This is a genomic window from Bacillus marinisedimentorum, from assembly GCF_001644195.2.
GTDB classification, from domain to species: Bacteria; Bacillota; Bacilli; order Bacillales; family Bacillaceae_O; genus Bacillus_BL; species Bacillus_BL marinisedimentorum.
Genome location: NZ_LWBL02000011.1, coordinates 56,438 through 113,412 on the forward strand (window position 1 = coordinate 56,438; position 56,975 = coordinate 113,412).

Below are 56,975 nucleotides of genomic sequence, written 5' to 3' on the forward strand. Positions count from 1 at the left end.
GGGTCGACATTCAGGCGGTGCATCAATAGCGGAACAAGAGCACCGGCGAGCGTCGCGACAACGAGCGTAATCTGGATGGAGAACCCGACAAGCAGTCCGAGGAATAATTGATGATGCCAGAAATAGACGATAATTGCAACAACTATGCCTGAAATTGTTCCGGTGATGACCCCTGTACCTGCTTCCCGGCGGATTAGCCTCCAGCGGCTTTCTTCCTCAAAATCGCCGGTGGCAATCCCACGGACGGCAACTGCCAGCGCCTGAGTTCCTGAATTCCCTGCCATTCCGGCAATGAGCGGTATAAAAGTTGCCAGAATGGCCACTTTATCCAGCGTCGCCTCAAACATCCCGATCAAGTTCGCGGTGATCAGCCCGAGAAACAGCAGAATGATGAGCCATGGGAGACGTTTTTTGGCTGCAATCATAGGATCCCTGTCGGCCGTATCCATATCGGATACACCGGCAAGACGTGAGTAGTCTTCGTTTGCCTCTTCATCCATGACGTCCATGATATCATCGACTGTGATGATACCGAGCAAGTGATTTTTAAAATCGACAACCGGAAGAGCGAGGAAGTCATAGTCTTTCATCATGCGCGCGACTTCTTCCTGATCCTTGCCGGCTGAAACGGACACCACTCGTTCATTCATGACATCCTGGATGAGCTCGCCATCTTCCGCGATGATCAAGTCACGGAGGGAAACGACACCAACAAGCCGCTTCTGCCGGTCAATCACGAAAATATAGTAAATCGTCTCCGCTTCCGGAGCTTCTTTTTTAAGGATTTGCATGGCTTCTCTGACCGTATTGCTTGAGTGAATGACAACATACTCAGTTGTCATGATGCTGCCCGCCGTTTTTTCTTCATAATGGAGCAGCTGCTTGATTTCTTTGACAGCTTCACGGTCCATTAAAGCAAGGTAGCTTGCGATCTGTTCTTTATCCAATTCGTTCAGGACATCGACTGCATCATCCACATACATGTCAGAAAGCATCTTCGCTGTAAAAGCAGGCTCCATTTCGTTAAGGATCATTTCCTGCTCATCGGTTTCGAAGTTTTCAAAGATTTCTGCCATCTCTTCCGGGGAAAGATACGTATAGATCCGTTCCCTGATCTCTTCAGGCTGCTTCAGGAAGAATTGGGCCTGGTCATAAGGATGTGCCTGGAAAAACTCATTCCGGAAAAGTTCTATTTCATCCTGAGCCAGGGCAGATTCCAGCTTTTTTTGATATTCAAGTTTTTCGATCTCTTCCAAATGATCCATCTGAACCCCTCCTTACTCCTGAGGTAATATGTATGATGGAAATCGGCATGCGACTATTATTTCTTAATCATCTTAACAGAAGGCATGCATGTTGTCGTCAAAAACTTCATATATCGTATCCGTTAGCAATTCTTTTGTCAATTTGAAAAGATGTTTTGTTTTCAAAAGCAAAATTTTCCGTTAAGATAATAGGTGTTGCCTCACAGAATACTTCTAAGAGATAGAATAGAAAGGGACCGTTGCATGGATAATAATAAATCCCCTTTACAGCAGCTCGACTACGGTTTGTTGTTTATTATGTTTATAATGGCGATAGTCAGTGCTGTGGCGATTCACAGCGCCCCTCTTCCGCCCAAACTTGAAAATATCAACTTTGCTTCACGGCAACTGGTATGGTACGGCATATCCCTTGTCGCCATTGCCGGTGTCATGATTATAGATTTTGACCGATTCAGGCTTATCTCCTGGTATTTATACGGCTTTGGCTTGCTCCTTTTGCTCGGTCTCGAGTTTGATGCACCTGGCACTCAAACAATAAAGGGTGCGACAAGCTGGTATCAGCTTCCGGGGCTCGGCAACTTTCAACCGTCTGAATTGATGAAAATTTTCCTTATTATTGTGATAAGCTCTATTATCTTTAAACATAATGAGATCTATATTCAAAAGACGATCCAGGACGACTTCTGGCTGCTCGGCAAAATTTTGCTTACCGCGCTTCCGCCTCTTTTTCTCGTCATGAAACAGCCTGACCTTGGGACGGCAATGGTGCTTTCCGCTATTGTGGCGGCACTTGTCCTTGTGTCTGGAATCAGGTGGCGGATCATCGGCGGGATTGTGCTCAGTTTCATACTGGCAGCACTTTCGGTTGTTATCGTATATTTCACCTTCACTGATTGGTTCGAATCTAAAATAATGGATAACTACGGCCATGCGCTTGAGCGGTTTTACGGCTGGCTTGCCCCTTACGAGTATCCCACTGAAGGCTATCAGTTGACCAAATCACTGCTTGCGATCGGTTCCGGTCAGCTTGAAGGGAAAGGCTACCGGCAAACCGAAGTCTATCTGCCTGAAGCACACACCGATTTCATTTTCGGTGTCATTGCCGAACAATTCGGCTTTATCGGTGCGAGTTTTGTTGTTTCACTGTTTTTCATGTTCGTTTACCGGATGATTCAAATTGCCCTCGACAGCCATGATCCGTTTGGGAGCTACCTCGTCACTGGTGTCATCGGGATGATCACCTTCCAGGTTTTCCAGAACATCGGCATGACCATTCAGCTGATGCCGATAACCGGAATCCCGCTCCCATATATCAGCTACGGTGGAAGCTCACTCGTTACGTATATGATTGCACTCGGGCTTGCTCTAAATGTCAGATCCCGCACCAGAACCTATATGTTTGACTGAAACGGCCTGCACGGGCCGTTTTTACTTGCGGCTGAAACCAATGTTTTTTATTCTGTGTTCATGTAAATACTTACAATAGTTATGTATCGGAAATCAGGGGTGGTTTTTGAATGCCTGGCAATTTATCTTAATTCGGATGTGTTTCTATGAAAGGAGTGCTCCCTGTGGAAAAATACGATGTAATCGGCGACATACATGGATGTTATGAAGAGTTTGTTGAATTGACCAAAAAGCTCGGGTACAGCTGGGAAAAAGGCTATCCGGTGCACCCTGAAGGACGCCGGATCGTTTCGCTCGGCGACCTGACCGACAGGGGGCCGGAATCGATCAAAGTGATGGAGCTCTTCTGGAAAATGGTCGTTGACTTTAAAATCGCCCACTATACTCCCGGTAATCATTGTGATAAATTGTACCGTTTCTTTCTTGGCCGCAATGTCCAGATCAAAAACGGCCTGGAGACAACTGTTGAGGAATATAAGAGCCTTCCGGATAAACAGAAACGGGCGGTAAGTGCCCATTTCATGAAACTGTATGAAAAGGCCCCTCTTTACCTTCAGCTTGATGAGGGGCGGCTCATCGTCGCCCACGCCGGCATCAGGGGGGACTACATCGGGAAAACGAGCAAGAAAGTGAAGACCTTCGTCCTCTATGGCGATATTACAGGTGAATCCAATCACGACGGCACGCCCGTCCGCCGCGACTGGGCCCGGCATTATCACGGCGATGCCTGGATCGTTTACGGCCACACGCCGGTAAAAGAACCGCGCAAAATAAATAACACGTATAACATTGATACAGGTGCCGTGTTCGGCGGCAAATTGACCGCCTTGCGGTATCCGGAAATGGAACTTGTTTCTGTTCCTTCTGCAATGCCTGAATTCCCGGAGAAATTTCGGGTTTTTGATGATTGAATGGTGGATTGGAGTGCAGGCTTGTCCTTTTTTTTACGGATGAGCCTGTTTTTTTGTTGGATGGGGGCTAGCAGGTTGGTTGATTGGTATTTCCGCACCGGCTTTGGATCTTTTTATCGTGTTGCCGGCAGTTTGCATGCCGTAACGTTTGATTTGTGCTCCATTCAGCATACGCACACAGCCCCGTCTTCTGATTTCACGCCGCAATTGAACTATTTCACGCCAAGTGGAGGCTGTTTCGTGCCGTAACTTCTTTCATTCACGCCGTTCAGAAAATGGCCGTACTCAGCCGATTAGGTTTCGCGCCAAAACACGCTTCTTTCATGCCAAACCTTGCAAGATTCAAGCCTGACACACATGCTTATATGCTTAACCTGCCCGGTTTCACGCCAGATCGACTCTTTCACGCTGCATCCCGTGTTTTTCACGCCAATCGGCACTGCTTTCACACCGTTCAGATCTCGTCAGCAATACTGCAGTTCGACCTGCCATTTTACCCTCAGCACCGCTCTCCACCTCCGAATCTCATTTATCCAGCAGTTGTCTCATATCTTCCGGCATCCCGCTCCGAAACGAGTACATCCGCTGCTCAATCGGGTGATAAAACACAAGCGCCGAACTATGCAGTGCCTGCCTATTGATCCCCGCCCGGCTGCCGCCGTACAAATCGTCTCCGGCCAGCGGATGGCCGATGTCCGCAAGGTGGACCCTGATCTGATGTGTCCGGCCGGTTTCAAGCTTTAGCTTTAAAACTGACAAATGACCATGAATGGAATCCACTTCATAATGCGTAACAGCACGCTGTCCGTCTGTCCGCACTTCACGCTCAATGATGCTGTCCCCTTTTCTGCCGATTGGCGCATCGATCACTCCGCATTCGGGGTTGACCCTTCCCTCGGCGATTGCCGTGTAGGTACGCTTGATCAAGTGCTTCCGCTGCTGAAGGGAAAAAAGATGATGCACATACCGGTTTTTAGCGATGATGAGCAGGCCAGATGTGTCCCGGTCAAGCCGGTTAACGGCATGAAAGGTTCCCGGCACACCGGTTTTATCGTAATAAGCTAGGACCGCATTGGCCAGTGTGCCGCCGGGGTGCTCCCGTGACGGGATTGTCGGTATGCCGGCCGGCTTATCAACCACCAGAAGTTCATCGTCCTCATAAACAATCGGCACATCGATCGGTTCTGCCGGCATCGATGGGCTCCGCTCTTCAGGCGGGAGCTCAATCGTAAGGACATCTCCTTCTTTGAGACGGTAGCGGACATTCTCTTCGCTGCCGTTTACGAGGATCCGGCCGCCTTTGAATTTCACATCGGTCAGCAATGTTTTTGAAATAGAGAGGTTTTTGGCAGCGAATTCGCGGATCAGCATCCCTTCGGCAGCTCTATGAATTGTTTTTTCAATGATGTAACACTTTCCCATTAGTAAAAGCCCCTTCATAGTCCGGTTTCCAGATGCAAGCTAAAAAGAAAACCCGCCGTATGGCGAGTCTGCCGTGCAGTATGAACAAAAGCGTTCAGGGTGAGCTATCCTTTTCAGAAGAACACCCTCCTCAATCATCACTGATGAAGGAATCCCTGACCCTGGTCCAGAACGGGAACGGCCTGAACCGGGCAAAGCGAACCCTTTCCTGAGCCACCCGGAATTGAATTGATTTCACATCTTTATGAAGCAAAGTCAGATGGTCGACTGTAATATGGAAATCGGCATCATTTACGGGTCTGAGCATACAGGTATGGTGCTTTGGCAATACCAGCGGCGAGCCGATGGTTCGGAACACACGATTGTTGATGGATGCCATTTCGGCGACCTGGATGGCCTCGATGGACGGATGAATGATCGCTCCGCCAAGAGCCTTATTGTACGCCGTACTTCCTGAAGGCGTGGAGATGCACAGCCCGTCACCGCGGAACGTTTCAAACTGTTCCCCGCGGATTTCCACATCCATGACAAGCGAGCCTTCCACCGCTTTAACCGTACATTCGTTCAAAGCCAAATACTGCGCTTCCCTGTTGCCGTTGATGTATCTCACAATCACTTCAAGAAGCGGATATTCGACCGTCTGAAACGGCGTTTTCGCAATATCGATCACCAGTTTTTCGATTTCTTCGGGAACCCAGTCCGCATAGAATCCGAGGTGGCCGGTATGGACACCGATGAATGCCGTTTTATCGAGCCGTTTTTTATAACGGTGAAACGCATAAAGCAGTGTGCCGTCGCCGCCTACCGAGATGACAATGTCAGGCTGGCCTTCATCGTATACGAACTCAAAATCGGTCAAGTACCGTTTTATTTTATGTTTAATCGAATTTGAAATTTGATCGCCCTTGGAAGTAACCGCGAATTTCATTGTCTCACCCCTGTTTGCTTTAATCCTTGCTTGCTTCGTGTTTCCGTAAAAAAAGATGCTGGGCTTCCTGGATTTCATCTTTTATCTTGGACATTTCTTCATCGAGAAGCATAGCAGCTTCTGCGGCACGCTGCAGCCGTATTTTGATCTGTTCGGGAATCTGGCCGCTGTATTTATAATTGATAGAATGCTCGATCGTTGCCCAGAAATTCATCGCGAGCGTGCGCACCTGGATTTCAGCAAGTATCTTTTTCTCCCCGTTGACTGTCTGGACCGGATAGCAGACGTGCAAGTGATACGAGCGGTAACCGCTGTCTTTTTTACTTGAAATGTAATCACGCTCTTCAATGATTTCAAAATCGTTCCGATTCCTGAGAAGCTCGATGACAGTGGGGATATCGTCCACAAACTGGCACATGAGCCTCACACCTGCGATATCCTGGATTCCTTTTTCAATCTCGTCAAACGGGATGCCTTTTCGTTTCGCTTTGGTGATGATGCTCGGAACCGGCTTCACCCGGCCTGTAACAAATTCGATCGGCGAATGCTGCGACTGCATTTCATACTGGCTGCGAATGCCCCTGAATTTGATTTTAAGCTCATCTACAGCCTGGCTGTATGGCGCAAGAAACCAATCCCACTCTTCACTCTCCATGACAGCAATCCCTCCGCTCAGCGTCAATGTTGTACTCCTAATTGCCGAAAATCTCCGTTACTTCCTGTTCCATTTCCTCTCCATAATTGGCATTGCCGGATATGTTTTCGACAAGCTCAGCCAGTTCAACATGGAAATCACTAAGTTCGAGTTCGTTTTCGTCGGAAGTCAGGATAACGGGGGCTTTGCGGCCAAACGCTTCCTTCAGCATCGGCCATATATGTTTCGGCAAACTTATGTATACGAATTCTTCCTGATCTTCCAGGATATAAATGAAAGACAGCTGATCGGAATCTGCGAGAACACGTCTTCCGGGGGCCAATCCTTCTAGATTATGTTTAATTTCAGGCTGCAGAACAAGCCTGTCATTTTCGAATAAAGCTTCCTTCACTTCAATTCTCGTTCTCATGACAAAATCCTCCTTAAAAAACATCCATACTTTTTTAGTGTACCATAGAATATTCGCAAAATATAAATTGAGCGATTCATGGAATCATGCGATAATGAATGGGTCCAGTATCTGCCAGAGGAGGACAAGAATATGGCCCGGGAAATTGAAATTGAATTTAAAAACATTGTGCAAAAAGACGAATTTGAGCGGCTCAAAGCCGTCTTCCATATAGAACAGCAGGCTTTCCACCTTCAGATGAATCATTATTTTGACACCCCTTCCTTTTCAGTAAAGGAAAAAGGGGCTGCGCTCAGGATCCGGGAAAAAAACGGTTCCTTGACGCTCACCTTAAAACAGCCGCATCCGGATGGACTGCTTGAAACCCACCAAAAACTGGCACAGCAACAAGCTGAACAGCTGCAGAATTCCGGAAAGATGCCGGACGGGGATGTGAAACAGGCGCTTCATTCCCTTAACGTAACCGGTGAACAGATCCAGTATCTCGGCAAACTCGCTACACTCCGCGCTGAGACGGAATATAAAGGCGGTACGCTCGTATTCGATGAAAGTACATACCTGGAAAAGACCGATTATGAAATCGAGTATGAAACCGATTCAGCCGAACAGGGTGAAAAAGCATTCCATGACTTGATGAAGGATCATGGAATCCCGCTCAGGGACACCCGCAATAAAATCAGGCGCTTTTTTGATGAAAAACAGAAAGCAGAAAAAACGGGGGATGAGCATGAGAACTGAAACATTGAAAGTCATGATGGAACTGCAAGCCTTGCGCGGCTTTTCAACTAATGGAGCGGGTACGCCAGCGGGCAGCAGCACTCTATTCACCGATCTTCTGATGGAACAGCTGGCTTCTTATACGGATACAGCCGGCTATGCTGCGCCAAAACAGGAGGCGCAGCTCATGCTGAAGCCGGGAATCATTCCGCCATACCAGCCGCCGTCACCCGCTTCAACGCCGATCGAGCAAGTCGAGCAGCTGATCAGCCAGGCATCTGCCAAATATGACCTTGACCCGAAGCTGATCCGCTCAGTGATTCAGGTGGAATCCAATTTTGATTCATTTGCTCAAAGCGGGGCCGGAGCGGGCGGACTCATGCAATTAATGCCGGCGACCGCAAGAGGGCTCGGTGTCGATAACGTGTTCGATCCAGCCCAGAACATTGACGGCGGCTCTAAATATCTCCGCCAGATGCTCGACCGCTATGACGGTGATGTTTCCCTTGCCCTTGCCGCCTACAATGCCGGGCCTGGAAACGTCAGCAAATATAACGGAATCCCGCCTTTTAAAGAAACAATCAATTATGTTCAGAAAGTATCCTCCTTATACAACACATAACCTGCCGTTCCAAGCGGCAGGTTTTTTTATGCCCCAGTACCCCTTATTCCGCAGATCCCATGAATCCTGCGTTAAAAACGGGTAAATTATGGAAATAATATACGTAAGACCTAATTATTGCAATCAACGCTTCATTTCCTCTAGAATACGGAGGAAATAAAATTGCCTGGCAATTGCCTGGCAACAACGATAGAAAAAGAAGGAAGCCAAGTTCGAAACACAACATTTGCCCGGGGCGGGGCGCGTTGCTAAAATGTACTTACAAATCGACTGTTATAGAGGAGATTTTAGTTATGAACCGTGAAAATTCCAGTTTTAAATCACCGTTCGATATGATTGGCGGAGAAAAAGTGATTGCGCGTCTTGTGGACGCTTTTTATACAAGAGTCGGCAGCCACCCGGATCTTATACCGATTTTCCCTGATGATCTGACCGAAACGGCACGCAAACAAAAGCAATTCTTAACACAATACCTGGGCGGACCGGCGTTATATTCACAGGAACATGGCCATCCGATGCTAAGAGCCCGCCACATCCCGTTTGAAATCACACCGACAAGGGCCGAGGCATGGCTTTCCTGCATGAGAAGCGCCATGGATGAAATCGGCCTCGAAGGCCCTTTGCGAGACGAGTTTTACCATCGCCTTGTACTAACTGCTCAACATATGATCAACACACCGGATAACGACGAGCAGAAAGGAGGATGAGCATGGACTTCCTGCAGACTGGACGGCGCAAGCACCCTTCTGCTTTTCATTATGATTTATTCCATAAACCGCTTGAGCTGTATGTTTTTATCGATCCATTATGCCCGGAATGCTGGGCACTTGAACCGATCATCAAAAAACTGCAAATCGAATACGGCCGCTTTTTTACAATCAGGCACATATTAAGCGGAAAACTGAGTTCATATAAAACAATCAAAAAGAAAAACCATACCAATCTTGCAGAGCGCTGGGAGCGGACCGCCAGCCGTACAGGAATGTCCTGCGACGGGGATATATGGCTTGAAAACCCGATTTCGACTCCGTATACAGCCTCCATTGCCATTAAAGCCGCAGAACTGCAAGGTAAAAAGCCCGGCCTCCTGTTTTTAAGAAAGCTTCAGGAAGAACTGTTTCTTGAAAAAAGAAGTATCGACAGTGAAGAAACATTATGTGACGTCGCCAAAAAGGCAAACCTTGATGTTCGTGAATTCAGGCGCGACCTCCAGTCTGCTGCAGCAGTCAAGGCCTTTCAATGCGATTTGAAGCTGACAGGCGAAATGGATATTCACGATATCCCAACACTCGTCTTCTTTAATCACAATTTCGAGGATGAGGGGCTGAAGGTGCCTGGAAACTACTCTTATGATGTGTATGTCCAGGTAATCGAAGAGATTTTGCAGCGCAAAATTAAACCGAGTCCGCTGCCGAGCATAGAACAGTTCTTAAGTTATTTCCGTTTTGTGGCCACAAAAGAGATCTCTGTTGTCTACAACCTATCATGCAAAGAAGTCGAACGGATCATGAAAAAACTATTGATCAAACAAAAAGTGGAACGTGTTCCTGTAAAATACGGAACGTTCTGGCGCTATATTGATGAAAACTAAAGGGGAGGGACTCCCCTTTTTCAACAATAAAAAAACCGGGCTCAGAGGCCCGGTTTTTTTATTTGTCTCAGTCGACAAAGGGGGATGGGAGAAAGTTTTTCACGGTCAAACAAAGGGGTAATGTTTTATGTGATTAACTTCACATCTATAATATATCAACTTGTTCAGTATTTAACAAGCGGTTTGTTATACATTTCACAAAGCTGTCAAACTTCACATCAGAGCCTGTTCTTTCAGGTGCGGAACCTGCATATATAAAAAATATAACACTCTTTTACAGAACGGGGAGAATGCCCATGCAAGGCTGGCTTATTATCATTTCGCTCTCAGCATTTATCCTTTCCTTCTTCTATTACCTGCTTGCGCTTATGAAGATGGCGCCTATGCTCGCAGCAGCACCAATTTTCTTTGGTTCAATCATGCTGTCTATTGCTGCTATTACGCAACCGAACCGGTTTAAAGGGTTTGGGCCGTGAGATACGGCCCTTTTTTAAGATTGGAAAAAAAGAAAAACTGACGTTTTTGAAAATAAATCCGCCGTTTTTATATGTAAATTCATTTTTCAAAAGATAAATTGCTGTTTTTGAAAATATCACCTCCCGTAAGCCGCTTACACAGCCGATTCAGAAGGTGAGATCTCAAATTCCAGCTTATTCAGCACGTTTCCATTCCATTCATCCTATTTCCATGTTTCTTCCGGTAAATCCCCATCCGGTACTCAAATATATCACTTCCGAACAGCGAACCTAAAGCTGTTTATTTTAACGAGAACAAGACCGCATCCCCTTCCCGGGATGCGGTCTTGTCCAATCATTCATCAAGTAATTTTTCCATTTCCGTCAGTTTTTCTTCAAATACAGTGAGTGCTTCTTCAATCGGTTTTGCGGAGGTCATGTCAACTCCGGCTTTTTTCAGCACTTCGATCGGATAATCGGAGCTTCCGGCTTTCAAGAACTCGATATAGCGATCAACCGCCGGCTGGCCTTCTTCAAGAATTTGCTTGGAGAGAGCTGCGGCAGCACTGAAGCCAGTCGCATATTGATATACATAGTAGTTGTAATAGAAATGCGGAATGCGGGCCCATTCGAGGCCGATTTCCTTATCAATGACAATGTCATCGCCAAAGTATTTTTTGTTCAGTTCATAGTACTCTTGTTCAAGTACATCCGGTGTGAGCGCTTCGCCATTTCGAACCATCTCGTGGATTTTATGCTCGAATTCGGCAAACATCGTCTGGCGGAAAACGGTGCCGCGGAATCCTTCCAGGTAATGGTTCAGCAGGTACAGCTTCTCTTTTTTATCATCAGTATGCTCAAGCATATAATCGTTGAGGAGCGCTTCGTTTGTAGTTGAAGCCACTTCAGCGACAAAAATTGAGTAGTTGGCGTATGGATAAGGCTGAGTCTTCCTTGAATAATAGCTATGGACGGAATGGCCCAGCTCGTGGGCGAGCGTAAACAGGTTGTTGACGTTATCCTGCCAGTTCAATAGGATATATGGATTTGTTCCATATGTTCCGGATGAATACGCCCCGCTTCGCTTGCCTTTATTTTCTTCAACGTCAATCCAGCGGTTTTCAAAGCCTTCTTTAAGGATATCCTGGTACTCGCTGCCGAGCGGCGCCAGTCCTTCAATCACGTTCTTTTTCGCTTCTTCGTACGGTATCTCCATTTTCACTTCCTTTACGAGCGGTGTATAGAGATCGTACATGTGGAGTTCATCAAGACCGAGCACTCTTTTACGGAGTTTCACGTAACGGTGCAGCAGATCCAGGTGGTCATTCACCGTACCGACAAGGTTGTCATAGACACTTTCCGGGATGTTGTTGCTGTCGAGTGCTGCCTGGCGGGCCGTTTCGTAGTTGCGGACCTGGGCATAGAAATTATCTTTCTTTACCGTACCGCTCAGCGTGCTGGCAAATGTATTTTTATACTTTCCGTATGTTTCATAAACCGCCTTGAACGCATCTTCCCTTACGCGGCGGTCGCTGCTTTCGAGGAAACGGATATAGCGGCCGTGGGTCACTTCCACTTTTTCCCCGTTTTCATCTTTGACCGTCGGGAATTTGAGATCTGCGTTGTTCAGCATGCCGAACGTATTGCTCGGTGATGACGCCATCTCTGAAGCCTGGGCAAGGAGCGCTTCTTCTTTAGCGCTCAGCACATGCGGACGCTGCCGGGTGATTTCATCGAGTGCCTGTTCATACAGGCGCAGGTCTTCATTTTCTTTCAAAAAGGACTTCAGCTTGCCTTCATCGATGCTCAAAATTTCCGGGACCATGAATGCCAGCGCGCTGCCGACCTGGGTATACAGGTTCGATGCCCGGTCATTCAGGCCCTGGTAAAACGAGTTGGTCGTATCCTGGTCGTAGCGCATGTGGGCATATGTATAAAGCTTTCCGAGCCTCATGCCGACCTCATCCTGTAATTTCAATGCCTGGTAAAGTGTCTCACCACTTTCGCCAAGCTTTCCCTCATATTCTTTTACTTTCGGAATGAGCTCCTTCGTATCTTTGAACTCTTTTTCCCATTCCTCATCGCTTGCAAAAATATCCTCAAGCCTCCACGTCAGCTCTTCGGCTATCTCTTCGCGGGCCGGAAGCTCTTTCACTTTTGTTTCTTCTGCCATTTGATAATCTCCTCCATCTTGAAAAAGTAAAACTAAAGGCAATAACCACCTTACCATATTTCGTTATTCCCTACTTTCATTCCTGTTTAAAAAGGTTATTTTTTCTAAATTGCCTGATTGTTTATAGTGTTGGCAGCCGCTGCAAAATCATGCACCGATTTTTTTCTGATGGAGAAAGACCGCCGTCTCGAAAAAAACTGCCTGTTCCGCACAATGGGGAACAGGCAGCATTTTTATCAATCAAGTTTAATAGGTGCAATTTTGCCGTTTTCCACGGCTGCGATGAGCAATTCAGCTTCAAAACCGCCGTCTTCACCGATTGAAGGGATGACATAAACCTTTTTTGTCTTCCGGAAGGTTATCAAGCCCGTCCTGCATGTGGCTGCGGATTTTTTCCGGTACTTCGATAAATCCTGCCGCTTTCATCGCTTCGACAAACACATAGGTTGCGATATAATCCGCTTACACTTGGGGATGCAAACTCATCTCCATCCCCAAGTGTAAGCGTTTTATTTCTACAGCTGTTCTGTTAATTGTTCGCTCTTTTCTCCAACCTTCAATGGGGCAATATCATGCCTCGATCCTGTTCCCTTCAAGTGCCGCTCTTACCATTTCAGGTACATGTTTGGTCATCTGTTCTTCAAAATCGAAGCAAACAATGACCGCCTCAGCACTGGCAATGGGCTCCATTGTTTCAGCATCCGCCATTTCATGCTGAATTCGAAAGCTTTTCGTACCGATTCCAGCTACAGAGGTGAAAATTTTCAGATCCTGTCCAAACCGGGCCGCAGACAAGAAATTGCAGGATGTGGAAGCAAGGATGAAACCGATTGAAACGTCACGATTTTCATTTCCGATACCAAGCCGGTCAAAAAATCTGGCCCGGGCTTCTTCCAGGTAAATGAGGAAACTTGTACTGTTCACATAGCCTGCAGCATCGGTTTCACAGAAACGGATATAAATCTCTTGTTCATGGCTGTTCACTGTCAGTCCTCCCTGATAAGCGCAGGTGCCGCCCAGCTGTCTGCCCGGCTATCATCCGGATTGAATAACAGGGCTGATTCGGCGGCCTTTTCATTCGTAATCCCGTTCAAAGTCAAAGCGATATATGTATCGGCGAGTTCCTTCTCCGACACGGCTCCATCAAGATTGTACCAGTCACTCCCAATTAATCTGGCTTTAGAGGGAGATATTACATGGCAGACGTCCCCCCGTCGACCGGCAAGACGGCTCCTGTCACAAAATCGGATGCTGATGAAGCAAAGAACAACGCAGCGCCCTTCAGATCATTTTCGGTTCCGAACTTTCTGAGCGGCGTCCCTTCTTTGATGGCCGCTCCGCCTTCCTCAAGAAGTCCTTTTGACATTTTCGTCGGGAAAAACCCCGGGGCTAAGGCGTTCACATAAATCCCTTTCGGCCCCCACTTGACAGCCAGGTCCTTTGTGAATGTGATGACGGCCCCTTTGCTTGAGTTATAGCCGATTGCGTTCATGAATTTCGGGTTGGAGCCTTTTAGTCCGGCAACCGAAGCGATATTGATGATCTTGCCGTATTCCTGTTCGATCATGACTTTCCCGACAGCCTGCGACATGAGGAACGTCCCGGTCGCATTGACATTCATCACTTTTTGCCATGCCTCCAGCGGCATTTCCTCGGCCGGCGCCCCCCATGTCGCCCCGCTGTTATTTACAAGGATATCGATCCGTCCGAACTTTTCAAGAGTGGCGTCCACGACATCTTTAATGTCAGCCGGATTTGTGATATCGCATTTCATCGCAAACGATTCGGCCCCGATTTTTTTCAATTCTTCGCTTACTTCCCTGCAGGCATCTTCCTTCCTGGAACAGACAACGACATTGGCGCCTGCTTCCGCCAGCCCTTCCGCAATCTGCTGGCCCAGTCCGCGGCCTCCCCCTGTCACGATGGCCGTTTTTCCGGCAAGGTTAAACAATTCTTTTACATTCATCGTCAATTCCTCCATTCTTATTCGCTGTATTTTTCAAGCTCGTATCAGGCGATTGCCCGGCGATGATCTTCATCCGGCACGCCGGCAAGGCGAATCGTCCTGATATTGGCCGCTTGCTTGCTCGCCTCGAATTGGATCCGTCCTTCCTGTTTCAACGGCCAGGCCTTTTTTCGAGATGGCTGCCCCGTGCCAAGAACACCACTTCATGTCCCGCTTTGCTTAAAAGGCCGCCTTAGAACCCGCCCACTGCTCCTAGCCTGCAACTCCTATTTTCATCGAATCTCCCCTTTTTGAATGATGCCGGGAAGCAAAGCATCCTCCATGCTATCCCTGATTAATCCAATAAATCCGGCTGATCCTTAATGATCCGGTTCCATAATGGCTGGAACTGAAACCAACCGGCTTCTTCCGTGCCGACCTGCTCCCTAGCCGTCACCGCATTTTCATGGCTGATCAGCTTAGGGGTTCCGGCTGCTTCCGCCAACAGCTGGGCCTGGCAGGAACGTTCCATTGTGATGAACCACCAGGCGGCTTCATCGACTGATTTTCCGACGGTCAATAACCCATGATTCCGGAGAATGCATGCTTTATTATTTCCAAGCGATTCACCGATGCGCCTGCCTTCCTCCACATCGAGCACTACACCAGTATAGTCGTCAAACAGGGAGTGATCACCGTAGAAGGCGCAAACATCCTGTGTGATCGGGTCGAGCAGCCTGCCAAGCGCCGCCCAACTTTTACCGTAAACCGAGTGGGCATGAGCGGCCGCAATGACATCCGGCCTTGCGGCATGGACCTGTGAATGGATGGCAAACGCTGCCCGGTTCACAGGGTGCTTTCCTTCCACCACATTCCCTTCATGATCGCAAAGAATCAGATCGGAGGCTTTGATCTGGCTGAAGTGCATGCCGAAAGGGTTGACCCAGAAGTGGTCCGTTTTTTCCGGGTCCCTCGCCGTTATATGCCCGGCCACCCCTTCATCAAATCCAAACTTCGAAAACAGGCGGAATGCCCCTGCGAGTCTCTCTTTCAGGTGCTGCCTTTCTTCTCCAGCTGTATCAAAAACAGGCGGTTTGAAACTGAGTTCCATTTTGGCTGCCATACAATCAGTCCTTCCGTAGTGTTTATTTAGGTTTATTAACCATAGGTTGGCGGGCGAGGGCTTGTCTCCCCTCTGTCCCGGAGCCTATAAAAATGACCTGCGGTTCAGCCACTGTCCACCGTCGACTGTCAGGATCTCACCGTTGATATAGCTGGCGTCTTCAGATAATAGAAAAGCGGCAGTGCCTGCGATTTCTGCCGGTTCGGCCAGCCGTTTCAGCGGTATGCTGTTCACTGTCCTGTTGTATGCCTCTTCTGAAGCCCACAGTCTTTCCGCTCCGCCCGTGTTATTGACGGGTCCCGGCGCAATGGCATTCACCCTGATTCCATACTTTGAGCCCCATTCAACGGCGAGCGTCCGTGTCATGGCCAGCACGCCTGCCTTTGCGCTCGCAGAATGGATAACCCCCGGTCCGGATGTCCAGGCATATGTAGCGAGAATATTGAGGATACTCCCCTTCTGGTTGTTCGCCATCCAATCCTTGCCGATCGCCCTGCTGCAGTAAAACGTACCGTTTAGCACGATGTCGATCACCGCATTCCAGCCGTTCACCGACAGATCCTCTGCGGGGCAAATGAAATTTCCGGCTGCGTTATTGACGAGATAATCGACTTGCTTAAATTGTCTTTTTGCCTCGTCCACCATGCGCTCGACATCTTCCGGGTTCCTTACGTCCATCTGGACTGTCCCGAGCCGGTCCGAAATTCCAAGTTCCTGTTTCGCCTTGTCCAACTTTTCAGCATTCCTTCCGGTGATGACCACATTTGCCCCTTTTTCCAGGAAGGTTTGTGCCATCGCCCTGCCGATACCGCTGCTGCCGCCTGTCACAATGACTGTTTTTCCTTCCATTGCTCGCCTCCTTAGCCTGTCTTTAAATAAAACGAGCCCGGCAACAACCCATATATCTTATTGTTGCCGGGCTTACTGCTGACTGGTCAGTCAGTATTGAAGATAAACGACTTCTCCTTTGATGACGTCTTTTCCATCCTGATTGGAAGCAGCCACATCAAAGTGAAGCTTGTTTCCGTCTTTTTCTTTCAATACCGCTTTCAGTGTCAATACATCATCTAAAAAAACCATCCCTTTAAACCGGATTGAGTAACCCTGGATAAAGCCTTCCTCATAATGGGCGGTAAAAAGCCTGGCGAGGTTTCCCATCGTCCACATGCCGTGAGCGATGATTCCCGGCAAACCTGCTTTCTTCGCTTCTTCATCGATCGTATGAATCGGGTTGTAATCGCCTGATGCTCCTGCATACTTGATCAAATCAATCCTGGTGACCGGTTCGAGCTGAACACTCTTTAACGATTCACCAACTTCCAATTTCGAAAGCTCACTCATACAGTCAACACCTTCCTTACCGCTTCCGTGATGATGACAACCTGTTTGGATGTGAAAATCGGATTGCCGGCCAGATCCTCGCCGTTGGATGATAGAACGAGAAAGCCCATACGTCCCGAATTGCCCGATCTTTCATAGTAATCTTCCACTTTTGAGTAGCAGAGGATTTCCTCTCCCACCAAAAGCGGCCGTTCGTAATGATAGATTTGCTCTCCGTGGATCAAACCTTTATTCGGGAGATTTAACCCTTCAATTTTGCCGTAATCAAAAACTCTCGGAAAAGTCGGCGGCGCGATATTACGTCCGTAACGAGACGATTTTCCGATCTCCTCATCCAAATAAATCGGATGCTCATCACCGACAGCTTCTGCGAATTTCTTGACCGCGCCTCTCTCGACCATGTTTTTCACTTTTTGTGAAGTCTTGCCGATATATTCTTCAAACATCGATTATCACGCTCCTAATCTGTTAATTCTTGGGACCGCCTGCTACATACAGAACCTGGCCGTTAACAAAGGACGATTTTTCATCGGCAAAAAAGGCGACCGCATTGGCGATATCAGCTGGCTTGCCGCTGCGTCCGGCGGGGATGCCGGCGACACTGGCCTTGATCAGCTCCTCAAACTCTATGCCGATTCTCCTTGCCGTTTCTTTCGTCATATCCGTTTCAATAAAACCGGGTGCGACAGAGTTTGCTGTGATACCGAACTTTCCGAGCTCTATCGCGAGCGTTTTTGTAAAGCCCTGCAGCCCTGCTTTGGCCGCTGCATAGTTGGCCTGGCCCCGGTTTCCAAGGGCAGAGGTTGACGAGATATTAATGATGCGTCCGTACTTGTTATCAACCATGTATTTCTGGACGGCCCGGGCCGAGTTGAAGGAGCCCTTCAGATGAACATCCATGACAGTCTGCCAGTCCTCATCGGTCATTTTAAACAGCATGTTGTCGCGGATGACGCCGGCGTTGTTAACAAGGATATCGATCGACCCGAACTTTTCATATACTTCTTTGGCCGCTTCCTCCATCTGTCCTCCATCCGTCACACTGGCTTCCTTTGCCAGCACTTCGTACCCTTTCCCTTTAAATTCGGAAGCGGTTTCATTTAACGCCCCGGCATTGACATCGATGATCGCAACCTTTGCGCCTTCTTCCGCAAGCCGTTCGGCGATTCCTTTTCCGATTCCGCGGCTTCCGCCTGTTATAATGGCTGTTCTTCCGTCAAATCTTCCTGTCATGATAAATGAATACCTCCTATAATTCTAGTAAAAGCTTGTGTATCAGATTAAAGCTGACCGCCGACTTTGACGTGGCCTTTCAGCAAATTGCGTGAAATGATCATACGCTGGATTTCATCTGTGCCGTCATAAATTCTCCACAACCTTGCTTCACGGTACCAGCGTTCAATTGGGAGCTCTTTCGTATAGCCCATACCGCCGTGGATCTGGAGGACCCTGTCGATCACACGGTTCCCCATGTTTGCGCCGTACAGTTTGGCCATCGAAGCGACATGGCGGTTATCTTCTTTCTGGTCAAGCGTGAAAGCTGCATTCAGGACAAGCCATTTGGCTGCTTCAATTTCAACAGCAGAATCAGCGATCATCCACTGGATCGCCTGCCTGTCCGCTATCGGCCTGCCGAATGTGGAACGCTCTTTTGAATAATCAATCGCCATCTGCAGCAGGCGTTCAGCTGCACCGACTGCCCTGGCGCCGACAATCCAGCGGGCGAATCCGATCCATTCAAGTCCCAGGTTGTAGCCTTTATGCAGTTCCCCGAGGATGTTTTCTTCCGGAATGCGGACATGGTCAAAAACAAGCCCGGCCGGCCCCCATTCCCCCATAGTATGGATATATTCCGATTTCCAGCCCATGTCACGATCAGCAATGAAGCAGGTTACCCCTTCGCGGCCGTTTGTCTGCTGGTGTCTTTCCTTGTCTGTGATGGCGATGACCATGACGAAATCAGCTTCATTTCCGCCAGTGATGAATGTTTTCTCCCCGTTTAACACCCACTCATTGCCGTCTTTGACAGCGGTCATCTTAATATTGCGGGTATCGGACCCTGCATTCGGTTCGGTGATGGCGAAACACGACTTTTTCTCGCCCTCAATTGTCGGAATCAAATACTTCTGCTTCTGTTCCTCATTCGCATAATAAAGAATGATATCGGCAGATCCGCCGAACTGGAACGGCACAAATGTTTTAGATACTTCCATAAAGACGAGGGCCATCATCATCTGTCCGAGGTTGGCCCCGCCATATTCCTCCGGCGTATTGATGCCCCAGAAACCAGCTTCCTTCGCTTTCAGCTGGAGGTCCCTCATCTTCCCGGGCGGCAGGCTCGGCTTGCCTTCCCGTTCATTTTTCAGGACATCATTTTCAAGGGGCATCAATTCTTTCTCAACAAACTTGCGGATCGTCTGCTGCACCATGCGCTGCTCATCTGTCAACCGTAAATGCATATCCTCACTCCCATTTTTAATATGTAAATTGCTTATGTCATAACAAGTATGCGAGTCCACCACGGAACATACCAACCGGTAGGTATGTTAGCTTTATTATATTTAGAACTTTCAGAAAAAACAAGTTGTTTTTCAATAAAAATCTCCTTCCCGGTTCTTTATGGGCAAGAGATTTTTATCATCATCTCTTCGCTTCTTCCTTTGTTTCTTCAAAAGAGAACGGGAGCATATTCGAAAGCGGCCCTTCCGATAACCAAGCACATATTCCGTCAGCATGACAGTAGAAAAAACAAAGGCGCAGGCAAGTGCACCTTTGTTTCAGGCATCATTTTACTGCAACCGGGACAACCTTCTGGCCGACAGCTGCAATGAGCTCCTTCGGCATCGGGAACGAGACGGCTGCAGGATCTTTTGAAACAGCGGCAACAGTGTGCTCGAGAGCATCAGCGGAAATATTGAATTCTGCAAAATCAGCCGGCAGCCCGACCTTCTGCTGAAGCAGCCGGATTTTATCGACCACTTTCATTAGCGCTCCCCGGGCATCATCACCCTGGACATCCACCCGCAATGCCTGTGCCAGTTCAAAAACTTTCGGCAAATACAAGTCTGGAACAGACTCCATGACAACCGGCAAAAATACCGCGTTTGCAAGCCCGTGCGGAATCCGGAAAAGCGCACCGTACGCATGGGCGAAGTTATGCACAGGGATTGCGTTCAACGCAAAGCTGAATGCTGTGATTCCCATCAGGCTTGCCTGCAGCATGTCCATGCGCGCTTCAAGATTCTTGCCGTCGGCAACGGCTTCAGGCAGCCGCTTTTCAATCAGCCTGATCGCCTGGAGTGCGTGGGCATCCGTCAATGCTGTGGCATTTGGTGAAGCAAAAGCTTCAATTGCATGTGTAAGGGCGTCAAAACCGGTAAAAGCGGTAATCCGCGGCGGAAGGCCGACAGACAATTCCGGATCCAGGATGGCCATGTCCGCACCGATGAACGGGCTGATGATGTTTGTCTTCATCTGGATATCTTCGTTAAAGATAACGGCAATCGGTGAAACTTCCGACCCTGTCCCAGCTGTCGTCGGTATCGCGATATGCGGAATCTCCATATACTGCGCATCGGGAAAAGACTCGAACTTGAATCCTCCCGGAATGGCTTCCTTAATATCAGCAAGTCCGTGAAACAGTGCATATTTCACCCCTTTGACCGTGTCGAGGACACTGCCGCCGCCTACCGCCAATAGTGCATCCGCTCCTACTTCCCTTGCATATTTCGCCGCCGCATTCACACACTTGCTTTCCGCATCCTGATTAATATCAAGATAAATTCCGGCAAGCTCCGGACCGCTGCCGTGCTGGGTGAGATTGAATATACCGGCGACCTTTTCGACAACGCCAGCTTTTTCGAGGCCCCTGTCACTGAACAGCACCACACGTCTGGCACCAAGCCCGCTGAACAGGTCAGGGACCATCGCGCGGGAGTTTGACCCGCTGTATATGCCTGAGCGCAGCATAAATTGCGATAATGTAGTTGTTTGCATTTCTTCACCTCAATTTTTATTATAGAAGGCTGAGTTAAACGTCATTGTTAATTTTAAAGATAATCCGGGTCAAAACCCCGATATCCCGCATGGGACCGTTTTAACTCGCTTATATCCATATAAGCGTTATTCTGAAAAAAGAATGCCGTACCACGGCCGTTTATGAAGCTCCGGAACCATGGAAGTATGGACATGCTTTGTCTGAGTATAGGCATCAAGGGAATGCTTCCCCATTTCCCGGCCAATGCCGCTCTGCTTATACCCTCCGAACGGCGCGTCACTCCTGAGCATATGCCAGTCATTGATCCAGACGACGCCAGCCTGAAGTTTTCTGGCAATCTCGTAAGCTTTGTTTATATCTTTCGTCCAGACTCCGGCAGCAAGGCCATAGATACTGTCGTTCGCCATTTCAATCGCTTCCTCCACTTCTGAATAGCGGATGATGGAAAGTACCGGCCCAAATATCTCTTCCCTGGCAATTTTCATATCATTGGTCACATTCGTGAAAATGGTCGGCTCGATGAAGTGCCCTTCTTCACAGCCCGGAACCGCTATTTCTTTTCCGCCGCAAACGAGCGTCGCCCCTTCCTCTTTGCCTGCTTTTATATAGGAAAGGATCGCCTCTTTTTGTTTCCTGGAAATGACCGGACCGATATCCGTCGCTTGATCAAGCGGATTGCCTGCTTTCAGCTTACCGGTGAGCGCTGTCAGCTGCTCAACAACCTGATCATGCAGTTTATCCGGTACAAACAGGCGGGTACCGGATTCACACAGCTGCCCGGAATGAAGAAATACACCGAACAGGCTCCCAGGCAGGGTGAGGTTCAAATCGGCATCTTCCAGAATGATGTTCGGTGATTTGCCGCCCAGCTCCAGTGTTGTATTTTTGACTGTTCCTGCAGCAAGTCCCATGATTCTGCGTCCGACCTCGGTGGACCCGGTAAAGGCGATCTTATCAACCTGCGGATGCTCGACAAGCGCTTCACCCACCTCTGCACCTGAACCGGTCACAACGTTGATGACGCCAGGCGGCACAACTTTTGAAATGAGTTCGGCCAGTTTCAGGGTGGACAGCGGCGTATAACTGGCCGGCTTGATTACGACGGTATTGCCCATCGCGAGCGCCGGAGCAATCTTCCACGTTGCAATGACCATCGGCAAATTCCAAGGCGTGATTGCCGCACAAACACCGATCGGCTCTTTCCAGATGAAACTGTGGGCAGGACCCGGAAATGGGGGAACCGGCAGTGTTTCTGAGTAATCATAGCTTTCAGTGAATTTAGCAAGTGTTTGAAACAGATCCACCATTTGCAAAATATCACTCTGGCTGATGCGCCTGATCGTTCCGCCCGAGCTGATCGATTCCAGATAGGCGAGTTCCTCGGCATGTTCAGCAATGAGGTAGCTGATGCTGTACATGACTTTTGCCCGGTCTTTAGGTTTCATGTTTTTCCAGTCTGTTTTATCGAAGGCATCCCTTGCCGCCTGGACGGCCTTGTTCACATCGTCTTTTGTGCCTTTTGCAACTCTGGCGGCAAGTTCGCCTGTTGCCGGATTGAACACGTCAAACGTTTCTCCGCCTGAAGCCTGTTCCCACTGCCCGTTAATGAATAAAGGAAATGTTTTAATATCAACATTTACGGTCATGCAATCTCCTCCTTTTCACTCTGATACTAAATGACTTCCAACTCGGTTTCCGCAGATTTGTAGATTTCTTCAATCTTCTTCCCTCTCGCCCGCGCCAGCACTTCCATCCGGATGGACAACTGCTTTTGTGTGAATGCCGTTGTCAGCGCCGGATCTCCGCCAAAAGAACTCACTTTCCGCCCGGCTATCCCTTCCTCATTTATTTTCATCGCAAGCGGCGTAAGTTCTTGCATTTTTTTCTCGACGATTTCATACAGGTGCGGATGTTCGCAGATCAGCCGCTGCAGCAGGAATGTCCCGTAGCCGATATGCCTTGATTCATCCCGTTTCAAGTTCCCGATCCCTTCAAGCAGACCTGGCATCAAGCCGGCAGCTTCAAGGGACTGGTAAAAAGAGTAGTACCCCGTCTCGGCAAGCACCCCTTCAACAAACATGTTATATACCGTTGAGGCTTCGGCGATCGCCTCCGGTGACTGGTCGGATACGAGCCGTTCCATCGAGGCGGGCAAAATATCGTAGAAGATCGTTTTATAGGTTTCAGTATGAAAATGGGACAAATCACCGCTCGCTCCGATCGCATTCAGCACACGCCGGAAAAATTCGGTATGCTTCGCTTCCTCGAATAGAAAAGTCGTCAAAAACATTTCTTCCTCAAGGCGGCCCTCTTTTGCAACCGCCATCATCAGCGGAAGCAAATCGAGCGTCACCGCTTCTTCCCCGGCTTGAAACTGTGATATCAGCCGCAGAATATCCTCCTGCTGTTTCTCATTCAGCGCTTGCCAGTCGCTGGCATCCTTACTGAAATCGATGTCTTCCGGATTCCATGTCCCAACCCGTTTTGCTTTCTGGTAAAGCCGGTACGGGAAAGAATCCTCCTGCAGCCCCCGGTGGCTTGTCGTTAAAATTGTCCTTTGCTTCATGCACATTCTCCCTTCGATCTTATTTTTGTATTCTCCGTTATTCGATTTCTTATTGTTAACGCACTGTTAAAAATACTGAATTATGTCCTCCATTACCCCGCTGTTTCCGGATTGCTGACTGCTTCGGCTGCGGTTTTCCTTAAATGGGTTTTTAAAATTTTTCCTACCCCGTTTCTCGGAAGCGCTTCCAAAAATATGATCCGGCTAGGTGTTTTGTTTTTGGCTAAATGATCACGGCAATACTCGATCAACTCTTCTTCCGTGACACCGGCACCCGGCTTCTTGACAATACAGGCGGCCATTTCCTCACCCATCCGTTCATCAGGAACACCGACAACGGCAGCTTCCGATACTGCTTCATGGCTGCTCAGGATCTCTTCGACATCCCGCGGATACAGGTTGAATCCCCCGCGGATAATCAAATCCTTCTTGCGGTCGACAATATAGATATAGCCTTCATCATCCTTGCGGGCCATATCACCTGTGTACAGCCAATTGTCCCGCAGGATTTTTCTCGTTTCTTCTTCATTATAAAAGTACCCAGGGGTGACATTGTCCCCGCGGACGGCCAGTTCCCCGACCTCGCCGGCCGGTACCTCGTCCCCGCTCCCATCCACAATTTTCACTTGAACCCCAGGAATGGGAATGCCGACCGATCCCGGTTTGATTTCAATCCCTTTTTTGTGCGCCGTCACAACAGGTGCGGCTTCAGACAATCCATAGCCTTCAAATATCTTCGCATTGAATCTTTTTTCGAAGGCATGCAAAAGGGCTACCGGAAGCGGAGCCGAACCGGATCCTACCCATTCAAGGCTGGATGTATCAAAGTGATCGCTGGCGGGGTAGGAAAGTAACGCGTGAATCATCGCCGGAACGGCAGAAAATGACTTAACGCGGTGTTTTTCGATTGCCTGAAATACTTCTTTGGGATCAAATTTTGAAAATATGACGATCGAACTTCCGGTCAAAAAGCAAGTGTTTGAGATCGTCAGTCCATAAACATGGGCAAGGGGCAGGACACCGATGGTTGTTCCCCGCTCTGTTTCGTTATGCCTTACGGAATTTTGTGCATTGGAAAATAAATTTTTGTGGGTCAGCAGCACGCCTTTTGGGTTGCCGGTCGTGCCTGATGTATAGAGGATGACTGCTGTGTCTTCAGGTTCAGTTTCAGAGGCTTCACCTGGTGGATCAGCTTTTGTTTCGGATATGAGATCATATAGATTGACGGCCCGCTCATCGGTCGGCATATCCGCTGTTATCATAAGCGGCTGCTCAGTAAGATCTTCCATTGCAGCTTCAATATTGTTACGGACCAGCGACGAAGTGATGATCGCTTTCGCCCCCGAGTTGCGGGCAATGTAATGAAGCTCTTTCGGATGGAGCATGAACATGACCGGAACAATGATCGCTCCCGCCCTTGTAATAGCCTGGTATGAAAAAATAACTTCCGGTGTATTGGGCATGCATACCATTACGCGGTCTCCGTTTTTTATTCCTTTTCTGCGGAGACCGGCTGCCATTTTATCTGCATACATCTTTGTCTGTATGTTTGTATACTGTTTTTCCCCGAAAAACAGAAATGGATATTCCCCAAATTCCTGTATGTTTGTTTCCAGCAGATCCTTTAATTTCACTCAACCCACTCCTTACTCACAGGATTCTTCTGCATGAAAATCAACCTGTCCATGATTTTCGCTCGCATTGGCCAGGTTAGCTTTCTCCGTACACGCGGTCCGGTATTTAACAGCCCTATCTGAACTGTTTGACAGAACGTCGCCCCGTTCTTCCAGAAGGTCGAGATGCCCCTGGATTTGCGAAAGTCCAAGAAATATCGTCTTTCCTTTTAATCGGGGATACATTTCCAGGCAAATTTCGTAAATCGTCTTTTCCTTCTCACCAATGATGTTCATAATTTGCCGGCAGCGTTTCTCCTGTTCCTTAAGCCTTGCCGCAATGACGCCTGTATGATTGGTGAATACCTCCCCATGTCCAGGGTAGATGGTTTTCAAAGGCAGTCCGAAAATGCGCTTCAGCGATTGCCGGTACTGAAGCAATGTTTTCGGTCTTTCTTTTCTGCCTGGCATAGGCTCCACGAAAGCGTTCACGGAAAAATCACCAATCAAATGATCACCCGAGAAAGCTGTGCCGCTTTCCCGATTCCATAAAAGGATATCACTCTGACTGTGTCCGGGAACATGGACCGTTTCAAAAGGTTCCCCGGCAATAAAAACTTCATCACCATCCTTGAGATAATTGACATTCCGCCATTGCTCGCCATAAAATCTCCTCCGGGGCCTGTGTAATGCCGGATCTGCCCCGGCCTCTTCCATAAACGCGTGAAAGAACGATTCGCTCCGCTCGAATTCCTCATAACCGCCAGTTATATGTTGTTCGGCGGCTTCATGGACATAAACAGGTAAGTCCGTTTCCTTCTGGATGCGGGCAAGTCCGCCCGAATGGTCAATGTGTATGTGAGTCAAGATGATACAATCCAAATCTTCAAAACGAAATCCGCTGCTGTAAAGCCGCGACTTCAGCTTTTGGAAGGATTCCACTCCCGGGTTACCTGTATCGATGAGGGTAACCGTCTTTCCGACGGCAAGGAACGCATTTACATCGCCTTCGGCAAATGGAGTCTCCAGTTGCAGCGGAATGATTTCCACCTTCGCTCACCCCCTTTCCGATTAGATTAATTCAGCAACCTGCTGTCTTTAACTTTATTTTACAAAAATGCAAGTATGTATAAAATTCTTCGTAACAATGGTTTATCCTTTAATATTTAAGAATCTTTTGAATATTTTTAATTTGGTGTTCTATTGATATAGTTTACATGCAGAGAAGAAAAGATAAAAAGACCAATGAATCGCATTGGAAACTCACAGCTTAATTGGCCTTATTACATAGCAGTATTAAATATTGATCGATTACTGATTATTGCTCGTCTTATTCCAACAACTTGAGCTTGTCAGTCACAAATAATCACATTCACTGAAAAGGGCTTGCTTCTTATCAATGGGTCGATTGACTGAAACATCAGTTTGGTGGGCTTATGGCCAAACTGGTGAAAACCAATCTGATTTAAAATGCCTATAAAAGATTTACTAATCACAACTATGCTTTTTTATAGAATGGCTCTGTTAAACGCTAGTGTTGATTTCCGTTGCAGGTACTCGCTTTCACCACAGGCACAGGTGCCTGCAGCGGAAAGGAACGGGCAAAAGTCAGGAGAATGAGTGGAAATAACTATCAAAATTGAAATGCAAAAAACTATGACATTTTTGTATAACACAGGATGCCAGGTCAAATAAAAAGGAGCACAGGATAATCCTGTGCTCCTTTCCAGCTTAATTAAGAAAGTGACATCATAGTTTCCATGTCGTCTTTGGCTGTACCGATCAGCTGCAGGTTGAATGTTTCCTGCAGGACATTCATGACTCCTGGAGTGATGAATTCAGGCGGCTTTGGCCCAATGCGGACGTCTTTGATTCCGAGGCTGAAGAGGCCGAGCAAAATCGCAACCGCTTTTTGTTCGAACCAGGACAGCACAATGCTTACCGGCAGATCGCTCACTTCGCAGCCTAATGCATCAGCTAGGCCCATTGCGATCTTGACTGTTGAGATGGAGTTATTGCATTGACCCAGGTCCATGAACCGCGGCAAGTCAGTTCCTGGTACTGTACCGTAATCGACATCATTGAAGCGGAACTTGCCGCAGGAAGTTGTCAGGATGACTGTATTATCCGGCAGTGATGTGGCAAGCTCTCGATAGTATTCGCCGCCTTTGCCAGGTGCGTCACATCCTGCGATAACAAAGAAACGCTTGATTTTACCCGTTTTCACCGCATCAAGTACTTCAGGGGCGAGGCCCAGTACTGTCTCATGGTGGAAACCTGTAGTCAGGTGGAGTTCAGATTCCATGTTTGCTTCCGGAAGTTCAAGTGCTTTTTCAATCAGCGGTGTGAAGTCTTCCCCTTCGATTTTGCGCACGCCTTCAAGGCCTGCCACTTCATACGAGAAGAAACGGTCAGCGTATGTTCCTTTGATCGGCATGACACAGTTTGTCGTCGCAAGAATTGCACCAGGGAACTTTTCAAACAAACGGCGCTGGTCAAACCATGCCTTACCGATATTCCCTTTAAGATGCGGATATTTTTTCAATTCTGGATAGCCGTGGGCCGGAAGCATTTCTGAGTGCGTATAAATATTGATGCCTTTTCCGTCTGTCTGCTTCAGCAGTTCTTCAAGCGCAAACAGGTTATGGCCCGTCACGACAATGGCTTTACCTTCGATTTTGTTCTGCGTCACTTTTACAGGGGTCGGGATGCCAAGACGTGAGGTATGAGCCTTATCCAGCAAGTCCATGACGCGGACAGCTGCATTCCCCACCTTCATCGCCATGTCGATATGTTCCTGCAAATTGAAGTTTGAATTTGTCAGAGTCATATATAATGCTTCATGGGTGATTTTATCCACTTCCGGATCAGAGTAGCCGAGCTGCCGTGCATGCGTTGCATAAGCTGCAATTCCTTTCAAAGCAAAAATCATTGTATCCTGAAGGCTGGCGATATCCTCATTCTTTCCGCAAACGCCAACAACTTTACAGCCGCCGGTTGGTGTTTGTTCACATTGATAACAAAACATTCATCTTACCTCCCAGTTGTATCTATCAGTCAACGTATTAACATCATAATCATCTTGTTTAAAAGGATAATTGATTTAAATCACACTTACTACCCTTAGGAAACCTTTGTCAACAGATTGCCAAATTCCGTTCAAATCCCGGACATAAATTCAAACGCATTTTGAACTGCCTGTTTATCCAGTGCAGCTGTGCTCTCCGCAGACTTGGGCAGGGTCAATTCCTGTCTTTTTATATAAATTTGATTTGGTCTTTTCAGGAGTATCCCCTCTGCTGAGAGATAATCCATATACGCCTGCACAGTTTTTACAACTGCATCGCTGCTGCAATACAAGTTGCTTCTCGTTATTTGTCTTCCTGCAATCATCCCGTATGCGATCCTCTTTAATTTTTGTAAAGGAAGACCTCTTCCCGGCTGCAATGGCATGATGACCTCAAGCAGGATAGCCAACTGCCAGATTGCTGGTGATTCGGTGAAATATATATTTTCTTTCAGAGGGACGCCGGCCTGTGGCGGACTTAGCGATAACGGTTTGCCGGCCGCCCGGTAAAATTTGCGGTTTAACTGTTGTGTTCTTCGGGAGTTATCGCGATGTACCGAATATCGCCATCGCTTTTTATTGCGGAGCCATTCTTGCTGATAAAAGGAAATAGGACGGTGTGCACCCCCGCTGGTGTAAATATGGGAGAAGATTACCGCCGAAAGCGGTACATAAGCTGGAATGGCAAGTACCTGTGAAGCTGTAAGTGGAAGTATATCATTGAGGATAAACAATTTCCTGCTCGAAGGGGAGTAAAAACAATAACCGGGGAAGCGCATCAGCAGTATGCTGATATGCAAACAGCCAGTGGAAATTGCTGATTCGGTACCGGTTGGCCGCAATCCTATTCAAATGATCCTCGCTGAGCAGCCAGATGCTCTTAATGCCAGCTCTCCGGTAGTTTTGGATTCTGTTTTGAATCACAGCTGAATCAGCAATTGAATTCTGGTATTCGACAGCGATACGGACGGAGTTTTTGATGATAAGAAGATCAGGCCGCTGTTGTAATTCGGGCAAGTACGGTTCGATCATGACATGTTCGCCGGTCTCCTTAAGTCTTGTGAACAGCTGGCGCTTTGCTTCAAGATGTCCTTCCGTCTCTCCGCCGCCCCGGCCGTTTTCACAGCTGGTCAAATTAACATGGGCAAAGTGCCACCGTTTGAACTTGCCGAGTTTCATTTTCACGGCGTTGCCGCACACCGGGCAGAAAAAGGACCCTTCGGCCGACAGCCGCTCCAATTCACCCCGGTCCCGTTTATCCGCCAGCGAAAACATCGACCCATCCTTCCGTTTCGATACAAGCAAGAAATCGCCTCCAATACTCGTTTGTGCTCAACTACTTTCACACAGACCACGCCCTCTCCTGTTTTTTTAGACCAATTTATACTTCTGCACAAAATTTGGCCCATTTGAAAATTCACCTGTAAAAAAAGTGCCCGGCAATTGCCAGGCAATTGCCAGGCACCCAACCCACTTTCAAGCAACAAAAAAAGACCGGTTCAGCTTTGCTTGAACCGGCCTTTTAAGCCATTTGCGGGAATTTCTCACGGATTTGCTTGATTGCGTTTTCTTCCATTAACACTTTTCCGTATTCAATCATACGATGGACCGTAATGTTTGATTCATATCCGTATTCGAGCATGAAGCTCAGAAGATCATCCTGCTCTTCTTCGGAAAATTCCTCTTCCGGGAACGTCACATACAGGTAGTAATTATCATCGAAAACGTACAGGCGGCTAAATACATCATCCGCCGCGAAACTATGGCTCAATGAAATGACGTGTTCAAAATCCTCAAAACCGATTATGAATTCAAGGGTTTCATCACCCGGCGAAACATCTTCCTGCTCCAATTCTTCCTTTTCGTTTTTCAGATTGAACTTTTTATCCAGCAATGATTCAATCTGATCGTCAACAGGTATGTCAATGCTTTTATCCTCATTTACAGGAAGTTCCAATTTCTGCCCGTCATTTGACAGCTGCGCGCGGGTCACCATGACCTCAAGCCCTTTGTCTAGCGCCTGAACCTGGATCCACAGAGGTCCTTCAACCGAAAAGTCCTCCTCCATGTTCATCTCATCCATCATTTCCCAGAAAAGCTCTTCGCTCCGCTCTCGGTTATACCAGATTTCTTCTCTGTCAAACCCGCGGTCTTCTATATCTTTATAAGTAATGTAAAACTTTACGGTATACTCATTTATTCGTTCTATTTCCATTCTTCTTCCTCTCCCTTCTTACTTTTTTCCGGGAAGAGATCTTCTATCTCCGGGTAACGCCCTTTCAAAAAACTTACCCTTTTTTCCTCATGTTCAATCATGCTATCTTGTACTCCCATTGTATGATAAATACAGTAAGAATGGAAACAAAAAACCGGTTTTTCATGCAAAACCCGCATTTGTCCCGGTAAAGCGTCGTATTGAACCTTGAAGCTGTTCAATTATATTAAAACGGCCTTTATTATTGGCTCTGTTAAACGCTAGTGTTGATTTCCGCTACAGGTACTCGCTTTTGCCACAGGCACAAGGGCGACATCCGTTCCTGCTTCCCTCCGGTCGCACTCACAGTGTCTTCTTTGCACCAGGACGGGCGGTGAGCCTTCTCGCGCTCCGCTCCTGCGGGGCCCCCACCTGGAGTCCCGCACCTTCCACTCCAATCAACTAGTGTAAAAATCAACATTGAACTTTAACACAGCCTTATTATTAGAAAGTATTCGTTGACGGTATATTTATGTTATATGTTATAGTTATTTGTATTGAATCATACATAATATAACTATGAACAAATCTTATCATCTTTTCTTTCTCATTTCAAAAAGGGGGCTTCACCCGTGGATTTGGAATTCCTTACACAGGTATTGGTCATCATCGGAATCGATATTGTCCTCGGCGGAGATAACGCAATTGTCATTGCGCTGGCGAGCCGAAATCTTCCGTCGGAACAACGAAACAAAGCAATCTTTTTAGGTACCGGGCTCGCTGTCGTTATCCGCATCTTTTTAACTATCATAGCCGTTTATTTACTGAAGATTCCATTTCTCCAGCTTGTCGGCGGCCTCTTTCTCATCTACATAGCATATAACCTCATTGTGGATGAGGAAGAAGATCCATCGAATATCAAAGCGGGCACTACCCTCGGACAGGCAATCAGGACCATCGTTTTTGCTGACATTGTGATGGGTTTTGATAATGTCATCGCAGTGGCGGGCGCCGCACACGGCAATATTTTGCTTGTCATTTTCGGTTTGATCGTATCTGTTCCGATTATCATCTGGGGAAGCAAAATCTTCCTTATATGGATGGAAAAATTTCCGTTTCTCGTCTATATCGGAGCTGGAATTCTTGCCTATACAGCCGGAACAATGATTTCTCACGAAAAACGGCTTGATCCGATTTTCAACACATATGATTATTTATCGTGGATAGTCATTGTTGCAACAATCCTTATCGTTCTCGGGGCAGGCTGGCTTAAAAACAAATCAATTGAGGCTCGGTAAGGCGCTTCCTTCGTATTAATAAAGAATAAAAGCGGCTGCTTTAAAATTGAGCAGCCGCTTTTTATTGTCCTCATGAGCTGTATGAGATAAAGTAATGAAAAACCTTCCGCAGCACATCTATTGGCAGCGGAAGGTTTTATTAGTTAACCAGGCGTTGAGCTTCGCGAAGTTGAAAAGTCCTGACTTTCCTTGGCAGGAAACGACGTATTTCATCTTCATTGTATCCGACTTGCAAACGTTTTTCATCAAGAATAATAGGGCGGCGGAGAAGGCCCGGATTCTCACTGATCAGTTTATAAAGATCCTGTAAGGGCAAAGTTTCAAGGTTAACGTCTAACTGCTGGAAAATTTTCGAACGGGTTGAAATGATCTCATCCGTTCCGTCCTCTGTCATTCGCAAAATCTCCTTGATTTCATCGATTGACAGCGGCTCAGCGAAAATATTCCGTTCAGTATAATCAATTTCATGCTCTTCCAGCCATGCTTTTGCTTTTCGGCAGGATGTACAGCTCGGGGACGTATAAAGGGTAACCATATGCAGTTTCGCTCCTTTCAAACGAATCAACGCCTGTTTTTTATTATATCTATCAATTTATAATCATTTTAATATCTATCTGTTCTCATTATACACCAAATGTTCATAAAATGATAGAGGGTTTATGTAAACATAATTAAAGCTGAACTGCGTAAATTATCAGGGTTTTAATTGTATTTACCCGTATTTTGAAAGCGGTAAACTTCTTTTTAAGTAAAAATGCAAAAAATCCACTTGGTCGATTAGTCGTCTTATCTTTCAATTACATCCCTTTATTGAGAATGCTTGATGCTACTTAATCATTCGCAAATATTTACAGAATAACAGGGGTTCATATTTATTTTTTTACATTTACAGCTTTTATACAGTTGCAGCATGCAATTGAGCAGCTGGTCATTAAGCCCGACCTGTGCTTCACCTGTCCTGCTTTATCGAGTCTGTTGGAAACATCATAAAATATATGGAGGGCAATTATTTAGTTAGGCGCCCTTTCCGTCCTGCACTTCAATAAAAGCCGCGACACAGTTTGCTTTCCTGTATATTTTTAACCTGGACCAAGTTTTCATTTTATTTGAAAAAGACCAGATTCCTTCCGTTTATTTAATCGAATAATAAGTTTTCCCGGGGAATAATGTCCTAATTTGCAAAAAAACAGTGGCTGATTGGCAATCCTTCAGGCGAAGACAGAGGCGCAGTTGATCGTATCTATACCCTTAATTGGCCGCTGTGTTGATGTGCTTCCTTCCTCTACGATAATAAAAGCGGTTCCCAGATACAGGAACCGCTTCTTTACTTATTCCGCAGCTTTTTCTGCAGATTCTTGATCTTCGTATGTCAAAACATCATCAACATGCTGATAGGACTTTCCGTACAATTCTTTATCCTTGTAAGTATGAATCAGTTCATATGTTTTTTTCATCCGGTCATATATGGCTTCTTCGGATTCGTGGGTTGGCGACCAGTAGAGGATTTCCATTTCGTTGATTTCATTCGTGGCCAGTGAACGGCGCTTGTAGCCGATGGAGCTTGCATGTTCAAAACCTTCCCGCTCATAAAAACGGCGCCTTTTGATTGTATCACTATCTTCATAATCCTTTGGCTCAACCTCAAGAATGATCGGCTTCCCTTTTGCCTTCAGCTTTTCAAGAAGCTTATGGCCAAGCCCCTGTCCTCTTGCATCTCTTGATACAAAGATATAGTCGATGAAAATAAAATCATCAAGTTCAACATACATCAATACATGATATTTATCCTCATCCTTATGGTAAATGTCACTGCGTTCTTTAAGCAATGTTTCCATGTGCTCTTTCGATTTCATTTCTTCTACAGGAAAATATTGATTGAGCTTTTCATACCAGTTCATTGATCTACTCCCTTACCGTGTTTTTTTAGCCACCTTTTATTATAACATAAGTGTTGGAACTGTTTTAATATTATGACCCTACTGGGCGATTGTTACTCTAATTGACACTCCTTCCCCTTTCTTTCTGAATCACTTTAGCTTACAATAATGGTGGAGAATGTGTTCGTTCAAAAGGTGCTGTAATGATCCATAAATGGCAGAGTTTCTATGAACAAAGCCCGCCAGCGTTCCAGACGCTTTTGGGCCGCCCTTTTTGAACATCCGATCACAAAGACCTTTTACCATCGGGAGGGATTGGCATGGGAGAAGTACTGCTTGATTTTGGTGTTTTCATTGCGCTCGTCGTTGTATTAAGTGCCTTCATGGCACCGGCCGGAAGTGCATTCGGCCGCCTGTTCGCCGGTAAAAACGCGAATATATTCATTGACCAAAATAATAAGATCACATCCAACTGGAATGATGTTGGCGGAACGAAAAAGTAAAGGCATACTAAAAAGCCCTGTCCGGTTTGAACTGGACAGGGCTTTTTTCAAATTCTAATTCAGCGGCGTATAATCGACGCCTTCCGTATAGGTATTTCCTGCGTCCCATAGCAGGAACTCCTCAATGCCATTTTCATTAAGTGCCTTAATTTGCGCTTCCACTTCTGCTTTTCCATAACGCTTATAGTTTCCCTTGCCAAGATAAGAAGCTGTAAAGTCCTGAATCCATGGCCTTGATGTCGGCCGGGGATCCAATTCATCCAATTTCTTATTTTCCACTTTCGCATATTCGCTGACAAGGCGATAAGGTTCCAAATCTGGCTTGGATATGCCAAAATACGCTGTCCAATGGCTTGGATAAATCATTGAAGAAATAACATCGACATTGCTTGATATTTTTGTGAAGTTCTGCCCGATGCCCGGTGCTTCAGGAAGTGTCGCCGTATAGCCGAAAATATCTACAGAAACATCCACATCATAATACTCCAATTTCTTATTGGCGTAGGCCACAAAATCCGTTACGGCTTTCACCCGTTTTTGGATATTATCCATTTCGAGATCAGCATAATCCCCCATGCTGTATTGAAGAATGGAATCACGTTTTTCAAAGCCTTCCGGAAAACGGACGTAATCAAACTGGATTTCCTGGAAGCCCATTTTTGCCGCTTCTTCGGCTATGGCAACGTTGTAATCCCATACTTCTTTCTGGAACGGGCTTACAAACGCTTCTCCGCGCCCGTTTTTCCAAATTTGTCCATTCTGGGTGAAGGAAAGTTCAGGTTTTTTGGCAGCTAATACAGAATCTTTGAAGACTACGATTCTAGCAATCGGATAGATTTGTTTCTCTTCCAGGGTTTTCAGCATCTTTTTGGGATCTTTAATATAATTTTGGCCGATCCCCTCAAATTCGGAGCCTTTTTCGGGTTTATATGTCAGGTTTCCTGTATCGTCCTTAATATCAATGACCATTGCATTCAAATCGGTTGATTCGATCAGTTTAACTAGCCGGCCGAACTTCTCACCGCCGGCTGAATGCCCGGTTACGTAAACACCGCGCACGGCATCCGGATACTCAAAGGTGAGTCCTGAATCGTATGTAAACCGTGCAACCTTTGCAGGAAGTTCCTTATTTTCCAGTTTAATTTCTTTCTTCTCATGAAATTGTGCATCCTTACTTTCTTCAGCTTTTATATCCTGAGGATAAAAAGCTGCCAGCAGCACTGCAAGTGAAATGAAAAATAACCTGATCCTATTCCGTTTTTTCATGATGCCCTCATTCCCCTATCTTTTTTGTCCTTTTTCTATTATAAATTCTCCTTCTTAACTTCTAAAGACCTTTTTAACAAAAGTTGCATCTTTTTGTAATCTGTACCGCATATCCCTCAATATTAAACTTTATTTTTTCGACAATGCCTCTCTTGATTAATCATGTCCACCCTGATATATTATTTAGAAATCCCCATCACAAGGTTGTCTGCTTGTGCATAACATGTTTAAGAATATTCAATCCGGACATATACGATAAAAAGGAGGTAATAACGTGCGGCATGTTACATTGGAAGAGGTATTTCAACACGAAACTGTCCATAAGCACCTAAAACGGTCGGGGATTGCCCATGCAATTGCAGCTGCCTATCACGGATACCGCCTCGCCCGTCAGTATAGGGTGTCTCCGGACCTGGCTACAAAAGCAGCTTTGCTGCATGATATTGGCCACTATACTTGGTTTCGAAACGGCCAGTGGGACTTTGACTTGTATAAGGAAAATGATATCCACGCGATCAAGGGTGCAGAGCGTGCCCATCGCATTTTGATCGAATTAGGGGAGTCAAGGCGCAATGCAAAAGAAATCTCCCTTGCCATTCTTCTTCATACAGATTCTTATCTCCCGGAAGGCCAGCTATACACTACCCCTCTGCAGAAGGTGGTCCGGCTGGCAGATGAAGCTGATGAAGAACCTGGCGGAAAACACCATTACCGGGAAATCGACAGTACAATTGCCGCCGATCGCATTAAAAAACTCGACCACATGGTGAATTACGCACTTAACGATGATGAGTTTGAAATGAAAGCAACAGTCTGAAAGAAGTACTTTCCTATTAAGAAGTGCTTCTTATTTACATAATAGCAGAGCCGTGAATTATGGATGATAAATGGTGATCTGGCAGATATCGCCAAGGCTAGTAGTGCGCGCAGAGAAAAGTTCGTATAATTTAGTCAAATAGGTCGAATCATGCGGGATATCGATTCGGACCGGTTTGTTTTTTTCCGAATGGCGAAGGGCCAGACGAATAATTGTGTACAGGAGTTTTCCCTGATTTTGTATGTCACCGATTCCGGCACCATGAATAACAAGCTGTCCTTTTACTTCCTTGAACCAGGACCAGCCTGTCAGCTGTTCTTTTTCTTCATCCTGAAATAGATAAAGATGGTCCCCTTTGTCTGCGGCCGCTTTTACCAACTGCTCCATATTTCCATACGGACAGGGAAGCCCCCGCTCTCTCGTTTCTTCAATGAAGCTCGACAATTCCTTCCAGTCAGCGTCATGGTCATAAGTAAAATAGATCATTGTCCTCCCCCTCAAATGAGCAATAAACAGGGAAATGTTTTTTCAATTAATCATTTAAACAAGGAAAGGCAGAATCAGTAACGATGTATCAGTTCATTGCATTTATTTCAGCATTGCTCCTCGCTCTTCTCATTCTTGCGGAAACAAAATTCGGAACTGTACCTGACCTGGCGATACAACTTGCCTTCGGTTCAGCACTTATCTTCTTTTTACTTCATCTTATGAAAAAATATAAACGATAATGATAGGAAAGTTACCGGTACCGGTGAGCCTCACGTGAAGAGGTTCTATCAGACAATGTACTTTGTGCACTGATATGATCTACACCGTTTCAGAAAATTAACTGACAGCGTTAAAGAAGCCTGAATTATTTAATTCAGTTTTTCCGGTACGTTGAGTAAGCTGCCTCAAATCTTTATCGCGCGGAAGAAATGCAGAATATACTCGAGGAAACTTGCGCTCCGTCCCCTTCCATCATAATTGTTTGATTCAACAATAAGCATTGACACTTTCACCTATAACCAGAATTATAAACTCGCCGACTGGCATGTTTTTCAGGCGAAGACAGAGGCCGATCTGCACTTATTCTACATTCGTTAAGTTGGCCGTTCCTTCGGAATACTTCCATGCCGACAGTTTCATTCATAGACGGTAAAAAAGGCAAGCCGCGAAAATGCGGCTTGCCTTACCGTTAATTCTTCTTATTTCCTTCGTGTTCTTCCATCATTTCCTCATCGTAAAGGTGACAAGCCACCCAGTGGTCTTTCTTCGATTCTACCCAGCGTGGAACGTGTGTCGCGCAAATATCCATCGCATGCGGGCAGCGTGTTCTGAAGCGGCAGCCGCTTGGCGGATCGATCGGGCTTGGCAGGTCGCCTTCAAGAATGATCCGTTCCCGTGAACGTTCGATTTCAGGATCAGCAACAGGGATAGCGGACAGCAATGCCTGTGTATACGGATGAAGCGGTTCATCGTACAGTGCATCACTTTCAGCAAGCTCAGCCATGTTTCCAAGATACATGACACCGACCCGGTCAGAAATATGTTTAACCATTGACAGGTCATGGGCAATAAACAAATAAGTGAGCCCTTTTTCCCGCTGCAGTTTTTGCAGCAGGTTGACTACCTGTGCTTGAATTGATACGTCAAGCGCGGAAATCGGTTCGTCAGCAATGATGAATTCAGGATCTACGGCAAGGGCACGGGCAATCCCGATACGCTGGCGCTGGCCTCCCGAAAATTCATGTGGATAACGGTTTGCGTGCTCCCTGTTCAAGCCGACTGTTTCAAGAAGTTCATTGACTTTATCGCGTCGCTCCTGATCATTCTTGGCAAGGCCGTGAATGTCGATGCCTTCTGCGATAATGTCTGCAACCGTCATGCGAGGGTTCAAGGATGCATATGGATCCTGGAAAATCATCTGCATTTTTCGGTTGAACTTCTTTAACGTTTCGGCGTTCTTCTTGCCATGTACATCTTCACCTTCAAAAAGGACATCGCCGCCCGATGCATTGTAAAGGCGGATGATGGTCCGGCCGGCAGTTGATTTACCGCAGCCGGATTCGCCTACGATACCAAGTGTTTCTCCTTTATAAATATCGAACGAAATATTATCTACAGCTTTCAATACCTGGTCTTTACCGACATTGAAATATTTTTTTAAATTACGCACTTCCAATAATTTTTCACGATTATCTGCCATTATTTCGAACCTCCTACTGCTTCAGCCGGCGGTTCCACTTTCGGAGCTCTTTCATCCTGCAGCCAGCATGCCGCTTTATGCGAGTTCGAATGCTCTGTATATTCAGGCATATTGTCCACACAAACCTTCATTGCATATGGACAGCGAGCCGCAAACGGGCAGCCTATAGGCGGATCCACGAGATCAGGCGGTGTTCCCGGGATTGCCAGAAGCTCCTCTGATTTCGTATGGAGCTTAGGCATGGATGCAAGCAATCCCCATGTATAAGGATGCTTCGGCTTATAGAAAATTTCATCAACAGTGCCGGTCTCAACGATTTTGCCGGCATACATGACAGCAACACGCTGTGCAGCGTTTGCGACAACGCCAAGGTCATGGGTGATGATGATAATGGATGTTCCTGTTTTTTTCTGCAAATCTTTCATCAAATCCAGAATCTGGGCCTGGATTGTAACATCAAGTGCAGTTGTCGGTTCATCGGCTATAAGCACCTTCGGATTACATGCAAGCGCGATAGCGATGACGACACGCTGTCTCATCCCGCCGGAAAATTGGTGAGGGTATTGTTTCACCCGTGTTTCCGGATTCGGGATACCAACAAGGCGAAGCAGCTGGACAGCACGTTCCTTCGCTTCGGCATTGCCAAGTTTCTGATGCTTCCTCAGCCCTTCCATGATTTGCTTGCCAACAGTCATTGTCGGATTCAGCGATGTCATCGGATCCTGGAAAATCATCGACATTTCAGATCCGCGGACATTTTGCATTTCTTTTTCGGAATATTTGATAAGATCTTTTCCTTCAAACAGAACCTCACCGTCTTTAATTCGGCCCGGCGGGTTAGGAATCAAACCCATGACAGCTTTTGATGTAACTGATTTTCCGGAACCGGACTCTCCTACGATTGCAAGGGTTTCACCTTTTTTCAGCTCAAAGTTAACGCCGCGAACGGCCTTGACTTCCCCGGCATAAGTATCGAAGGAGACATGTAAATTATTGACTTCAATAATGTTTTCCATTTACCTTTCTCCTCCTATCTGCGCATTCTAGGGTCTAACGCATCCCGAAGGCCGTCCCCTAATAGGTTGAAGCTGACCATGACCAAACTGATGACAACCGATGAAATTGTCATCTGATGCGGGTAAATCCTCATTGCTCTATAACCCTCATTCACCAGGGTTCCGAGGGAGGCAGTCGGAGGCTGCAGCCCAAGGCCGATAAAGCTCAGGAAGGCTTCGAAGAAAATCGCCACTGGCACGGTAAACATGGTTGTAATGATTATCGGACCAAGAGTATTCGGAATCAAGTGTTTCCAGATCAAGCGGTTGTCTGTCGCACCAAGTGTCTTTGCCGCCAGTACAAATTCCTGTTCCTTCAGCTTAAGGATCTGTCCGCGTACAATCCTGGCCATCGTTACCCATCCCGTAATAACCATCGCAAGGGTAATGGACAAGATCCCAGGATTAAGGACGAGAATAAGCAGGATTATGACGATCAGGTTAGGGATACCAACCAGAACCTCAATTATACGCTGCATCACGTTATCAATACGGCCGCCGTAGAATGCGGAAATCCCACCGTAAGCAACACCAATTAAGAAGTCAATGGTCGCTGCGAGGAAAGCGATATACATTGAAATTCGAGTTCCTTCCCACGTTCGGGTCCACAAATCCCGGCCAAGAGCGTCTGTTCCGAACCAGAAATACTCTTCTACGCCTTTCATTTCATATTGATCAACACCGCGGATGTCAACACCGTCAAGGCCTAAAAATCCAATATTTTCAAGGACAGGGACTTTGGGAGGCATATTTGTCCGGCCAAGGTCCTGGCTGTCTACTCCATACTCATTCATGAAAGGTCCGGCAAGGGACATGAAAAGAATGATAACAATCATGATCAAACCGAAAAACGCCCCGCGGTTCTTTTTCAGCCGCATCCAGGCGTCCTGCCAGAATGACAGGCTAGGCTTTGAAATCATTTCACTTTTGTCTTCGCTGATTTCAGCAGGCTGGAACAAATCTTCTGTGATAGGCTGTTTTTCTGCACTCATGCTTTTTTCCCTCCCGCCAGGCGAATACGTGGATCAATAACTCCGTAGAGTATATCGACAATTAGCACGATGCCGATAAATAAAACACTGAAAAAGAGTGTAATCCCCATAATTACAGGGTAATCATTGGTAGTGATAGATTTAACGAACTGCTCACCAAGCCCCGGCACACCAAAAATGTTTTCAATTACGAGTGAACCGGTCATCAGGGCAACAGTCATCGGGCCTAAAATGGTGATAACTGGAATCATCGCATTCCTGATTGTATGTTTAATGACAACAGCTGATCTGCTGATGCCTTTCGCTTTTGCGGTTGTAATGTAGTCCTGTCCAAGAACTTCAAGCATTTCGGTCCTCATAAAACGGGCAATCTGGGCTACAACGAACACTCCCAGTGAAATCGTCGGCAATATCGTATATTCATATCCATCCCAAAAAGCCACCGGCAGCCATTGCAGCTTAACGCCGACCCAGTATTGCAGAAGCCCTGCGAAAACAAACGATGGTATGGAAATACCGAGCACGGCAATGACCATTGTCCCGTAATCCCAAAAAGTATTGTGGTTGAGCGCTGATATGATTCCCATCAGCAATCCTAGAACTGTACCGAATATGACGGCCTGCCCGCCCAGAAAAGCGGAGGCTCCAATTCGGGATCCAATAATACTGTTGACGCTGCGTCCGTCATATTGGAATGATTCCCCTAAATCTCCCTGCACTAGATTCCCCATATACTTGACGTATTGTACAGGAACCGGATCATTCAATCCGTATTTCTCGTAAAGCCTCTCTCTTTGTGATTCTGATAGTTTCTCCTCATTGTTGAATGGTGATCCCGGTAAAGTTTGCATCAAAAAGAATGTAAATGTTGCAATTATTAACAGGGTCAGTAGCATATAGCCAACCCTTCCGAGAATATATCGTCCCATACAAACACCTCCTCGTAATGTCTTATTATACAGCAAAAATCGACTAACTGAATTACTTTTAATATTCTACATTTTCTGACGTTTTTCACATAGACAGGCAAAAAGAGAGTATATGCCAGGATGGACATATACTCTCCTGAGTTTACTATAAAACTGCGTTCATTTTAAGTGGCTTATTAGTTTTTACCAGAAATATATGTCCACTTGAAGCTGTAGTCACCGCCGAATGGATGCTTCACCCAGTCCTTGACATAAGTCTTCATCAGGTGGGCGTTACCTCTCTGGTACATTGGAGCGATTGCAGCATCTTCTTCAAGAAGAATTCTTTCTGCTTCCTGAAGTTTATCCCAGCGAGCTTCTAGGTCAGAAAGATCAGTTTTCGCTTCTTCTACCAGCTTGTCATATTCTTCGTTTGAATACGCCATCTGGTTATGTGCTCCGTCTGTCACGAACATGTCGATGAAAGTCATCGGATCCTGATAGTCAGGGCCCCATCCAGCGAATGAGAAGTCATAGTCGCCTTTTGTTTCAAGGTCTAGCTTCTGCTTGAACGGTTGAGCTTTGATGGACACGGTCAAGCCTGGAAGATTCTTTTCAAGCTGGTTCTTCAGGTATTCGCCGACCTTCTTGGAGTTTTCACTGTCATAGTTGAGCAGTTCTAGTTCAAGGCTATCCTGTCCAAGTGCTTCAAGACCTTTTTCAAAGTGTTCTTTTGCCTTGTCAGCATCATGGGACAGCATGTCGCCATTTTCAGCACGGAAATCTTCACCATCCGGACCGGAAACAAAATCTTTCGGTACAAGATAGTCCGCAGGTGTAGAACCGTTGTTCAAGATAACGTCTGTCAAACCTTTTTTATCCCAGCCCATGCTGATTGCTTTGCGGATATCAACATTGGCAAGAGCCTCGTTCTTCTGGTTCAGGCGCAGGAAGTAAACGGCAGCATCAGGAGTCGTGACATAGTTTTCTGTATCCTTATACTGGTCTACATATTCCGCACTAAGGGCTGCACGGTCAGTTTTGCCAGTTTCAAACAGGTTGACCGCTGTTGCTGTATCCTTAATTACATTTACGTTGATTTCATCAAGCTTAACAGCTTCTTTATCCCAGTACTGGTCGTTCTTTTCATACTTCCAGTTCTGTTCATGGTTCCATTCGGAAAGTACGAAAGGACCGTTGTACAGCATTGTGTCCGCTTCAAGCGCATAGTTCTTGCCCTGTTCTTCAACGTAATCTTTCTTAAGCGGCATGAATGTGCCGAAAGAAGTCAATCCGAGGAAGTAAGGAACATCGTTTTCAAGCTCAACTTCAAGAGTTTTTTCGTCAACAGCTTTTACGCCAAGCTCTTCGACTTTGCCATACAAATCACTTTCTTCATCCATGATTTTGTTGGCGTTTTTAAGGTCACCCATGATGTATGCATATTCTGCAAGTGTATCAGGGCTGAGCGCACGCTTCCATGCATACTCGAAATCTTGTGCGGTTACCTGTGAACCGTCACTCCATTTTGCATTTTCGTTAAGCGTGAAAGTGTATTTTGTTCCATCTTTTTCATAATCTTTAGCAACGCCTGGAACCGGTTTGTTGTCCGGGCCAAGACGGTAAAGTCCTTCAAATACGTTGTTCATTACAATAAAAGACACCTGGTCAGTTGCAGTGATCGGATCCATTGACGGGATTTCGGCACTTTCAAGTAGGTTCAAGACCTGCTCTTCATCCGGCTTCGCTTCGCCGCCTTCTCCTTCACCGCCTGTTGCGTTTTCTGATGATTCGTTTTCGTTTCCTTCGTTCTCGTTAGTTGCTCCTTCATTGCCGCCTCCGCAAGCTGCTAGGAACATGCTGAGCGCAAGAACAAGCACGAAGAAAATTGACAGCTTTTTCTTCATGTACTGAAGACCTCCCCTTTTTATATAGGTTTTTTTGACAGGCAAATACCGTTGAAAATTGTCTGAAGTTTTTGCCTATGGGATTATTATACAAGTATTCTAACAATTTTGCATATACTTTTTTTTAAGACTATTATTGAAACCTTGATATTATTACGGTTCGGTAACAGAAAATAGGTCTATTGTACTATCATCGGATCCGCTTTCATTTTCCTGCCCTGGCAAAAATTAAAACCTAATCATTATACTCGCCATCGCTTCACCGTTGTAAAGCAAGCAAGAGGGGAAGTCCGCTATAGGGATGGTTCTTAAATACCGGTACAATCGGCGGGCTCCTTCTGTAATAATTGTTCCATTTCTGCTTTTTCTATATAATTACTCTTATAACTTATTTGTCCTGGAGGTAACATGAAAACACATTTCAGAGCAGCTTCGCGGCTTATGATAGGATCTGCCGCGGTAGGAATCTTATTGTCCTTCCTTTTCAGGGGGCCTTCATTATCCGTTACTATTGTAAATACGATTTTCATGATGTCACTTTTTCTTTTAATGACCGGCGGTTCAATGCTTATCCTGGAGGGCGGAATGTTCAACGGCATAATGAAGAGCTTCAAGTCTTTTCGCAATAAAAGCTCGAAAGCGAACCGCTATGCGGCGGAATTTGATGATTATGACAATGACGAAGAGAACCCGGCGTACAGCTTTCGATTAACAATGCCATTCCTGATCTCAGGGACCGTTCTTTTTGTCCTTACGATTATTGTTTCCTATTTCGTATAAGCAGCTTGCATTCGATATATTGATTGAGTATAATAAACCATAATTTTAAATGTGAAATGTGATGAGAAAGAATAGTACATGTTATGAAGCTTACAGAGAGCTTGTGGCAGGTGTGAACAAGCAGCGGAGTAATATGGAATGGGCTTTTGAGCACCGGACTGAAATGAACAGTAGGCTCCGGCGTCATCCGCACGATACAGCGGGAACCCAGTCCGGCTAACCGGACTGGAATTGAAAGAGATTCTTTTGTGATGAAGAATAACAAGGGTGGCACCGCGGTCCATTCGTCCCTGTTTTAAAATTGGGACGAGTGGACTTTTTTATTATTTATTTATCTGGAAAAGGAGTGTTCGTTATGTCTGTTATTTTTTCCGGCATACAGCCGAGTGGCTCGCTTACACTAGGGAACTATTTAGGCGCGCTGAATCATTTTGTCAAATACCAGGAAGAGGATGACTGCTTTTTCTGCATCGTGGATGAACATGCGATCACCGTACCGCAGGACCGGCTAAAGCTTCGCGAAAACATCCGCAGTCTTGCTGCACTTTACATTGCATCAGGCATCGATCCCGAAAAGTCCACACTGTTCATCCAATCGGATGTCCCGGCCCATACCCAGCTGGGATGGATGCTCCAGTGTGTCACCTATATCGGCGAACTTCATCGCATGACGCAGTTCAAAGATAAATCGGCCGGCAAAGAAGCCGTGTCTGCCGGCTTGCTCACTTACCCGCCGCTTATGGCCGCCGATATCCTGCTTTACAATACGGATATCGTCCCGGTCGGTGATGACCAGAAACAGCATCTTGAGCTGACGAGAGATATTGCGGACCGTTTCAACCGGAAATATAATGATATCTTCACAATCCCTGAACCGCAAATCGCTAAAGTGGGGGCCCGCATCATGTCTCTGGTCAATCCGGAGAAAAAAATGAGCAAATCAGACGAGAATGTGAAAGCGACGATTTTCCTTCTTGATGATGAGAAGCAAATTGAGAAAAAAATTAAAAGTGCTGTAACGGACTCGGAAGGTGTCATCAAGTATGACAAAGAAAACAAACCGGGCGTTTCCAATCTGATGACAATCCTTTCGCTTTGCAGCGGCAAGTCACTTGAAGAAATCGAAACGCATTATGCAGAAAAAGGTTACGGGGAATTCAAAGCGGATGTTGCACGGGCTGTCATCGCCACATTGAAACCGATTCAGGAACGGTACTATGAAATTGTGGAATCCGCGGAACTGGACGAGATTCTCGACCGAGGTGCCGAAAAAGCGAATCGTATTGCAGGAAAGACGCTGCAAAAAGCAAAAAATGCAATGGGACTCGGCCGGAAACCAAAAAACAGGCGGTAAGCAGCAGCAGAATAACCATGCTGTACGCCTGACCGGGTTAACCGATGTTTTCAACATTCATATGCGAAACTTCGCATAAAATCCCAGTCTTTCACGCCCGCGGACGGACCTGTTTCATCACGCCAAACCAGGGTTCTCTTACTGAACAGACAGAGCCTGTTACTTAGTGCTCTATTAGTTAAAACTCAAATATAAAAAGGAGCAGTTACGCTGCTCCTTTATTATTCTTAAAAGAAAAAATCAATTCACTTTTTCACGCATTTCCAGTTCCCAGAGCTGTTCGAAAAAAGGCTGCCCTTTAATCATCCGCTCACACAGATGTTCATGATGTTCGCTCCAGCCGTTCTTCACCTCACTGTAAAGGCTCTCCCAAACTTCCCTGTGTCTCATACCCTGAGTTTCCCTGTACTTGGCCGGGTTCCATTCTGTGTACCAGTAACGGAGTTCGGCAATATTCGTCGTAGAACAAAGCTGGTCCAAAGCCATGAATAGCAACTGTTTCAGCTGACGCTCCTTTCTTGTAAGACCTGTCATCAACTTAGGGTCAGGTGACAGAATGTGATGTTCCTTGTTTTCTGGTTCCTGTGGGTCATACCTATATGCCGCAGTCTCTTTGTCTTCAATCATTTCATATACCAGCTGTTCCTGGCGGGGGATAAGCCTGCTCTTCCTGATCGGCATCCTGTACCCGAGTGTATCAACCGCCAAAATTCGTTGACCGTCCGTAGCAACAAAGCAGTAGTCGAGCTGAATTCGCTGATGGTTTTTTCGCACAAAGCTCTTCTGGTAAATTTCGTCCAAAAGCTGGTCAGGGAGTTCGGACAGGGAATTTTCAATATAGTGGAACAGCTGTGGTTCCAGTTTGAATAACGGAACTTGATCAAGCAGTTCCACACCGTCATCTTTCCGCCATTCATGGAATTCACAAACATTGTATCCATTTTCTTCGCCTTCGAACCAATTCACCCATACATCATGCAGATACAACATCATTACCCCTCACTTCATAGCTATTTGCAAACAGTATGGACATCAGGGGTAAAAAATATTCCATTTTTAACAGGAAAATCCATGCACCCTCAATCTAACGGCATGTAGATGCTTAAAACGATCAGCAGCATTCCTGCACCAAGGAAATAAGTTTCAATCTGCCTGCTTATGAAGTCGAGGTATTCAATGAAGCCGTGGCCAGCTGTTAGCAGGTTCAAATAAGCGATAGCGGTAATGCCGCCTGCTACCGACAGCCCGAAACCGATCAAGAATATAAACAGCCTTACAATCATCGCCCGTCCCATCCCCCGTTCCTTCCTTAGTTTCCCGGAGTTTGTACATTATATGAGACAGGCCTCCCCCATATACCATTATGGACAAATCAGCCGGCCCGGTGACTGGGCACGGCATGAATGAAATGATGAGGTTTACGCGTCAATAAAAACTCTGCTCTTATTCCTTTGTACTGCGGTAGGAGAATGCTGAGTCAGCCAGCACGGCTTCAGCTGGAGCCGAAATGAGCGATTCTGTATCCATGCTGCCTTGTTTTTCATGCCAGCTGTCCACGATATGCCAGCCGCAATTGTATCCCAGCCATTTCGGGAGCATTCCTCCACCGTATAAGAGTTTGTCATGAACCGGCTGGTACTTGGTGACCTGGAGCCTGGAAGAGAGATACTTGGTAAATAAGCTTTTGGCCTTGCTGAGCGGATAAATCGAAGTCCATATAGCCAGGCTGCCGGCATCAGTCCGCATTTCCGCCGCTTTTTCTGCGAGCCCTTCCATGATGATAGAATCGAGCAAGGTCATCTCTTTTTCGGGACGGTTCAGTTTTCGAGCACGGCACACATGATGATACTCATGGGTAAGAAGAGCCTTCAATTCTTTTTCTTTCAGATCGGGCGGAACAAATAAAAACAGCTTGTCAGCAAAGGCAAGGCCGGCTTTTCCGTTAAATGCCTTCACGAGCTGCGGATTGTTCAGGTCAGATGGAAGTAAAAATACCGGAACGTCCGGTCCTTTCCATTCTTGCCGCAATTCTTCGAATTGGCGGTTGGCTTTCCGATGCAGTCCGCTTTTTTCTGCCCTGGACAAAAACCCGGCTGCGGAATCTGCAGGCTGACTGAGTCCTGCCGAGAGCAGGTGATTATGGATTTCGTATTCGGAGGCTCCCGGAAAATAAGCTTTCAAAGGCCGGCAAACCACCTTCTCCTGTTCGTAGAAAAGGGATTTTTTCTCAGATGTCTGCTGGCTTTTGGCGTATTGTTCAAGCCAGGAAAATGTATCAATGACCGGCATGCTCACACATCCTTTTATTGTTTTTCTCTTTTTTTACAATATGCCTGCTCGAATCACCACGTGAGGATGCCGTTCTGCGAATCTTATTGGACTCGCATTTATCACCGGCATTGGATTCTTGTACAGGTTGTGGATGGCCTTCGCAGACTATTTCATCCCCCAGGAGTGGCGGATGATTAGATTGCAGATGTTTATCGTGAGTCAGCGGCGATAATTTATTTGCTGTAATAGATCAAATTTTTGTGTGAAAGACGGAACGCTGTATGCCTGTGTTCAGGTTTTGATCCATTCAATGGTTTCTTTCACGCCCAACCGGGTCCCCGTGCCGCCCGGGCACGCACTTACAAATGCACCCATCCTCTTGTCCTGGATTCTTTCGGATATCACACGCTTACGCTCTTCCCAAAATTCCTTCTTCAGGAAAAAAGCAAGGAGGTTTCGAGAAGTCTCGTGCCTTCCGACCCGAATTTTGCTGCGAAAGCCAACATTCAATCATAACAAGCTTAAATTAAAAAGCCCCGGCTTCACGCCGGGGCTTTCCATTGTTTAATCGTTATACTTTTTAAAAACAAGGGTGGCATTATGACCCCCGAAACCGAGAGAATTGCTCAAAGCAGCCTGAACAGTCTGTTTACGGGCTTCATTAGGTACGTAATCCAGATCGCATTCAGGATCGGCCGTTTTATAATTGATTGTCGGCGGTATGATATCTTCCTGGATTGACTTAATTGAAAAAATCGCTTCAACCGCACCGGCCGCGCCAAGCAAATGACCTGTCATCGATTTCGTAGAGCTCACTGTCATTTTGTATGCATGATCGCCAAACACTTCTTTAATGGCAGCCGTTTCATACTTGTCATTATACGGTGTGCTTGTACCATGTGCGTTCATGTACGAGATTTCTTCAGGCTTCAGGCCGGAATCTGCAATCGCCTGGCGCATCGCCCGAACGCCGCCTTCCCCGCCTGGTGCCGGTTCGGTTATATGATGGGCATCTGCTGTTGAGCCGTAACCGACGATTTCAGCATAGATTTTCGCCCCGCGCTTTTTTGCCGACTCAAGAGATTCAAGAATCAGGATGCCTGCCCCTTCCCCCATGACAAATCCGTCACGATCCGCATCAAACGGCCGGCTTGCACTTTCAGGATCCGGATTCGTCGATAAGGCCGTCATCCGGCCAAAGCCGGCAAATGCCATGTTGGATAGCGGGGCCTCGGCACCGCCTGTCACCATTACATCCGCATCGCCGCGCTGAATCACTTTAAACGCATCCCCGATCGAATTGGTGCCTGTCGCACAGGCCGTCACTGTACATGAGTTGATTCCTTTTGCCCCAAGTGCGATGGAAACCTGTCCGGCGGCCATATCGGGAATCATCATCGGCACAAAGAATGGGCTGACGCGCCGCGCCCCTTTTTTCAAGAATGTTGCATGCTGCTCTTCCCATGTTTCCATTCCGCCGATCCCCGAACCGATCCACACACCGGTCCTTTCGGCAAGTTCACCTGAAATGTCAAGGTTGGCATCTTTTACTGCCATCAAGGAAGCGGCGAGGGCGAAGTGGGTGAAACGGTCCATCCGCCGCGCACTCTTCCGGTCAATATAGTCCTCAATATCGAAGTCATTGATTTCTGCAGCCACTTTGGAACTGAACTGCTCTTTGTCAACCCTCGTAAGTTCACCTACTCCGTTGACTCCTTTAATTGCATTTTGCCAGGAAGCTTCAGCGTCCAGGCCGAGCGGTGTAACAGCTCCAAGGCCTGTTACGACTACACGCCTTTTTTCCATTGAATCAGCACCCCTTTGTCATCAGTTGAAAATTCGTCCCTATCTTTTCCATCATATGTTAACGTTTTGATTACAGCTTTATTGGACTGCGGCCGAACGGGAAAACTGCCCGGCAGCATAATCATCATCGGCCCCAGCGCAGGGCCACGGCTCCCCATGTAAGGCCTCCGCCAAAACCGACCATTACAACAAGATCATCATCTTTGATTTTACCATTCTCGAGTTCTTCAACCATAGCAATTGGAATGGAAGAAGCCGAAGTATTTCCGTACTTGTCTATCGTAACAGACATTTTCTCGATTGGAAGTTCAAGCCTCTGCCTTGCCGCCTCCATGATCCTAATGTTTGCCTGGTGAGGAACAAGAAAGTCGACATCTTCTTTACTCAAACCGGCTTTTTCAAGAACATTGACAGCAGATTCCCCCATCTGCCTGACCGCGAACTTAAATACTTCCCGGCCGTTCATTATGATGTATTCATCCTGATACAAGTGTTTCGCTCCCGATCCATCTGACCCGAGCTCAAATGCCAGAATACCGCGGCCATCGGATACAGGCCCGATAACAGCCGCGCCAGCGCCATCCCCGAACAGAACGGCTGTATTTCGGTCATTCCAGTCGGTGATTTTCGAAAGTTTTTCCACACCGATGACCAGAACATTGCGATATACTCCGCCTTCGATGAATTGTTTGGCTGTAGCCATTCCGTACATGAACCCGGCACAGGCAGCACTTACATCCATCGCCACTGCGTTGACGGCGCCGATCCGGTCTTGCACCAGGCATGCAACAGAAGGAAACGGGTGGTCAGGCGTAACCGTCGCCACCAGAACCATATCGATCTCTTCAGCTGCGATTCCCGCCGACTTTATCGCATCCCGGGCTGCCGCTTCAGCCATATCAGATGTATCCGTATTTTCATCGGCAATACGCCGTTCTTTGATTCCTGTCCGTGTTCTCACCCACTCATCTGATGTATCTACGATCTTTTCCAGATCCTCATTGGTCACAATGCGGGGCGGCAAATACCTCCCCAACCCCAATATGCCGGCATTCATATAAGCATCTCCTTTTCACGGGTTTATATCAATTATTATGACTTGGTACTAATATTATATGATATCTTTTCATTTGTCTATATATCTTAAAGAAACCGGGCAGGCTTCATAAAAGGGTTTCTTGAATGACCAGATTGAATACATCCGGTTTTTTCTGAAGATTGACCGGGTATACTGAATATAACTGAAGTGCAGCTTTAAAATAGATTGCCTTTCCTTTTCTAAACGATCGGATACTGATAAGGGGGGATAAACTCATGCACTGGAAAATGTGGCTCATTCCAGCTGCAGTGTTGATAGGGGCAATAATAATCGGAAGCTACGGATTATTTCTATTAACCGTCATTTTGACAGCAGTTCTGGCAGTGAGCGAATTTTATAATTATAGACGCAGAAAAAAAACCGGACCTTCCTCCTGAAGGTCCGGTTTTCATATAGGTTATTGTTGATTTATGTTACGGTGCCGCTGCCGGTCACTCGGCCTCTTCGGCATCACGGCAGCCCAGTTCATACGCTTCATCCATAACCTGAAGAAGCATTTCAAGCATCGGCTGCAAATCATCCATATTCATTTCAATTCCTTTTTCGTCCATCATCTCTTTCGCGTTCGGCAAGTATTTCATCGCAATCTGCATAAACATCATGTTGCGTTCCTGATTCATCGGGCATCCTCCTTTAAATTTTTTGCGGTCCGTCTGTTATTATATCACTGGTTCGGAAGGGAGCCTGTTTCTTTATAAACAGAAACAGCCGCTTCTACTTTCTTTTTCAATTGTCGGGGTACAAGCGGACTGTACCGCCCCATCGCGATCGCTTCTTCCTGGAAATCGTAATACAAGTTGCCTGATTTGAGGTTTCCTTCATTAAAATCGCGGGCGACTGACTCATAAATGCCGACAACATTTTGGACAGTAGACGTCAATACGGTGTTTTTGCCGAGGTCAGCCTGGTCTGATACATAGCCAATGGCATAAAGCCCTTCTTCTTTCAATCGCTCGATTACTGGTACATTGAATGCATCGCCGGCAGGGTAAACTACATCCACGCCGCTGTCGATCATTTCATTGACCATCTTGACAGCAATTTCCTTATCATCCCATGACTGTGTAAAGCGGATCGATACATCCGCTTCACTGTTTTCATAGAGTACACCTTCAAAAAAGCCGTTCACTTCTGGCTGCCATTCGTAAGCCGCGATGACACCTATCTTGTTTGTCTCCGTCATTCCACCGGCGATAATGCCGCCAAAAAAGCCCATGGCATGTGCGCTGAAATTGACGCTCGTTATATTCTCCCCGTCTACATCGCCATTAAATACGATGAAATGGATATTCGGATGGTCCTGGTGAATGCGCTTAAAGTAGTAAGCATATTCACTGCCGTGTCCGAAAATCAAATTGACGCCCTGATTGCTGAACTCTTGAACAGCTTTCGTGACTGCTGCCTGTGAATTCATTTTTTCTTTATAATAAACTTCCGTGTCAAATGTCGATTGTATTTTCAGTAAGCCTTTATACCCTTTGCTTCCCCATACCTGGTCATTGATCGTGTCCGGAACAAGAAGCCCTACGTTTTTAAGTTTGCCCTCAGAAGACTGGCAGCCTGTCGATAACAGGGTAATTACTAGAAAAAGACTGAGAAGTTTGTACATATTCTGGCACTCCTTTATTCCGGAAAGCGGTTCAATAAGCAAAAAAATCCATTTTCGCTTCCCTTTTTCATTTTACAGTTATGTGCAATGTTTGTAAAAGACATTTTCTTTCACCTTATTCCCAGCCCACAAAAAACAGCAGGCCCCCGACATTCGGAGTACCTGCTGTCATAATATTTTTTCGTTTTCTTTAAAAAACGGCTTTATGTCAGATGCACAGGTATACTTTTTCTCCTGTACATACAATGTGAGCTTGATCGGATTGCCGCTTTCTTCCCTAAGCTTTTCAAATTGGCGGCTGTTTCCGGTTATATCATATATGTGCAGATCCGTCGCATGCCAAATTCTCACGGGATGATTTGTGACATAGTCCTCCATGCGGTAGGCAGCAATTACATTTTCCTCTACATGTTCAGATTTCACTTCATACGCCGCCGACAGGTCATGCAGCATCCGGTGAAAGAAGAGCCGATTGCTCTTTTCTTTATGAAAGTGATGCTTTAAATCGAGGCAAGGATCGATAAAGACCGCTGACCTTACCATGCGCGGGTACTTTTTCATTAATTTAAGCGCAGATAGTGCACCCATTCCGTCAGCTGCAACATGGAGGCGGTTATTTAATATATATTTTCTCAGCAACAGTTGCCAAAGGCTGTGCAAATATTCAACTGACTTTGGCGACCCCCAGTTCGGTCCGAACAAATTGGAATAAAAAACGATATAGCCTTCTTTTACAAATTCTTCGATCCAATACCTTCGGGCAAAATGCTGTGTCCACAGACTTGCCCCTTTTTCAACATAATGGTTGGCATCACCGATGACCAGGACGGCGAATCCGTTGGGCCGCTCGGGGAAATGGACCGCATTATATTGATTTTCCATCTGAAAATAATGGATTTCGCTTCCCATCGCAAATCCTCCGTCCTTAAAAGTCTCTTCTCCTCTAATGTATGTAAATAAAAAGAAATTGCCAAGAGTGAAATACCTAATCTTTTTAAGATTGCATGAAAACGTTATTTTGTTTATAGTAAAAAGGGAATCATGGTAAAATCTAAAGAAACTGATGGGATGACCAAGGGGTGAAAATCGTGCGATATTTTTGGACATTTTTCTGGTCTTTACTGCTTAGCCATATGACTGTTTATGTGGTAGGAAGCATGAACGGCACTGGGTACAGCTTTATTCAAGGGATTGTACTTGCCATTTTCTTCAGCCTGGCAGCCATTTTCCTTGGAGATGGCTTGCTCAGCGATGACACGCAATCCTAAAATAAAAAGGCCTTCATCGCCGGCCATTCCGGCAGTGAAGGCCTTTTTTCTTATGGGCGTTTTTTAATGATAATTTCTTCTCCGTCAGCATCCACAACAAGATTGTCGCCATCCTGCAAAGCCCCTTTAATCAGTTCCCGGGCCGCTTTCGTTTCAACATTCCTCTGAATGAACCGTTTCAGCGGCCTGGCCCCGTATACCGGATCATAGCCCTGTTCGGCAATGAATTCTCTTGCGGCATCTGTGATCGTCAACTTGATGCGCCTGTCTTCAAGCCGTTCGGCAAGGTCACCTGCCATTTTAACGACAATTTTTTTAATTTCATCTTTGGTCAGCGGCTTGAATAGAACCGTGTCATCAATCCGGTTCAAGAATTCCGGGCGGAACTTGCGGCGCAATTCACCGAGCACCTGTTTTCTCGTTGTCCCGCTGATTTCCCCGTCGGCTGTCAGGCCTTCAAGCAAATAGTCCGAGCCGATATTTGAAGTCATGATGATGACCGTATTTTTAAAATCAACGCGCCGTCCTTTTGAATCAGTCAATTGGCCGTCGTCAAGCATTTGCAGAAGCAGATTGAAAACATCGGGATGGGCTTTTTCCACTTCATCGAGCAAGATGACTGAATATGGCCTGCGCCTTACCGCTTCAGTCAGTTGGCCCCCTTCTTCATATCCCACATATCCTGGAGGAGCTCCGATCAGGCGGCTGACAGCATGTTTCTCCATGTACTCAGACATATCAATGCGGATCATCTGCTCTTCACTGTCGAAAAGAGTATCGGCAAGCGTACGTGCTAATTCTGTTTTACCTACACCGGTAGGGCCGAGGAACAGGAATGAGCCGATTGGCCGCTTCGGATCCTTAATGCCGGCACGGGCGCGGATGACTGCATCGCTGACGCGTTCAACTGCTTCCTCCTGTCCGATTACACGTTCATGGAGGATGTCCTCAAGCTTCAGCAGTTTTTCACGTTCCCCTTCCACAAGCCGTGATACCGGAATTCCTGTCCAGCGTGAAACGATATCGGCAATCTCCTCTTCTGATACTTCCTCCCGAAGCAGCCGGGTATCCTTCCGCTTTTGTTCAAGCTGGGCTTCTGTATCCCGCAATTGTTTTTCAAGCTGAGGAATCCTCCCGTGCCTCAGTTCGGCTGCTTTGTTCAAGTCGTATTTTTGTTCGGCGTCCTCTAATTCCCGGCGAGCTTTTTCAAGCGACTCGCGCAATTCCTGCACCATGCCGATTTCCTTTTTCTCTTCTTCCCAGCGGGCCTTCATCGCTCCCGCCTCTTCTTTCAGGTCGGCAAGTTCTTTTTGAATGGCCTGAAGACGCAACTGGCTGGCTTCATCTTTTTCCTTCGTAAGGGCAGCTTCTTCAATTTCAAGCTGCATGATTCTCCTCGTCACTTCATCAAGTTCGCTCGGCATTGAGTCGATTTCTGTACGGATCATTGCACAAGCTTCATCCACCAGGTCAATTGCTTTATCCGGCAGAAAACGGTCCGTAATATAGCGGTTGGACAGGACAGCGGCACTGACCAGGGCACTGTCATGGATGTTGACGCCGTGATGGATTTCAAAGCGTTCTTTTAATCCCCTTAAAATCGATACTGTATCTTCAACGTCCGGTTCGCTTACCTGGACCTGCTGAAAGCGGCGCTCGAGTGCCGGATCTTTTTCAATGTGCTGCCGGTATTCGTCAAGGGTGGTTGCTCCGATACAATGCAATTCCCCGCGCGCAAGCATTGGCTTGAGCATGTTGCCGGCATCCATCGCACCTTCCGATTTTCCGGCTCCGACAATCGTATGGAGTTCATCGATGAACAGCAGGATCCGGCCGTCGCTCTTTTTCACTTCCTGCAGGACAGCTTTCAGCCGTTCTTCGAATTCACCCCGGTATTTCGCACCGGCGACAAGTGCGCTCATATCGAGGGAAAACACAATTTTATCCTTTAATCCTTCCGGCACGTCCCGTCGGATGATTCGCTGTGCGAGCCCTTCGACAATTGCCGTTTTCCCGACACCGGGTTCACCGATCAGGACAGGATTGTTCTTCGTTTTCCTGGACAGGATACGGATGACCCTTCTGATTTCGCTGTCCCTGCCGATCACCGGATCGAGTTTGCCGCCCCGCGCTTCAGCAACAAGGTCGCGGCCATACTTTTTCAAAGCATCGTAGGTGACTTCCGGTGTCTGGCTTGTGACCCGCTGGTTGCCGCGCACCTCCATCATCGCTTTCAAAAGACTTTCCCGCGTAATGCCGAATTCTCTGAACAGCCGTGAAGTGCCATCATGCTCAACTGATGAGGCAGCGAGCAATAGATGTTCGACAGAAATGTATTCATCCTCAAGCTTTTTCATTTCATCTTCTGCCTGGACGAGCAATTTTTGCAAAGGGGCAGTGATATATATGTTTCCGGCCGCTGCTGCCGACCCAGATACTTGCGGCTTCTTGTCCAGAAGGGCCGAAAGCCTTTCCTCCATATTGCCGCTGCTGATGCCCATCCGTTCAAATATCCTGCCGGCCAGACCTTCTTTCTGACCGAGCAGGGCAAGAAGCAAGTGCTCTACATCCACTTGCTGATGCTCGTGCTTGATTGCCAGTGATTGTGCATCCATAACCGCTTCCTGTGACTTTTGCGTAAACTTATTCAAATCCATTTCGTGTCACTCCTTTAAGGAAATGGTGAGTTCTCACATGTTTGTTTGACCTATTTTGACCTTTATGATTCTATTATGGATGATAAGGGAGGAATTGGCAAGTCTGAAGTGCAAAGTAGTGCAAAGTGACAGGCGCCTGTCGAATGTTTGTCGAACGGACATACAAAGTGACAGGCACCTGTCGAATGGGCTGCATCAAAAAAGCAATCCGGGACGGATTGCTTTCAAGGCTTACGTTTATATGACCATTTCCGGTTATGGTTAGAGGTTTCAGGGAAGGTGTCCCCTTTACTGAGATGAACCGACTTCGGCTTTAACACCATACTGCCCGTTTCCCCGATTTCCACATATACTCCATTGTTGGGTGCTTTATCTCCCGGGTTGAATTGATGCTGCTGTCCCACGTGATCCCCTCCTTTTCCGCTCTTTACGGAATAGAATGTCCAGAAAGACGTGAAACATGCGGATCTCCCGCAGGCAGACAGCAGCAAATCAGGGGCATCATATGAATTCCCGAATTCCCGACTGTCGTTTACCACCAGAAGTATGGCAATGTTGACAGGGCAGTGATGGCAGCGAGAGGCAGGATTAGGCGCCGGAAGCCGTAGCCCGGATAATATGGATAGAATCCTCCATATGGATAAAATCCGTATCCATACCCGCCAACCCTTTCACCTGCTTCCATACCGCCAGCTTTTTCCGGAACATCAAGTGTCACCGTCTGGAAATCAACATTCACAATGATGCCATGCAGTTCGTGTCCGTTATTCATCTGCACGCGAACATAGGTGTTCATGTGTTGCTTGCATAGATCGTACATATGTCTTTCATGCATATCCATGATCAATCCCCTCCTCATCTGCAGGGTATGCGCCCATCATGAAATGGTGCTTGTGTCTTCCCGCATATCCAGCGGCTT

62 protein-coding genes and 1 other annotated feature (1 of these 63 cut by a window edge) are annotated in these 56,975 nt (G+C 46.7%); of the genes, 15 read left to right on the forward strand and 47 right to left on the reverse strand.

The window, feature by feature from the left end; all coding sequences use genetic code 11:
- Positions 1–1,265, reverse strand: partial view of a magnesium transporter gene (gene mgtE / locus A4U59_RS03260; protein WP_070119725.1) — the 5' portion only. The gene continues 100 nt to the left of window position 1, outside the view; only the first 1,265 of its 1,365 coding nucleotides appear in the window; the start codon lies at positions 1,263–1,265; the stop codon falls past the left edge of the window.
- Between the two features lie 243 nt (positions 1,266–1,508).
- On the opposite strand from mgtE, the gene A4U59_RS03265 reads away from it, so the two are divergent.
- The 3 genes from A4U59_RS03265 (at position 1,509) to A4U59_RS21260 (ending at position 3,832) form a co-directional block, all read left to right on the forward strand.
- On the forward strand, positions 1,509–2,672 hold the full coding sequence (locus A4U59_RS03265) for an FtsW/RodA/SpoVE family cell cycle protein (protein WP_070119726.1): 1,164 nt from the start codon (positions 1,509–1,511) through the stop codon (positions 2,670–2,672).
- A gap of 164 nt (positions 2,673–2,836) precedes the next feature.
- Positions 2,837–3,583 (forward strand): bis(5'-nucleosyl)-tetraphosphatase PrpE, encoded by a 747-nt coding sequence (prpE, locus tag A4U59_RS03270; protein WP_245680485.1) that lies wholly within the window; start codon positions 2,837–2,839, stop codon positions 3,581–3,583.
- Positions 3,584–3,658: 75 nt separating this feature from the next.
- Positions 3,659–3,832 carry a hypothetical protein gene (locus tag A4U59_RS21260; RefSeq protein WP_157888126.1) on the forward strand — a complete coding sequence of 58 codons (174 nt, stop codon included), beginning with the start codon at positions 3,659–3,661 and terminating at the stop codon, positions 3,830–3,832.
- Positions 3,833–4,108: 276 nt separating this feature from the next.
- Here A4U59_RS21260 and A4U59_RS03275 read toward each other — a convergent pair whose 3' ends face one another.
- The 4 genes from A4U59_RS03275 to A4U59_RS03290 form a co-directional block, all read right to left on the reverse strand.
- Positions 4,109–5,005 carry an RluA family pseudouridine synthase gene (locus tag A4U59_RS03275; RefSeq protein WP_070119728.1) on the reverse strand — a complete coding sequence of 299 codons (897 nt, stop codon included), beginning with the start codon at positions 5,003–5,005 and terminating at the stop codon, positions 4,109–4,111.
- Between the two features lie 130 nt (positions 5,006–5,135).
- Positions 5,136–5,933, reverse strand: a complete 798-nt coding sequence (locus A4U59_RS03280) for an NAD kinase (RefSeq protein WP_070119729.1) — start codon at positions 5,931–5,933, stop codon at positions 5,136–5,138.
- Positions 5,934–5,952: 19 nt separating this feature from the next.
- Positions 5,953–6,588 carry a GTP diphosphokinase gene (yjbM, locus tag A4U59_RS03285; RefSeq protein WP_070119787.1) on the reverse strand — a complete coding sequence of 212 codons (636 nt, stop codon included), beginning with the start codon at positions 6,586–6,588 and terminating at the stop codon, positions 5,953–5,955.
- A 37-nt stretch (positions 6,589–6,625) separates the two neighbouring features.
- The gene (locus A4U59_RS03290; RefSeq protein WP_070119730.1) at positions 6,626–6,997 is read right to left on the reverse strand and encodes a UPF0738 family protein; all 372 of its coding nucleotides are present in this window, start codon (positions 6,995–6,997) and stop codon (positions 6,626–6,628) included.
- 132 nt (positions 6,998–7,129) lie between these two features.
- On the opposite strand from A4U59_RS03290, the gene A4U59_RS03295 reads away from it, so the two are divergent.
- The 5 genes from A4U59_RS03295 to A4U59_RS03315 all read left to right on the forward strand — a co-directional run bounded on the left by A4U59_RS03295 (position 7,130) and on the right by A4U59_RS03315 (position 10,403).
- Positions 7,130–7,735: a CYTH domain-containing protein gene (locus A4U59_RS03295; protein WP_070119731.1), complete on the forward strand. Its 606-nt coding sequence runs from the start codon at positions 7,130–7,132 to the stop codon at positions 7,733–7,735.
- Positions 7,725–8,336, forward strand: coding sequence for a lytic transglycosylase domain-containing protein (locus tag A4U59_RS03300; RefSeq protein ID WP_070119732.1), 612 nt, complete (start codon positions 7,725–7,727; stop codon positions 8,334–8,336). The genes A4U59_RS03295 and A4U59_RS03300 overlap by 11 nt, the downstream gene beginning before the upstream one ends.
- A 293-nt stretch (positions 8,337–8,629) precedes the next feature.
- Positions 8,630–9,043, forward strand: coding sequence for a globin domain-containing protein (locus A4U59_RS03305; protein ID WP_070119733.1), 414 nt, complete (start codon positions 8,630–8,632; stop codon positions 9,041–9,043).
- A 2-nt stretch (positions 9,044–9,045) separates the two neighbouring features.
- Entirely contained in the window at positions 9,046–9,927 is an 882-nt protein-coding gene (locus tag A4U59_RS03310; protein WP_211274896.1) for a ClpXP adapter SpxH family protein, read from the forward strand.
- A gap of 296 nt (positions 9,928–10,223) precedes the next feature.
- The gene (locus A4U59_RS03315) at positions 10,224–10,403 is read left to right on the forward strand and encodes a hypothetical protein (RefSeq protein ID WP_070119735.1); all 180 of its coding nucleotides are present in this window, start codon (positions 10,224–10,226) and stop codon (positions 10,401–10,403) included.
- 334 nt (positions 10,404–10,737) lie between these two features.
- Here the strand turns inward: A4U59_RS03315 and pepF are convergent, their stop codons facing one another.
- From pepF to A4U59_RS21630, 21 genes are all read right to left on the reverse strand, one after another.
- Positions 10,738–12,555, reverse strand: coding sequence for an oligoendopeptidase F (gene pepF, locus A4U59_RS03320; protein WP_070119736.1), 1,818 nt, complete (start codon positions 12,553–12,555; stop codon positions 10,738–10,740).
- A gap of 236 nt (positions 12,556–12,791) precedes the next feature.
- Complete coding sequence (locus A4U59_RS22345) at positions 12,792–12,920, reverse strand: hypothetical protein (RefSeq protein ID WP_281183307.1); 129 nt, start codon at positions 12,918–12,920, stop codon at positions 12,792–12,794.
- Positions 12,921–13,125: 205 nt separating this feature from the next.
- Entirely contained in the window at positions 13,126–13,539 is a 414-nt protein-coding gene (locus A4U59_RS03325) for an acyl-CoA thioesterase (RefSeq protein ID WP_070119737.1), read from the reverse strand.
- Between the two features lie 2 nt (positions 13,540–13,541).
- The gene (locus tag A4U59_RS21265) at positions 13,542–13,691 is read right to left on the reverse strand and encodes a hypothetical protein (protein WP_157888127.1); all 150 of its coding nucleotides are present in this window, start codon (positions 13,689–13,691) and stop codon (positions 13,542–13,544) included.
- A gap of 56 nt (positions 13,692–13,747) precedes the next feature.
- Entirely contained in the window at positions 13,748–14,521 is a 774-nt protein-coding gene (locus A4U59_RS03330; protein WP_070119738.1) for an SDR family oxidoreductase, read from the reverse strand.
- A gap of 334 nt (positions 14,522–14,855) precedes the next feature.
- On the reverse strand, positions 14,856–15,623 hold the full coding sequence (locus A4U59_RS03335; protein WP_070119739.1) for a class II aldolase/adducin family protein: 768 nt from the start codon (positions 15,621–15,623) through the stop codon (positions 14,856–14,858).
- Positions 15,624–15,707: 84 nt separating this feature from the next.
- Positions 15,708–16,472: a 2,4-dienoyl-CoA reductase gene (gene fadH, locus A4U59_RS03340; RefSeq protein ID WP_070119740.1), complete on the reverse strand. Its 765-nt coding sequence runs from the start codon at positions 16,470–16,472 to the stop codon at positions 15,708–15,710.
- A 90-nt stretch (positions 16,473–16,562) separates the two neighbouring features.
- Positions 16,563–16,964, reverse strand: a complete 402-nt coding sequence (locus A4U59_RS03345) for a MaoC/PaaZ C-terminal domain-containing protein (protein ID WP_070119741.1) — start codon at positions 16,962–16,964, stop codon at positions 16,563–16,565.
- Positions 16,961–17,410 carry a MaoC family dehydratase N-terminal domain-containing protein gene (locus A4U59_RS03350; protein WP_070119742.1) on the reverse strand — a complete coding sequence of 150 codons (450 nt, stop codon included), beginning with the start codon at positions 17,408–17,410 and terminating at the stop codon, positions 16,961–16,963. Before A4U59_RS03350 ends, A4U59_RS03345 begins: the two co-directional genes overlap by 4 nt.
- A gap of 22 nt (positions 17,411–17,432) precedes the next feature.
- Positions 17,433–18,197, reverse strand: coding sequence for a 3-oxoacyl-ACP reductase FabG (fabG, locus tag A4U59_RS03355; RefSeq protein WP_070119743.1), 765 nt, complete (start codon positions 18,195–18,197; stop codon positions 17,433–17,435).
- A gap of 47 nt (positions 18,198–18,244) precedes the next feature.
- On the reverse strand, positions 18,245–19,423 hold the full coding sequence (locus tag A4U59_RS03360) for an acyl-CoA dehydrogenase family protein (RefSeq protein WP_070119744.1): 1,179 nt from the start codon (positions 19,421–19,423) through the stop codon (positions 18,245–18,247).
- A 325-nt stretch (positions 19,424–19,748) separates the two neighbouring features.
- Positions 19,749–20,960: an iron-containing alcohol dehydrogenase gene (locus A4U59_RS03365; protein ID WP_070119745.1), complete on the reverse strand. Its 1,212-nt coding sequence runs from the start codon at positions 20,958–20,960 to the stop codon at positions 19,749–19,751.
- 126 nt (positions 20,961–21,086) lie between these two features.
- Positions 21,087–22,607, reverse strand: coding sequence for an aldehyde dehydrogenase family protein (locus A4U59_RS03370; protein ID WP_070119746.1), 1,521 nt, complete (start codon positions 22,605–22,607; stop codon positions 21,087–21,089).
- Between the two features lie 26 nt (positions 22,608–22,633).
- A complete protein-coding gene (locus A4U59_RS03375; RefSeq protein WP_106406287.1) occupies positions 22,634–23,527 on the reverse strand; it encodes a R2-like ligand-binding oxidase in 894 nt (297 codons plus the stop codon).
- 92 nt (positions 23,528–23,619) lie between these two features.
- Positions 23,620–25,161: a long-chain-fatty-acid--CoA ligase gene (locus A4U59_RS03380; RefSeq protein WP_070119748.1), complete on the reverse strand. Its 1,542-nt coding sequence runs from the start codon at positions 25,159–25,161 to the stop codon at positions 23,620–23,622.
- A gap of 12 nt (positions 25,162–25,173) precedes the next feature.
- On the reverse strand, positions 25,174–26,190 hold the full coding sequence (locus A4U59_RS03385; protein WP_070119749.1) for an MBL fold metallo-hydrolase: 1,017 nt from the start codon (positions 26,188–26,190) through the stop codon (positions 25,174–25,176).
- A 685-nt stretch (positions 26,191–26,875) separates the two neighbouring features.
- Positions 26,876–28,168 carry a hydroxylamine reductase gene (hcp, locus tag A4U59_RS03390; protein ID WP_070119750.1) on the reverse strand — a complete coding sequence of 431 codons (1,293 nt, stop codon included), beginning with the start codon at positions 28,166–28,168 and terminating at the stop codon, positions 26,876–26,878.
- A gap of 131 nt (positions 28,169–28,299) precedes the next feature.
- Positions 28,300–28,986, reverse strand: a complete 687-nt coding sequence (locus tag A4U59_RS22675) for a hypothetical protein (protein WP_483771151.1) — start codon at positions 28,984–28,986, stop codon at positions 28,300–28,302.
- Positions 28,925–29,512, reverse strand: a complete 588-nt coding sequence (locus tag A4U59_RS03400) for a competence protein CoiA (protein WP_070119752.1) — start codon at positions 29,510–29,512, stop codon at positions 28,925–28,927. Before A4U59_RS03400 ends, A4U59_RS22675 begins: the two co-directional genes overlap by 62 nt.
- Positions 29,513–29,729: 217 nt before the next feature.
- A complete protein-coding gene (gene mecA, locus A4U59_RS03405) occupies positions 29,730–30,422 on the reverse strand; it encodes an adaptor protein MecA (protein WP_070119753.1) in 693 nt (230 codons plus the stop codon).
- On the reverse strand, positions 30,413–30,643 hold the full coding sequence (locus tag A4U59_RS21630) for a hypothetical protein (RefSeq protein ID WP_169823900.1): 231 nt from the start codon (positions 30,641–30,643) through the stop codon (positions 30,413–30,415). Before A4U59_RS21630 ends, mecA begins: the two co-directional genes overlap by 10 nt.
- 390 nt (positions 30,644–31,033) lie before the next feature.
- Here A4U59_RS21630 and A4U59_RS03410 point away from each other — a divergent pair, with 390 nt between their 5' ends.
- Positions 31,034–31,699: a YjbE family putative metal transport protein gene (locus A4U59_RS03410; RefSeq protein WP_070119754.1), complete on the forward strand. Its 666-nt coding sequence runs from the start codon at positions 31,034–31,036 to the stop codon at positions 31,697–31,699.
- Between the two features lie 139 nt (positions 31,700–31,838).
- On the opposite strand, the gene spxA is transcribed toward A4U59_RS03410, so the two are convergent.
- Together spxA and A4U59_RS03420 are read right to left on the reverse strand one after the other, a co-directional pair.
- Complete coding sequence (gene spxA / locus A4U59_RS03415; protein ID WP_070119755.1) at positions 31,839–32,234, reverse strand: transcriptional regulator SpxA; 396 nt, start codon at positions 32,232–32,234, stop codon at positions 31,839–31,841.
- Positions 32,235–33,027: 793 nt separating this feature from the next.
- Complete coding sequence (locus tag A4U59_RS03420; RefSeq protein ID WP_070119756.1) at positions 33,028–33,597, reverse strand: GNAT family N-acetyltransferase; 570 nt, start codon at positions 33,595–33,597, stop codon at positions 33,028–33,030.
- Positions 33,598–33,896: 299 nt separating this feature from the next.
- Here A4U59_RS03420 and A4U59_RS03425 point away from each other — a divergent pair, with 299 nt between their 5' ends.
- Positions 33,897–34,079, forward strand: a complete 183-nt coding sequence (locus A4U59_RS03425) for a hypothetical protein (protein ID WP_070119757.1) — start codon at positions 33,897–33,899, stop codon at positions 34,077–34,079.
- A gap of 54 nt (positions 34,080–34,133) precedes the next feature.
- On the opposite strand, the gene A4U59_RS03430 is transcribed toward A4U59_RS03425, so the two are convergent.
- Positions 34,134–35,345 carry a putative glycoside hydrolase gene (locus tag A4U59_RS03430; RefSeq protein ID WP_070119758.1) on the reverse strand — a complete coding sequence of 404 codons (1,212 nt, stop codon included), beginning with the start codon at positions 35,343–35,345 and terminating at the stop codon, positions 34,134–34,136.
- Between the two features lie 274 nt (positions 35,346–35,619).
- On the opposite strand from A4U59_RS03430, the gene A4U59_RS03435 reads away from it, so the two are divergent.
- Complete coding sequence (locus A4U59_RS03435) at positions 35,620–36,162, forward strand: HD domain-containing protein (RefSeq protein WP_070119759.1); 543 nt, start codon at positions 35,620–35,622, stop codon at positions 36,160–36,162.
- Positions 36,163–36,219: 57 nt separating this feature from the next.
- On the opposite strand, the gene A4U59_RS03440 is transcribed toward A4U59_RS03435, so the two are convergent.
- Positions 36,220–36,648 (reverse strand): hypothetical protein, encoded by a 429-nt coding sequence (locus A4U59_RS03440; protein WP_070119760.1) that lies wholly within the window; start codon positions 36,646–36,648, stop codon positions 36,220–36,222.
- 83 nt (positions 36,649–36,731) lie between these two features.
- Here A4U59_RS03440 and A4U59_RS21635 point away from each other — a divergent pair, with 83 nt between their 5' ends.
- Entirely contained in the window at positions 36,732–36,890 is a 159-nt protein-coding gene (locus A4U59_RS21635; protein ID WP_169823901.1) for a hypothetical protein, read from the forward strand.
- A gap of 449 nt (positions 36,891–37,339) precedes the next feature.
- On the opposite strand, the gene A4U59_RS03445 is transcribed toward A4U59_RS21635, so the two are convergent.
- The 5 genes from A4U59_RS03445 to A4U59_RS03465 all read right to left on the reverse strand — a co-directional run bounded on the left by A4U59_RS03445 (position 37,340) and on the right by A4U59_RS03465 (position 43,212).
- The gene (locus A4U59_RS03445; protein ID WP_070119761.1) at positions 37,340–38,350 is read right to left on the reverse strand and encodes an ABC transporter ATP-binding protein; all 1,011 of its coding nucleotides are present in this window, start codon (positions 38,348–38,350) and stop codon (positions 37,340–37,342) included.
- On the reverse strand, positions 38,350–39,366 hold the full coding sequence (locus A4U59_RS03450; RefSeq protein ID WP_070119762.1) for an ABC transporter ATP-binding protein: 1,017 nt from the start codon (positions 39,364–39,366) through the stop codon (positions 38,350–38,352). Before A4U59_RS03450 ends, A4U59_RS03445 begins: the two co-directional genes overlap by 1 nt.
- A gap of 14 nt (positions 39,367–39,380) precedes the next feature.
- Positions 39,381–40,397: an oligopeptide ABC transporter permease gene (opp3C, locus tag A4U59_RS03455; RefSeq protein ID WP_070119763.1), complete on the reverse strand. Its 1,017-nt coding sequence runs from the start codon at positions 40,395–40,397 to the stop codon at positions 39,381–39,383.
- The gene (gene opp3b / locus A4U59_RS03460) at positions 40,394–41,326 is read right to left on the reverse strand and encodes an oligopeptide ABC transporter permease (protein ID WP_070119764.1); all 933 of its coding nucleotides are present in this window, start codon (positions 41,324–41,326) and stop codon (positions 40,394–40,396) included. Before opp3b ends, opp3C begins: the two co-directional genes overlap by 4 nt.
- Before the next feature lie 176 nt (positions 41,327–41,502).
- On the reverse strand, positions 41,503–43,212 hold the full coding sequence (locus tag A4U59_RS03465; protein ID WP_070119765.1) for a peptide ABC transporter substrate-binding protein: 1,710 nt from the start codon (positions 43,210–43,212) through the stop codon (positions 41,503–41,505).
- Between the two features lie 441 nt (positions 43,213–43,653).
- On the opposite strand from A4U59_RS03465, the gene A4U59_RS03470 reads away from it, so the two are divergent.
- Entirely contained in the window at positions 43,654–43,992 is a 339-nt protein-coding gene (locus A4U59_RS03470) for a DUF3899 domain-containing protein (protein ID WP_169823902.1), read from the forward strand.
- Between the two features lie 52 nt (positions 43,993–44,044).
- Positions 44,045–44,287 (forward strand) — a binding site (T-box leader).
- Between the two features lie 60 nt (positions 44,288–44,347).
- On the forward strand, positions 44,348–45,346 hold the full coding sequence (gene trpS, locus A4U59_RS03475; protein ID WP_070119767.1) for a tryptophan--tRNA ligase: 999 nt from the start codon (positions 44,348–44,350) through the stop codon (positions 45,344–45,346).
- Between the two features lie 240 nt (positions 45,347–45,586).
- Here trpS and A4U59_RS03480 read toward each other — a convergent pair whose 3' ends face one another.
- The 9 genes from A4U59_RS03480 to A4U59_RS03520 form a co-directional block, all read right to left on the reverse strand.
- A complete protein-coding gene (locus A4U59_RS03480) occupies positions 45,587–46,336 on the reverse strand; it encodes a YjbA family protein (protein WP_070119768.1) in 750 nt (249 codons plus the stop codon).
- A gap of 89 nt (positions 46,337–46,425) precedes the next feature.
- The gene (locus tag A4U59_RS03485) at positions 46,426–46,629 is read right to left on the reverse strand and encodes a YuzI family membrane protein (protein ID WP_211274897.1); all 204 of its coding nucleotides are present in this window, start codon (positions 46,627–46,629) and stop codon (positions 46,426–46,428) included.
- Between the two features lie 160 nt (positions 46,630–46,789).
- A complete protein-coding gene (locus tag A4U59_RS03490; protein WP_070119769.1) occupies positions 46,790–47,635 on the reverse strand; it encodes a DUF2268 domain-containing putative Zn-dependent protease in 846 nt (281 codons plus the stop codon).
- A gap of 546 nt (positions 47,636–48,181) precedes the next feature.
- Positions 48,182–49,423 (reverse strand): beta-ketoacyl-ACP synthase II, encoded by a 1,242-nt coding sequence (fabF, locus tag A4U59_RS03500; protein WP_070119771.1) that lies wholly within the window; start codon positions 49,421–49,423, stop codon positions 48,182–48,184.
- Positions 49,405–49,581 carry a hypothetical protein gene (locus tag A4U59_RS21270; protein WP_157888128.1) on the reverse strand — a complete coding sequence of 59 codons (177 nt, stop codon included), beginning with the start codon at positions 49,579–49,581 and terminating at the stop codon, positions 49,405–49,407. Before A4U59_RS21270 ends, fabF begins: the two co-directional genes overlap by 19 nt.
- Positions 49,548–50,480, reverse strand: a complete 933-nt coding sequence (locus A4U59_RS03505) for a beta-ketoacyl-ACP synthase III (protein ID WP_070119772.1) — start codon at positions 50,478–50,480, stop codon at positions 49,548–49,550. Before A4U59_RS03505 ends, A4U59_RS21270 begins: the two co-directional genes overlap by 34 nt.
- A gap of 473 nt (positions 50,481–50,953) precedes the next feature.
- Complete coding sequence (locus tag A4U59_RS03510) at positions 50,954–51,142, reverse strand: ComZ family protein (RefSeq protein ID WP_070119773.1); 189 nt, start codon at positions 51,140–51,142, stop codon at positions 50,954–50,956.
- A 44-nt stretch (positions 51,143–51,186) separates the two neighbouring features.
- Entirely contained in the window at positions 51,187–52,131 is a 945-nt protein-coding gene (locus tag A4U59_RS03515) for a BMP family ABC transporter substrate-binding protein (protein ID WP_070119774.1), read from the reverse strand.
- A gap of 168 nt (positions 52,132–52,299) precedes the next feature.
- On the reverse strand, positions 52,300–53,040 hold the full coding sequence (locus A4U59_RS03520; protein ID WP_070119775.1) for an alpha/beta hydrolase: 741 nt from the start codon (positions 53,038–53,040) through the stop codon (positions 52,300–52,302).
- Between the two features lie 179 nt (positions 53,041–53,219).
- Here A4U59_RS03520 and A4U59_RS20765 point away from each other — a divergent pair, with 179 nt between their 5' ends.
- Complete coding sequence (locus A4U59_RS20765; RefSeq protein ID WP_083270632.1) at positions 53,220–53,399, forward strand: YjzD family protein; 180 nt, start codon at positions 53,220–53,222, stop codon at positions 53,397–53,399.
- Positions 53,400–53,449: 50 nt separating this feature from the next.
- On the opposite strand, the gene clpB is transcribed toward A4U59_RS20765, so the two are convergent.
- From clpB to A4U59_RS03535, 3 genes are all read right to left on the reverse strand, one after another.
- Entirely contained in the window at positions 53,450–56,056 is a 2,607-nt protein-coding gene (gene clpB / locus A4U59_RS03525; RefSeq protein WP_070119776.1) for an ATP-dependent chaperone ClpB, read from the reverse strand.
- Positions 56,057–56,280: 224 nt separating this feature from the next.
- A complete protein-coding gene (locus A4U59_RS03530) occupies positions 56,281–56,460 on the reverse strand; it encodes a YjzC family protein (protein ID WP_070119777.1) in 180 nt (59 codons plus the stop codon).
- 128 nt (positions 56,461–56,588) lie between these two features.
- A complete protein-coding gene (locus A4U59_RS03535; protein WP_245680486.1) occupies positions 56,589–56,897 on the reverse strand; it encodes a hypothetical protein in 309 nt (102 codons plus the stop codon).
- Positions 56,898–56,975 lie beyond the last annotated feature (78 nt).

Coding starts and splice junctions, on each gene's coding strand:
- A4U59_RS03265 (WP_070119726.1), top strand. CDS start 1,509: ATGGATAATAATAAATCCCCTTTACAGCAGCTCGACTACGGTTTGTTG.
- A4U59_RS03275 (WP_070119728.1), bottom strand. CDS start 5,005: ATGGGAAAGTGTTACATCATTGAAAAAACAATTCATAGAGCTGCCGAA.
- A4U59_RS03280 (WP_070119729.1), bottom strand. CDS start 5,933: ATGAAATTCGCGGTTACTTCCAAGGGCGATCAAATTTCAAATTCGATT.
- yjbM (WP_070119787.1), bottom strand. CDS start 6,588: ATGGAGAGTGAAGAGTGGGATTGGTTTCTTGCGCCATACAGCCAGGCT.
- A4U59_RS03290 (WP_070119730.1), bottom strand. CDS start 6,997: ATGAGAACGAGAATTGAAGTGAAGGAAGCTTTATTCGAAAATGACAGG.
- A4U59_RS03295 (WP_070119731.1), top strand. CDS start 7,130: ATGGCCCGGGAAATTGAAATTGAATTTAAAAACATTGTGCAAAAAGAC.
- A4U59_RS03300 (WP_070119732.1), top strand. CDS start 7,725: ATGAGAACTGAAACATTGAAAGTCATGATGGAACTGCAAGCCTTGCGC.
- A4U59_RS03305 (WP_070119733.1), top strand. CDS start 8,630: ATGAACCGTGAAAATTCCAGTTTTAAATCACCGTTCGATATGATTGGC.
- A4U59_RS03310 (WP_211274896.1), top strand. CDS start 9,046: ATGGACTTCCTGCAGACTGGACGGCGCAAGCACCCTTCTGCTTTTCAT.
- A4U59_RS03315 (WP_070119735.1), top strand. CDS start 10,224: ATGCAAGGCTGGCTTATTATCATTTCGCTCTCAGCATTTATCCTTTCC.
- pepF (WP_070119736.1), bottom strand. CDS start 12,555: ATGGCAGAAGAAACAAAAGTGAAAGAGCTTCCGGCCCGCGAAGAGATA.
- A4U59_RS03330 (WP_070119738.1), bottom strand. CDS start 14,521: ATGAATGTAAAAGAATTGTTTAACCTTGCCGGAAAAACGGCCATCGTG.
- A4U59_RS03335 (WP_070119739.1), bottom strand. CDS start 15,623: ATGGCAGCCAAAATGGAACTCAGTTTCAAACCGCCTGTTTTTGATACA.
- fadH (WP_070119740.1), bottom strand. CDS start 16,472: ATGGAAGGAAAAACAGTCATTGTGACAGGCGGCAGCAGCGGTATCGGC.
- A4U59_RS03345 (WP_070119741.1), bottom strand. CDS start 16,964: ATGAGTGAGCTTTCGAAATTGGAAGTTGGTGAATCGTTAAAGAGTGTT.
- A4U59_RS03350 (WP_070119742.1), bottom strand. CDS start 17,410: ATGTTTGAAGAATATATCGGCAAGACTTCACAAAAAGTGAAAAACATG.
- fabG (WP_070119743.1), bottom strand. CDS start 18,197: ATGACAGGAAGATTTGACGGAAGAACAGCCATTATAACAGGCGGAAGC.
- A4U59_RS03360 (WP_070119744.1), bottom strand. CDS start 19,423: ATGCATTTACGGTTGACAGATGAGCAGCGCATGGTGCAGCAGACGATC.
- A4U59_RS03365 (WP_070119745.1), bottom strand. CDS start 20,960: ATGCAAACAACTACATTATCGCAATTTATGCTGCGCTCAGGCATATAC.
- A4U59_RS03370 (WP_070119746.1), bottom strand. CDS start 22,607: ATGACCGTAAATGTTGATATTAAAACATTTCCTTTATTCATTAACGGG.
- A4U59_RS03375 (WP_106406287.1), bottom strand. CDS start 23,527: ATGAAGCAAAGGACAATTTTAACGACAAGCCACCGGGGGCTGCAGGAG.
- hcp (WP_070119750.1), bottom strand. CDS start 28,168: ATGTTTTGTTATCAATGTGAACAAACACCAACCGGCGGCTGTAAAGTT.
- A4U59_RS22675 (WP_483771151.1), bottom strand. CDS start 28,986: ATGCGCTTCCCCGGTTATTGTTTTTACTCCCCTTCGAGCAGGAAATTG.
- mecA (WP_070119753.1), bottom strand. CDS start 30,422: ATGGAAATAGAACGAATAAATGAGTATACCGTAAAGTTTTACATTACT.
- spxA (WP_070119755.1), bottom strand. CDS start 32,234: ATGGTTACCCTTTATACGTCCCCGAGCTGTACATCCTGCCGAAAAGCA.
- A4U59_RS03420 (WP_070119756.1), bottom strand. CDS start 33,597: ATGAACTGGTATGAAAAGCTCAATCAATATTTTCCTGTAGAAGAAATG.
- A4U59_RS03425 (WP_070119757.1), top strand. CDS start 33,897: ATGGGAGAAGTACTGCTTGATTTTGGTGTTTTCATTGCGCTCGTCGTT.
- A4U59_RS03430 (WP_070119758.1), bottom strand. CDS start 35,345: ATGAAAAAACGGAATAGGATCAGGTTATTTTTCATTTCACTTGCAGTG.
- A4U59_RS03440 (WP_070119760.1), bottom strand. CDS start 36,648: ATGATCTATTTTACTTATGACCATGACGCTGACTGGAAGGAATTGTCG.
- A4U59_RS21635 (WP_169823901.1), top strand. CDS start 36,732: ATGTATCAGTTCATTGCATTTATTTCAGCATTGCTCCTCGCTCTTCTC.
- A4U59_RS03445 (WP_070119761.1), bottom strand. CDS start 38,350: ATGGCAGATAATCGTGAAAAATTATTGGAAGTGCGTAATTTAAAAAAA.
- A4U59_RS03450 (WP_070119762.1), bottom strand. CDS start 39,366: ATGGAAAACATTATTGAAGTCAATAATTTACATGTCTCCTTCGATACT.
- opp3C (WP_070119763.1), bottom strand. CDS start 40,397: ATGAGTGCAGAAAAACAGCCTATCACAGAAGATTTGTTCCAGCCTGCT.
- opp3b (WP_070119764.1), bottom strand. CDS start 41,326: ATGGGACGATATATTCTCGGAAGGGTTGGCTATATGCTACTGACCCTG.
- A4U59_RS03465 (WP_070119765.1), bottom strand. CDS start 43,212: ATGAAGAAAAAGCTGTCAATTTTCTTCGTGCTTGTTCTTGCGCTCAGC.
- A4U59_RS03470 (WP_169823902.1), top strand. CDS start 43,654: ATGATAGGATCTGCCGCGGTAGGAATCTTATTGTCCTTCCTTTTCAGG.
- trpS (WP_070119767.1), top strand. CDS start 44,348: ATGTCTGTTATTTTTTCCGGCATACAGCCGAGTGGCTCGCTTACACTA.
- A4U59_RS03480 (WP_070119768.1), bottom strand. CDS start 46,336: ATGTTGTATCTGCATGATGTATGGGTGAATTGGTTCGAAGGCGAAGAA.
- A4U59_RS03485 (WP_211274897.1), bottom strand. CDS start 46,629: ATGATTGTAAGGCTGTTTATATTCTTGATCGGTTTCGGGCTGTCGGTA.
- A4U59_RS03490 (WP_070119769.1), bottom strand. CDS start 47,635: ATGCCGGTCATTGATACATTTTCCTGGCTTGAACAATACGCCAAAAGC.
- fabF (WP_070119771.1), bottom strand. CDS start 49,423: ATGGAAAAAAGGCGTGTAGTCGTAACAGGCCTTGGAGCTGTTACACCG.
- A4U59_RS21270 (WP_157888128.1), bottom strand. CDS start 49,581: ATGGGGAGCCGTGGCCCTGCGCTGGGGCCGATGATGATTATGCTGCCG.
- A4U59_RS03505 (WP_070119772.1), bottom strand. CDS start 50,480: ATGAATGCCGGCATATTGGGGTTGGGGAGGTATTTGCCGCCCCGCATT.
- A4U59_RS03510 (WP_070119773.1), bottom strand. CDS start 51,142: ATGAATCAGGAACGCAACATGATGTTTATGCAGATTGCGATGAAATAC.
- A4U59_RS03515 (WP_070119774.1), bottom strand. CDS start 52,131: ATGTACAAACTTCTCAGTCTTTTTCTAGTAATTACCCTGTTATCGACA.
- A4U59_RS03520 (WP_070119775.1), bottom strand. CDS start 53,040: ATGGGAAGCGAAATCCATTATTTTCAGATGGAAAATCAATATAATGCG.
- clpB (WP_070119776.1), bottom strand. CDS start 56,056: ATGGATTTGAATAAGTTTACGCAAAAGTCACAGGAAGCGGTTATGGAT.
- A4U59_RS03535 (WP_245680486.1), bottom strand. CDS start 56,897: ATGGATATGCATGAAAGACATATGTACGATCTATGCAAGCAACACATG.